Source organism: Curtobacterium sp. WHRI 8282 (assembly GCF_040223925.2).
GTDB classification, from domain to species: Bacteria; Actinomycetota; Actinomycetes; order Actinomycetales; family Microbacteriaceae; genus Curtobacterium; species Curtobacterium flaccumfaciens.
Map to the genome: position 1 here is coordinate 913,475 of NZ_JBEHCD020000002.1, position 57,671 is coordinate 971,145.

Genomic DNA, 57,671 nt, shown 5'->3' on the forward strand with positions numbered 1-57,671 from the left:
AGCTGGGGCCGACCGGCGTCGAGCGGCTTGACTCGTTCCGGGCGCTGCTGACCGGGATGGGCGCGTCCGACCCCGGTTCCGAGTAGGGCGCGGCGGTGCGGCTGGTCGGCGACTGGCCGGCGCTGGTCGGGGTTGGTCGGCGGCTGGTCGGCGGCTGGTCACGACACCCCGCCGTGTGTGCGTCGAGCGGTCACGAACTGTCGACTGGCGACGCGGCACCCGACAGATCGTGACCACTCGAGCGCCGGCGCGCGGTGAGTCGTGACCACTCCGGCGGGCGCCCTCTCGCACCGGCGCGCGGTCTCCGCACCCCTCGCACCGTGCATACCTCGCACCGTGCCCCCCTCGCACCGTGCGAGGGGCGCACGAATGGTGCGAGGTTGTGCACTCCGTGCGGGCTCGCGCGCCTCGCACCGAGTGCACAACCTCGCACCGGACGACGCCTCGACACCGGGCCGGCGTCGACAAGCGCGCACCGGGGTTGTACAGTTGCGGTCGTGTCTGAAGTTGCAAAGTACAACTTTGCGCCGACCCCCGCTGTCGACGCCCCGTCCCCGAGCACGACGACGACGTCGCACGCGCACCACTCCCCCACCCACAAGTCCCCACGAGCCCCGAAGCCGCAGCGGTCTGACAGCGTCCTGCGCCCCGCCGGCCTCGGTCGTGTGCTGCTGACGTTCGCCTCGCACATCCTCGTGCCGCTGTTCCTGGCCGCCGGCATGGGTCTGGCCTACCTCGGTGCCTTCCACGCCCCGGCACCCCAGGAACTGCCCGTCGGCATCGTCGGCCAGGGTGCGGCCACCCAGGTGTTCGCCCAGACCGTGACCGACCAGTCCGACGGGGCCCTCGTGGCCCACGTCGTCGCCTCGACGAAGGCGGCCGAGCAGCAGGTGCGCGACCGCGACCTCGCCGCCGTGTACGCACCGACGGCGACGGGTGCCACGCTCTACGTCTCGACCGCCGCGTCGGAGACGACCGCGAGCGCCGCGCAGAAGGTGTTCCTGCCGATCGCCTACGACCAGCACGTGCCGTTCCGGGTCGTCGACGTCGTACCCACGGGCGACCAGGACACCACCGGCCAGGGGCTGTTCTTCCTGCTCGTGGCCCTGAGCGTCGGCGGGTACGCGTCCGCGATCGCCGTGGCCTCGGTCGCGACGAAGCTCCGTGCGGTGTGGACCGCGGTCATCGGGCTCGCCACCGCAGGGGTCGTCGCCGGCATCGGCGTGATCGTCGCCGGACCGATCTACGGCGTCATCACCACCCACCACTGGCAGGTGTTCCTGTTCGCCTGGCTCTACGACGCGATCATCGTCGCGCTCGGCGTCGGGCTGCACCCCGTGCTCGGCCGGTGGACCACCCCGATCCTCACGATGCTGTTCGTGATGCTGAACTTCACGTCGTCCGGCGGGATCTTCCAGCCGGCGTTCCAGCCCGGCTTCTTCGCCGCCCTGCACACCTTCTGGAGCGGTGCCGCGTGGCTGCAGGCCGCACAGGACCTGCAGTACTTCCCGGACGCCTCGCTCGGGCGTTCGTCGCTCGTGCTCGCCCTCTGGCTGGCCGCCGCGCTCCTGCTCTGCGTCGTCGTGCACGGGCTCGTCGCCCGCCGGACCCGCGTCGCCCGCGAGCGCGAGGTCACCCGGCTCGAGGAAGAAGAGGTCGTCGCCGCGTAGCGACGGTAGGTTGGGCGACGTGGACCTCAGCGCCGACCTGGACTTCGCCCGCTCCCTCGCCGACACCGCCGACGCGATCAGCCTCGAGCGCTTCCGTGCCGCCGACCTGCACGTGACGAAGAAGGCCGACAGCACGCACGTCACCGACGCCGACCAGGCCGTCGAACGGGCCCTGCGCGAGCGACTCTCCACCGAGCGACCGGACGACGCGTTCCTCGGCGAGGAGACGACGGCGGACACCGGGGCCGAGGCCGTCAGCGAAGGGCACCGCCAGTGGGTGGTCGACCCGATCGACGGCACGGCCAACTACCTGCGCGGCGTCCCGGTGTGGGCGACCCTCATCGCGCTCGCGGTCGACGGCCGCCCGGTGCTCGGCGTCGTCAGTGCGCCCGCCCTCGGCAAGCGCTGGTGGGCGGCCGAGGGCTCCGGCGCGTTCTCGCTGGACGGACCACTCCGGGTCTCCGGGGTGTCCGAGCTCGCCGACGCGAGCCTGAGCTACAACAGCATGCAGCAGTGGGACGACGACGACCGCCTCGAGCCGCTCGTCGACCTGTCGCGCCGGGTCTGGCGCACCCGGGCCTACGGCGACATGTGGTCGTACATGATGGTGGCCGAGGGCGTCCTCGACGTCGCCGGCGAACCGGACCTGAAGCCGTGGGACATCGCGGCCCTCGTCCCCATCGTCGAAGAGGCCGGCGGTCGCTTCACCTCGCTCGACGGCGACCCCGGGCCGTGGCACGGCAGCGCCCTCGCCTCGAACGGCCTGGTGCACGATGCCGTGGTCGAGGTCATCCGCCGCGACTCCTAGGTCCGGTCGGCGCGCCGACCACCCCGCTCGGCGGACCCCGACGCCTCGGTCCGCTCGGCGGACCCCGCAGCCGAGCCAGGGTGTTCGGACTCCCCGTCGGCCCGCCGCGCCGCCCGCCGACGCGCCACCAGGTCCGCACCGGCCAGTACGAGCGCCAGCGCCATCAGCGACACCGTGAACGTCGTGCCGCTGCGGAACGCGTCGTGGTACGCGTCGAGACGCCCGCCCGACCCGCCGGATCCCGACCCCGCCGCCTCACTCCGCACGATCCCGTAGAAGATGCTCGTCGCGACCGCGGTGCCGATCGCCGTGCCGACACGCTGCCCGAGCTGCTGCATCGACCCCGCCACCCCGGACTGTTCGACGGGGATCTCGGCCAGGGTCAGGGTCTGGTTCGGCGACACCACGAACCCGCCACCGAGTCCGCCCACCAGGAACGCGCCGGCCATCGCCCACGGCGTGACTTCCGGCGGGGTGGCGACGGCGGCGACCATGAGCAGCAGGAAGCCGACGACGACCATCCCGAGCCCGGCGACCACCAGCGCCCGCCCGACCCGGTCCACGATCCGTCCGCCGATGTAGGAGCCCACGGCACTCGCCGCGGCGAAGGGGATGCTCACCATGCCGGCGAACAACGGCGACAGCCCGAGGCCCTCCTGCAGGTACAGCGTGACCATGAGGAACGACGCCGGCAGGGCCGCGAAGTAGACGGCCACGATCGACAACCCGTTGCGGTACGACGACAGCCGGAACAGCTCGAAGTGCACCACGGGCGACTTGCCCTGCCGCTTGAACCGCTGCTCCCAGAGCACGAACAGCACGAGGAACACCGCGAAGCCGACGAGCCAGAACCAGCGGCTCGCGGAACCACCGCCGCCACTGGTCAGCACGAACGGCAGCATCAGGGTGATGATGGCGGCACCGAGCAGCAGGATGCCGACGACGTCCAGTTCGCGGTCCTGCGCCTTCCCCTGGGCACCCTTCGGCAGCAGGCGGACGGCGAAGAGCAGTGCGGCGATCCCGAGGGGCACGTTCATCCAGAACAGCAGCCGCCAGCCGGATTCCTCGCCGCCGATCGCGATGAGGCCACCGCCGATGGTGGGCCCGAGCGCGGTGGAGATGCCGATCATCGCCCCGAACAGCCCGAACGCGCGGCCCCGCTCCGGTCCGCGGAACAGCTGCTGCACCAGTCCGATGACCTGGGGCATCTGGATCCCGGCGGCGAAGCCCTGCAGGATCCGGGTGACGATCAACACCTCGATGTTCGGGGCGACGGCGCACAGCAGGCTCGATCCGGTGAACGCGCTGAGGCCCACGATGAACATGACACGCCGGCTCTTCAGGTCGCCGAGTCGACCCGCTGGCACGAGGGCGAGGCCGAACGCCAGCGCGTACCCCGCCACGATGAGCTGGAGCGACGAGCTGGTGGCCCCGAGGGACTGCTCGATCGAGGGCAGCCCGACGTTCACCTTGGACAGGTCGAGGATCGTCAGGGCCGCGACCGCCACGCAGACGGCGAAGGCCCGCCACCGGGTGCGGTCATCGAGGCGGGCGTCGGTCGGTTCGGCGTTGGACATCCCGTCCGTGCTACACCTGCGACGACGAACGGGGTCCGGACAGACCTGTACCCCGGTTCCGTCCGGCTGACCCGGATCGGGGTGCAGGGGGCGGGTGCCACACCCCCCTCGTGGCCCCCCGTACTGGGGGCACCGTTCTGGACATCTGCTCACCGGAGTCCGCTCGGCGGGCCGGTACCTGAGTTATCGTGCTCCAGACGGCAGGTCACGTGATGCTCTCGGATTCCCTAGATCCGGACGGCGGAACAGACCGGTCGTGTTCGTCCGAAGACCCTAACCCGAGGGGTGATACAGACGATGACATCATCGTTCCCGAGCGGAACCGAGTGCACCCACACTCGTCGACCGCATCCAATCCACGACAGTTCCGGCGCGCGCTCAGTCGCCGCCGCTCGTCCGTACTCCGCCACGGTCACCCGCCGTGCAGCAGTCCGGTCCGCCTCCGTGCGCCCCGTCGCAGCGACCCCCGTGTTCGCCGACGCCCTCCTCGCAGCATCCGCCTCCGGACCCGGAGGCCGGTGAGTCATGGCACTCACCGGTCGACGTCTCGAGGTCGACCGGATCGCGACCCTCGCAGTGCTCCCACGGGAGTCCGCGATGGTCGTGGTCGGCGACCCTGGTTCCGGACGCAGCAGCGTCCTCGACGCGGTCTCGAACCGCGTTTCCCTCCCCGTCGTCCGGGTCGGTGTCAACGGGAGTGAATCCCGCTGGCCACTGGCCGGGGTGACCTCCCTGTTCACCGCGCTCGACGACCCCCGAGCGACCGCACACATCGCCCACCTGCTGCAGGCCGGCGGGACCGCGGCCGCCGTGACGGCCGGGCTGGCGGCGGCGCACGACTTCCTCGACGCCGTGCACGCCCTGACCCTCCCGCCGACGCTCGTCCTCATCGACGACCTCGACCGGATGGACACGGAGAGCCAGGAGCTCATCGCGTTCCTCGCCGGACGACTCGCGGGCACCGCCCTGCGCGTCGTGGCGACGGTCCGCTCGGTGCCGTCGGACGGTCCGCTCGCGGCCCTGCCGATCCTGCGCATCGAACCGCTGCCGTCGGACGAGGCCCTGGTCCTTGCCCGGGCCATGGCACCGGCCGAGGCGAACGACGGTGTCCTCGCCGTCCTCGCCGAGGAGACCGGTGGCAACCCCGGCGCGCTCCGCGAACAGCTCGCGGTGCTCACCCGGGAGCAGCTCACCGGCGCGGAGCCGATCGTGCTCCCGCTCCGACCCACTCCGACGACCGAGGCCATCGCGGCGCTCGCACTCGGGCCCGCCGCGGGACGCGATCTGGACGTCCTCGCGAAGCTCGCCCTGGTGCCCGTCGCGAAGACCACGGCGTGGGACCGCGACGAGCTGGACGACCTGGTCGGGGCCGGTCTCGCGACCGTCCGCGGGCAGAGCGTCACCGTCCGGCACCCGCTGGTCCGTTCCGCGCTCTACTGGCGGATGCCCGCCCGTGACCGTCGTGCGGCACACGCCGAGCTGGCCACGGCGAGCGCGGAGACCGACCCGCGGTCGGCTGCGTGGCACCGGAGCTTCGTCGACGACGTCCCCGACGTGGTCGCGCTGCTCCAGGCTGCACGGTCGTACGTCGTGGACGGCAACGTGCACGCCGCGATCGCGCTGACCGAGCGTGCCCTGCACATCGGCGGTGGGACCGAGGACGAGCACGTCGCGCTCCTCGGGGTCGCGGAGGCCATGCTCGGCAAGCGCCTGCTCGGCTTCGCTGCGCGGTACCTCGCGGCGCTCCGTCCGTTCCGGACGACGCCGAACGAGGTCCGCCGGCTCCGGCTGCAGTACTCGGCCGAGTACCTCAGCGGTGACGCCGTGCACGCGGACGAGCTGCTCGTCCCCGTCGACGCGACGGACCCGGCCGAGGTGGACGCCGTCGCCGGGCTGATGGCCATGGTGGCGTGCTTCCGTGCCGAGGCGTGGGAGCTCGACCAGGCGAAGGACCTGCTGCACCGGATCGAACCGCTCGAGGGTTCGGCGTCCGCGCACACCCTCGAGATCGCGACGACCGCGCGGGAGCTCATCGCCGCCGTGGACGGCGTGCTGCCGCCCGACACCGAGCTGCACGACGGGCTCGCGACCTCGGAGCTCGTGGCGATGTCGGACCCGGCTCTGCTGCTCCTCGCCCACGCGCTGAGCATCGGCGAGCGCTACCGGAGCGCGCGACGGGTGTTCGCACTCGTGCTCGCCCGGGGGCAGGAGACCGCGGCGGTGTGGACCGAGGCGGCCCGCTATCTGACGTCCGAGAACGAGGTGCGCTCCGGCAACTTCCGGCAGGCGCTCCGCGCGATCGACGTGTGGGAGTCCGGTTCGTCCGTCGCCGAGCGGTTGCGTGAGCCCTCCCGGGCGATCGCCGTCGCGTGGCGGCACTTCGCCGAGGGCCGTTCCGCCGAGGCGCTCGACGTCGTGGACCGGTGCCTCGAGCACCGATCGACGAGTCGGCTCTGGGGTGCGACGGCGAAGCTGCACGCGCTCCGCGGCAAGGTCCTGCTGCTCGACGGCCGCCTCGACGAGGCAGCCACCGCGCTCGAGGCCGCCGACGCCATCGGTCGGTCGCTCCGGAACCCCGCGGTGCTCCGGCACCTCGGCGACCTGGTCGAGGCGTACGTGCGTCTCGGACGGACCGACGACGCGCGGACGATCACGGCCCGCCTGGCGGCGGACCACCATGCCCGTCCCGGGCGCTGGGGTGCCCTCGTGCTGGCGCGGAGCCTCGCGCTCGTCGCCGACGACACCACCCGCGAGACGGCTCGTCGCCGTGCGCTGGAGCTGTTCCAGCCGCACGACTCGCAGTACGAGCGGGCTCGCACGTTCGCGGCGCTGGCCGCGGTCGGCAACCCGGCCGAGCGTCCGCGCCTCGGTGCGGCGGCCGCAGCGGCGTACGAGGCGGCCGGCCTGCGTCGACCGCTGGTGACGCCGGCGCCGGCCGCGGCGATGCCGCAGTTCGGCTCGGGCTCGTCATCGATCCGGTCCGCACCGGTGCTCTCGCCGGCGTTCCCGGGGACGCCGCGCAGTGCCCCCGACGCGTCGGCGGTGCTCACGTCGCTGACCGCCGAGGAGCGTGCGGTGGTGCAGAAGGTCACCGAGGGGTACCGCAACCGCGAGATCGCCTCGTCGCTGTTCATGTCGCAGCGCACGGTGGAGCTGCGGCTCACGCAGATCTACCGCAAGGTCGGCGCGCGGTCGCGATCGCACCTGGTCGCGCTCCTCACGTAGGAGACCGCACATCCAACCGGGCTCGCAGGCTCGCCCGGCGCTGGGTCCGCGCGCCGCTGGCGCGTCGCTCAGAGCGAAGACCGCGCGGGAGGCCCGGTACCAGCTGGTACCGGGCCTCCCGTCCGTCGTCGCTCGCGTGGTGCGCCGGCGGTTGCGGGAGTCCGCACGCGACCGCAGCGCGGTGTGCCCCCGCACGCGGGGAACCGCAAGAGCGTCCGACGGGTGTTGCCGTGTGGTCGGCGGCGGGTGAGGCTTCTCCTGCACCGACCGCCGTGCCCCTCCCCCGGGGGCCAGCCCGCGGTACCCCGTCCGGTACCCGAACCCCTCGGCCCAACGACACCGACGTCCGTCCTCGCCTGATCCGAGGACGGGCGTCGGTTCCCGGGCCGGGAGGCCCCGGACGCGCGGCAGACCCGACGGCGGTCGGTGCCGCACCAGTCCCACCTCCCCGTTCCACCCACCCTCGTTCCCCCGAAGGGACAGCCGATGTGCGGCATCATCGCGGCCCGCGTGTCTGACGACGCGACCCCCTACCTGCTCGACGGACTCGAACGACTCGAGTACCGCGGGTACGACTCCGCCGGCATCGCCGTCCGGACGGCCGTCGGCCGCACCGAGACGATCCGCTCGGTCTCCCGCGTCGGCGACCTGCGCACCCTCGTCGCTGCACGCTCCGGTGACGCGCTCACCGGCGTCGGCATCGGCCACACCCGCTGGGCCACGCACGGTGCCGTGCGCGAGGCGAACGCGCACCCGCACGCCGACTGCACCGGCCGGATCTCGATCGTGCACAACGGCATCGTCGAGAACGCGGACCGGCTGCGCCAGACGCTCGAGGCGCAGGGCCACCGCTTCCGGTCCGACGTCGACTCCGAGGTCATCGCGCACCTGGTCGAGCGTGCGTTGGCGGTCGACCCGGACCTGATGCTCGCGGTGCAGATCGCGACGGCGCAGCTCGAGGGCTCGTGGGCGATCGTGGTCCTGGACGCCCGGGACGGCCGCATGGTCGTGGCGGCGGATCGTTCGCCGCTCGTCGTCGCCCGCTCCGGCCGCGGCGACTTCGTGGCGAGCGACATCGGCGCGATCGCCGAGTGGTGCGAGACCTTCGTGGCGCTGCGCGACGGCGACGTCGTCGAGCTCGGTGAGGCCTGGACCTGGTCGTCCGACGGCATCACGGTTCCCGTGCCGTTCCCCACGCCGTCCCCGTTCGCCGCCGCCGCGCTCGACCTCGGCGACCACACCGACCACATGGCGAAGGAGATCGACGAGCAGGCCGACGTCGTCGCGACGATCCTGGACCGGGTGACCCGCCGCACCGCCGACGGCAGCATGTGGGTGGGCCTCGGCCTGGCCGGCTTCCACCGGCTGGCGATCGTCGCCTGCGGCACCTCGCTGAACGCGGGCCAGGTGATCGCGACCGCCCTGCGCGGGATCGGTGGTGTGCCGACCGACATCGTCGTCGCGAGCGAGGCCGACCAGGCAGTGCTCGGTCCGGGCACCCTGGTCGTCGCGATCAGCCAGTCCGGTGAGACCGCTGACGTGCTCCGTGCCCTGGACCGGTTCGAGGACCGCCACCCGGTGCTCGCGCTGACGAACAACATGCACTCCTCGCTCGCCCGACGGGCCGACGCCGTGCTCGACTGCCACGCCGGCCCGGAGATCGGCGTCGCCGCCACGAAGACGTTCACGGCGCAGGTCGTCGTCGGCGTCGCGGCGATGATCTCCGCGATGGTGGCCTCCGGCCGCATCGAACCGTCGCGCGCGCAGGTGCTCGTCGACGAGCTGCTCGACCTGCCGGCACGGATCGAGCACGCCGCGCGGGTGTCCGCCGAGCGGATGCCGCTGCTGGTGTCGAGCGTCAAGGAGGCGACGGGCTTCCTGTTCCTCGGCCGCGGTGCCGGACTGCCGTACGCCGCCGAGGGCGCCCTGAAGCTCAAGGAGCTCAGCTACCGCTGGGCCGAGGCGTACCCCGCCGGCGAACTCAAGCACGGGCCGCTCGCGCTGGTGGACGACGGCACCCCGGTGGTCGTCATCGACCACGGTGAGCCGAAGATCCAGTCGGCGATCGCCGAGGTCCGGGCCCGCGGTGGCTTCGTCATCACGATCGGCGGCGAATCGGCGGACATCCCCGCGCTCGGACGCCGTGGCACCGGGGACCTGGCCTGGGGTGCGATGACCGCGCCGTGGGGTCCGCTCGAGGCCGTCGTGCCGCTGCAGATGCTCGCACGGGAACTGGCCCTGCAGCTCGGGTGCGACGTCGACAAACCCCGGAACCTCGCGAAGTCGGTGACGGTCGAATAGCCGGGCGCCGACGCGTGAACCGCCTGACGGTGTTCCTCGCCGTCCTCACCGCCCTGGCGATCACCGGCACCGTGGTCCTGGTCACGGTGGTGCTGACGACGCCCGTGCTCCCCTGACGCCGGTCCCGCAGGGTCTTCCTGGGCGGGGCTGCGATGCTGGTCACTTGACCACCGCAGCCCCGCCCCTCGTCTTCGTCGCGCTCCTCGTCGGCGCCGTCCTGCCGTTCGTGCCGTTCGTCGGCCGCGTGGCCCGCATCGCCGCGACCATCGCGCACGAGGTCGGGCACGCGATCGTCGTCGTGCCGTTCGGCGGGCGGATCCAGCGGATCGAGCTGCACCCGGACGGGTCCGGCGAGGCCTGGGTCCAGCTCGGCCGGGTGCCCGGCGGCATCCGGTGGCTCGTCCGGATCCTGAACCTGTACGCCGGGTACAGCGCACCCCTCTGGGCGGGGGTGCTCCTGGTGACCGGGGTGCTGCACGGCTCCCGCTGGCTGCCCGTGGTGGTGCTCGCGGTCATCGGGCTCGTGGCGCTGGCGTTCGTCCGGAACTGGTTCGGCCTGCTCGTCGTGCTCGGCTTCGACGCGCTCGCCCTGTGGGTGGCCGTCCGCCCGTCCGAGACGACCGTCCTGGTGGTCGCCGCCGTCGGGGCGTTCTTCGTCGTCGACGGCCTGCGCTCGGTGGTGCAGGTCGGTCGCTGGCTCGTCACCGGCGCCCGGGTACAGACCGACTTCCGCATCGCCGCGGCCGAGATGCGGGTTCCGGCGTCCCTGTGGTTCGTGCTGTTCGTCGCCGTGAACGCCGTCGCGGTGTGGCTGGCGCGCGAGCCGCTGCTCCAGGTCTGGGACACCGTCGCCGCCGGGGTCCGCGCGCTCGTCTGAGGCTGCGCTCGCGTAACCGGGGGCCGCAATCGCCTGTCCGCGCCGAGGGGCTGCGAGGCTACCGCCAGACGACCCCCGGAGGTGTCCCATGGCGACCGACGACCACGGCTTCGCGACCGAGCAGGTACACGGCGGCTTCGTGCCCGACGCCGGGCACGGCGCCCGGGTCCCCGCGATCCACATGTCCTCCGGGTTCCTGTTCGACGACTTCGACCAGGCCCGTGACCGCTTCGCCGACACCGACGACGGCTACACCTACACGCGTCTCGGCAACCCGACGAACGCCGACGTCGAGCGCCGCGTGGCGTTGCTCGAACGCGGTGTCCAGGCGATCCTGGTCGGCAGCGGTCAGGCGGCGGCGACCGTGGCGTTCCTCGGCCTGCTGCAGGCCGGCGACCACGTCGTCAGCGCCCGCAGCATCTACGAGGGCACGCGCGGCCTGCTGCTGCAGAACCTCGGCCGGCTCGGCATCGAGGTCGACTTCGTCACCGACGCCCGCGACCTCGATGCCTGGGCCGCCGCGGTCCGACCGAACACGAAGGCGTTCTTCGCCGAGACGATTCCGAACCCGAAGAACGACGTCCTCGACATCACCGGCGTCGCCGAGACCGCACACCGCGCCGGCGTCCCGCTGATCGTCGACAACACCCTCGCCACGCCGTACCTGGTGCGCCCGGTCGAGCACGGCGCGGACATCGTCGTGCACTCGGCGTCGAAGTTCCTGTCCGGCCACGGAGCCGGACTCGGCGGCGTGGTCGTGGACGGCGGTCGGTTCGACTGGACCGCCGCCCCCGAGCGCTGGACGCACCTGACCAGCCCCGAGCGGTCCCTCGGCGGCGAGAGCTACGCCGAGCGGTACGGCAACCGGGCGTTCGCCGTGTTCGCCCGCGACGTCGTCGCCGCACGCATCGGTCCGGCGCCGTCCCCGTTCAACGCGTTCCTGCTCCGCCAGGGCATCGAGACGCTGTCGCTGCGGGTGGAACGCCACTGCGCGAACGCGCTGGCCGTCGCGTCCTGGCTGGACCAGCAGCCGGAGGTGACGAGCGTCGACCACGCGGGCCTGGCCTCCAGTGGGTTCCACGACCTCGCCCAGCGCTACCTGCCCCGCGGGGCCGGGTCCGTCTTCGCCTTCACGCTCGCCGGTGGCGAAGCCGCCGCGCGGGCGTTCATCGATGCCGTGCAGCTGTTCAGCCGGATGACCCACCTGGGCGACGTCCGCTCGCTGATCCTGCACCCGGCCACCACCACGCACGCCGGCCGCACGCCGGAAGAGCGCGCCGAGCAGGGCATCAGCGACGGCCTGATCCGCCTGTCGGTCGGCATCGAGGACGTCGCGGACCTGCTCCGCGACCTGGAACGCGGGTTCGCCGCGGTGCGGTCCGCAGACGCCGCCGGCGGCCTGGAGGCACGTGGAGCGTCGGACGCGCGGCGCACGGCCGCCGGTGGGCCGGCACTCGACCGGCAGGAGCGCTGAATGGCCGAGCTGCAGCACTTCGGGTACTTCTTCTCGCGCGGCTTCGGCCCGCAGGCCTGGGGACGGTCCGACTGGGACTGGGGCCACGACTGGACGAAACCGGACCTGTACCAGCAGTCCGTCCGGACGCTCGAGCAGGCCGGCATGGACCTGGTCATCGCCGAGGACGCCGTCTCGCTCGGCTCCCCCGCGACCCTCGACCTGCGCATCCGGCAGGCGTACGGCGGCCCGAAGCACGACCCGCTGCTGCTCGCCCCGTACCTGTTCGCCGCCACCTCGCACATCGGCATCGCGCCGACCGTCAACGCCGGCATCACCCCGCCGTACCTGGCGGCACGGCAGTTCGCGACCCTGGCGCACCTGTCCTCGGACCGGCTGGGCATCAACGTCGTCACCGACGTCGGCAGCGCACGCCACGCCGGCCTGCCGCCGCTGCCGCACGACCAGGCGTACGACCGCGCCGAGGAGTGGATCACCCTGCTCCGCCGGCTCTGGCACTCGTGGGGCGACGCGTACGTCGGCGCGCCGGACTCGTGGCACTTCGCGGATGGCGACGCGCTCGACGCGTTCCACCACGAGGGCGCCCACTTCACCGCCGACGGTCCGCTCAACGCCCTGCCGCTGGCGTCGGACCCCGTGGTCGTGTCCCCAGGTGGCTCGGGCCGAGGGCTCGCGTTCGCCGGGGCCCACTCGGACGTGCAGCTCGCGCTCGCGCCGCTGTCCGCCGCCGCGGTGACGGACTACCGCGCCCGGGTGATCGCGGCAGCCGAGGCGGCAGGGCGGTCCACCGCGGACCTGCGGATCCTGTTCGTGCTCAAGCCCGTCATCGTGTCCTCGCCGGAGGAGGCCGACCGCATCGTCGCGGCGTCCGAGCACCCCACCGACGACGCCCTGCGTGCGGCGGCGATCGCGTGGTCGAGTGACTCGGAGACCGACCTGCTCGCGCTCGACCTGGACGCCCCGGTGCCCGAGGGGACCTTCGGTGAGCACGTCTCGGCCGGCACGATCCGCGGGCTGCTCGGGGACACCCCGGACGCACCGCTGCGGGAGCTGCTCGCCCGCAAGGCACGGCAGGGGCGGATCGCGTCACGCTCGGGGTTCGTGGGGACCGCCGACGAGTTCGCGGACTTCATCGAGGAGCTCGGCAGCGACGCCGACAACGACGGGATCATCTTCTCGGGTGACCTGCACCCGGCGCAGATCCACCGGATGTTCGGCGACCTGGTGCCCGTGCTCCGGCGCCGTGGACTCCTACGACGGGAGTACGGCGCCGGAGGGATCCGAGCGAACCTGTTCGACTTCTAGCGGAAGCGGCTGCGTCTGCGTCGCTGTCCGGCGGCACGGGCGCCCCGTCGACCGTTCGGTCCGGATCCGCGGTCCGGACGGTCGATGTGTGGCACCGCCCGTCGGCGTGAGGCTGGACCCACCACACCGAACGGAAGGTCCTCCCCCATGCGTCTCCCCCGCACCCTCGTCGCCACTGCCGCCGCAGCCCTCGCCGTCACCGGCATCACGGCCGGCGCAGCCGTCACCTCGTCGAACAGCGCCTCCGCCGACGTCCGCACCACCACGGACGCCCGCACCGTCGCCGTCACCGGCGATGCCGTCGTCGAGTCCAAGCGGCTGAGCTCCGCCGACGCCATGCGGGCGGCCTCGGCCGCCCTCGCCGCCGCAGAGGCGGACGGCTCCGGCTTCGTCAGCGTCTCGGTCGTCGACCGCAACGGCCAGCTGCAGGCCTTCGTCCGCGGCGAGAACGCCGCTTCCCACACGATCAGTGCCTCGCGGCAGAAGGCGTACACCGCCGCGGCCTTCGGGTCGCCGACGTCCGAACTCGCGAAGCGCGCCACGGGCGACAACGCCGGGCTGAAGGACCTGCCCGGCACGCTGTTCCTCGCCGGGGCCGTGCCGGTCAAGGCGGGCGAGGCCTCCATCGGCGGCATCGGTGTCGGCGGCACCCCGTCGGGTGCCACGGACCAGGAGTACGCGCAGGCCGGGCTCGACGCGATCACGAAGTGACCCGGCGACGTCGGGGCGTGCTCCGACGACGCTGAGTCCGTCACGGCGACGGCGGGACGACCATCGGTCGCCCCGCCGTCGTCACGTCGTCGGGCCGTCCGGCGACCGCGCGGGGTGCGCCAGGCCGTCGAGGGCGATGATGCCCCGTCGGGTCGCCTCGGCCACCGCCCCGGCTCGGCCGTCGACACCGAGCTTCGCGAACACCCGCACCAGGTGCGTCTTCACCGTCGACTCGCTCATGAAGAGCCGCCCCGCGATCAGCCGGTTCGTCGAGCCGTCGGCGAGCAGTTCGAGCACGTCGAGCTCACGAGGGGTCAGGGTCTCGTCCGGTCGGCGACCACGGTCGAGCATGCGTTCCGCCACGGCCCGCGTGTACACGGCGGTCCCGGTGGCCGCGGCCCGGACCGCGGCGGCGAGTTCCTCGGCGGTCGCGTCCTTGAGCAGGTAACCCGTCGCCCCGGCATCGAGTGCCCGCATTATCGACACGTCGGTCGCCGTGGCCGTGAACACGAGCACGCGAGTGGTCCTCACCAGTCCGGGGATCAGGTCGACGCCGTTCCGCGTCCCCAGGCCCAGGTCGAGCACGACGACGTCCGGAGCTGCATCGGCGACCAGGGCGCTCACGGCTTCCGGGTCGCCGGTCGAGGCGACGACCTCGATGTCGGGGAAGGTCCCGAGGATCGCGGCGACACCGGACCGGAGCACCGGGTGGTCGTCGACGAGCAGGACGCGGGTCATGGTTCCTCCAACGGGACGGTCGCCCGCAGCACCGTACCGTCCGGGCCGGAGCGGATGTCGAGCGTGCCCCCGACGGCCTCGAGTCGCCGGCGCATGATCGTCAGGCCGTGTCCCCCGGTCGGCCCTGGCGTGACCGACAGGCTCGGGTCGAAGCCGCGGCCGTCGTCGCGGACGACGACTGCGACCGAGTCGTCCTGGTTCCGGAACTCGAGCGAGATCGACGCAGCGCCGGCGTGCCGTTCGGCGTTGCCGAGCGCCCCCTGCGCGCTCCGCAACAGGGCCATTGCACGTATCGGTGTCAGCGTCTGCGGCTCCCCGACTACCGACCAGCGGGCGCCCACGCGCTCGGCGGCCGTGGAGAGGGCGGCCGTCAACGAGTCGGTCAGCCCGTCCGCCGCGCCGTTCGCTGACTCGCCGGCGTCCGGTCGGTCTGCTCCGAGGCCGTCGACCAGCGCACGGGTGTCCACCACCGCGCTGCGCAGTGCACGGCGTGCCTGCTGCGCGAGGGCGTCATCCCCGGACCGTTCCGCGGCTTCGGTCAGGAACAGTGCGCCCGCCACCGACTGCACCACCGTGTCGTGCAGCTCAGCGGCGACGTGCTGGCGTGCTTCGAGTGCGCCGGCCCGCCGCTCGGAGGCAACGAGTCGCGCGCTGGTGGCGACGAGCTGCCGGACGGTTCGCGACCGCTCGTGCAGTGCCACCCGCGACACCACGATCGCGGCGAGGAACACCGAGCCGGACAGCAGACACCCCACGAGCAGCCCGGGGTCGTCGTTCCCGGTCAGACGGGGCACCGAGACCGCTGCGACGACGATCGCCGCAGCGCTTGCGAGCGTGGCCGGCACGACCCGCGCGGTCGTCTGCAGCAGGACCACCAGCGGGACGACGCTCCACGCGGCGCTCGGGGCGACCACGACGAGCACGACCGCGAGCAGCGCCAGCCCGAGGGGCACCGCGACAGGGACCGGCCGGCCCAGGAGCACGACGGCGCTGGCCGAACCCGCCGCGATCAGGGCGACTCCGAGCGCGACCGCGACGACGTGGTTCGGCTCACCGGCGTGGAACTGGTGGTACCGCAGCGTTCCGACGGCAGTGACGAGCGCCACGGCAGCCGCTGCGAGGGCGCTCGCCCTACGGCTGAGGAACTGGCCGAGCCCGTGCCAGGACGACGAGGGTGGGACCGGGGGCACCGCACCAGGGTACGGACCCCCGGTCGGAGATCTGCTGTGCCGCTCCTGCTACTTCTTGGTCTTCTTCGACTTCTTCTTCTCGACGTCCTTCTTGGACTTCTTCTTGTCGACGTCTTTCTTCGACTTCTTCTTCTTGTCGTCGTCGTTCTTCGACTTCTTCTTCTTGTCTTCGTCCTTCTTCGACTTCTTCTTCTTGTCGTCGTCCTTTTTCGGCTTCGCCTTGCTCGCACCCGTCGGCAGCGGCAGGACGGCCGACACGGCCGCCGGCTCCGCCTGCGAGGCGTCGGCGTCGGCATCGCCGGACGCACCGGTCTCCGGCGACTCCACCCCGTCGATCGGCTCGACGACCACGGCCGACCCGGTGTCCAGCTCGACGTCGACCGCGTGCTCCTCGAGCACCGGTGCCAGGGCGTCGGCGACCCGCTCGACCGTCAGCACCGCGTCCGCCTCGGCGAGTCGGAGCAGGGCCTGCGCGGTCCGGACCCGGGTGGTCGCCTTGCGCGCGAGGACGTCCGACCGTGCCCCCTCGAGGAACGTGCGCAGGGCGCGTTCCACGGCGGAGCGTCCGCGCGGTGCGGCGCGGTCGAGTCGATCGAGTTCCCCGGCGACTCCGGAGACGTCGTCGGCGACGTGCTCGTGGCGGACCGACTCGATGAGCGCGGCGATGGCGGCGGCGGCACGTTCGACCCCGGCGGAGCGCTGGTCGAGCACGACGAGCATCTCGACCACCGAGCCGTAGGTGACGGTCTCGAGGCGAACCGGCTCCGCGCCTCGGCCGCGAACCACCAGACGGGTGTCGGGGTTCGGCAGCCATGCGGCGAGGGCGGCGACCGTGGCGACGGAGCCCACGATCCGCTCGTACTCGCTGAGCACCACTCGTTCCTGCTCCCAGAGACGGACACGGATCGCGATCTCCTGCACCACGTGCTGACCTCTCGTTCGGGTTCGACGCGAGCGTGTTCTGCGCGCCTGTTCCGGAGCCTAGTCCTCGGACGTGGCGGAACAGCGAACGCCCCGGCACTGTCCAGGGGACGGTGCCGGGGCGTTCAGGTGGCGCAGCGTGACAGCGGTTCGTCGTTCGGCGAATGGTGGAGATGGGGGGAATCGAACCCCCGTCCATCGCTGCAATTCGACGTCTTCTACGGGCGTATCCGGATAGTTCGTTCTGCTCGGCCCCGTCCTTTGCTACCGGCTTCTAGGACGACGGGCCCAGTCTCAGTGCAAGTCCCGCACGGCCCTGAGGCGCAACCGTGCAGCAAGTCCTCTGGATGACGTCGGGATCAGGTTAGAAGACGGTCACCTGGCCGACGGACTTCATGTGCTGGGCTGCTTACGCAGCGAGAGCGAAGTCAGTGCGCTTGGAATTGGCACTTGTTGTTTTCCACGGATCGTTTACGAGATAACCGTGGGTCCTCGGCCCGCTTCCCGTCGGCACACAGGCAATGTCGAAACCGATCATCCCCATGCGGGCCGGACGTGCGAGCCGCTGTCACGCTGTTGAGTTGCCAATGCCCCTGTCGGAGCAGTCCCTCAGTCTAGCCGAGGAGATGCGTCGGCGCTACTCGCCGACGCGGTTCCGGGTGCGCATGGCCCGCTCGGCCTCACGCTTGTCGGTCTTCTCGCGCAGCGCCTGGCGCTTGTCGAACTCGCGCTTGCCCTTCGCGACGGCGATCTCGATCTTGGCCCGACCGTCGTGGAAGTAGATCTGCAGGGGCACGAGGGTGTACCCGCCCTGGGCCGTCTTGTGCGAGATCTTCACGATCTGCTGCTTGTGCAGGAGCAGCTTGCGCTTCCGCCGGGGCGAGTGGTTGTTCCACGTGCCCTCGGTGTACTCCGGGATGTGCACGGCGTCGATCCACGCTTCGCCACCGTCGATGTAGGCGTACCCGTCGACCAGGGACGCCCGACCCATCCGCAGGGACTTCACCTCGGTGCCAGACAGGACCATGCCCGCTTCGTACGTGTCCTCGATGAGGTAGTCGTGCCGGGCGCGACGGTTCGTTGCGACGATCTTCTCCCCGCGTTCCTTCGCCATGACGGCTCCTCTCGATGGTGACCGGTGCAGTGCGCTGCGTGGGTGGTTCGGCGCAGCCCTACAGACTACTCAACACGAAGCGGGCGGCGCACCTTCCCGGCGCGCCGCCCGCTCGCGGATGCTGTGCTGCGTCAGACCTTCAAGTACCGGCGGATGGCGATCGACGCCGACGCCGCGGCGAGGAGCACGCCGATCACGATCACCGCGGGGACCACGATGGCCGCGTCCCCCATGCCGATGAACGCCGTTCCGGTGAAGCGCTCCGCAAGGAAGTTCCGGACGAAGAACCAGACCACGGCGGTGATCGCGCCTCCGGCCAGGACGGCTCCGATGGCGGCGGCGATCACCCCCTCGAGCACGAACGGTGTCTGGATGAACCGGTTCGACGCACCGACGAGCCGCATGATGCCGAGCTCTCGCCGTCGACTGAACGCCGACAGGCGGATCGTCGTCGCGATGAGCAGCACCGCCGCCACGAGCATGAGCGCCGCGATGCCGATCGCCGTGTACGACGAGGCGTTGAGCAGGTTGAAGATCGGCTGCAGGTACCCGCGTTGGTCGACGACGCTCTGCACGCCGGCGACCTTCGACAGGCTCTCGACCAGGACGTCGGCCTGCGAGGGGTTCTTCAGGTTCACCCAGAAGGTCTCGTTCAGGTACTCCGGCTTGACGAACTCCGTCGCGGCCGAGTCCTTGAACTGCTCCTTGAACCGGGTGAAGGCCTGGTCCTGGTTCTCGTAGTAAGTCTTCTCGATGTACGGCTTGAGCGTCGACGAGTCGAGCTGCGCCTGGACCTGTTCGCGCTGGTCCGCGGTGGCCTTGGCGCCGGTGCAGTTGCCCGTGGTGTCGGTGTCGGTGCACAGGTAGACGGCGACCTGCGCCCGGTCGTACCAGTACCCCTTCATCTGGTTGATCTGCATCTGGAGCAGGATCGCCGTACCGACGAAGGTCAGGGAGATGAAGGTCACGAGGACGACGGAGACGACCATCGACGCATTGCGCCGCAGGCCCGAGCCGACCTCGGACATGACGAGCCCGAGCCTCATCGGATGAGCCCCGGGATCGTCTGGATGCCGGTGGTGTTGGACACGGTGCCTCGCTGGATCGGGACGGCCTGGGTCTGGTAGCCGCCGGACTGCTCGTCGCGCAGGACGGTGCCGTTCGAGAGCTCGATGACCCGCCGCTGCATCTGGTTCACGATGCTGGCGTCGTGCGTCGCCATCAGCACGGTGGTGCCTCCCTGGTTGATGCGTTCGAGGAGCGCCATGATGCCGGCGGACGTGGTGGGGTCCAGGTTTCCGGTGGGCTCGTCGGCCAGCAGGATCGCCGGCTTGTTCACGACGGCGCGGGCGATGGCCACGCGCTGCTGCTCACCACCGGAGAGTTCGTGCGGCATGCGGGTGGCCTTGCCGGCGAGCCCGACGAGCTTCAGCACGTCGGTCACGGCCTCACTGATGAAGCCCTTGCTCTTGCCGATGACCTGCAGCGAGAACGCCACGTTGTCGAACACGTTCTTGTTCGGCAGCAGACGGAAGTCCTGGAAGACCACGCCGAGGTTGCGGCGGAAGTACGGGACCTTCCGCGATGCCAGGGACCCGAGGCGCTGCCCGAGCACGTGGATCTGCCCGCTGGTGGGCTTCTCCTCCTTGAGCACGAGGCGCAGGAAGCTGGACTTGCCGGAACCGGACGCGCCCACGAGGAACACGAACTCACCCTTGAGGATCTCGAGGGTGAGGTTGTCGAGCGCCGGACTCGGGTTGCCCGAGTAGACCTTGGTGACCTGGTCGAATTTGATCATGACCGGATCAGGGTAGGTCGCCGCGCTTGGAAAGCAAGCGAGGCGCGCGGCTCACGAACCCCTACTCGGCAGCGGATTGCTTGCGCCAGCGGATGCCCGCGTTGATGAAGCCGTCCAGATCGCCGTCGAACACGGCTGAGGGGTTGTTCACCTCGTGCTCCGTCCGGAGGTCCTTGACCATCTGGTACGGCGCCAGGACGTAGGAGCGGATCTGGTCGCCCCAGCTCGCCGTGATGTTGCCGGCGAGTTCCTTCTTCTTCGCGTTCTCCTCTTCCTTCTTCAGGAGGAGCAGGCGCGACTGCAGCACGCGCATGGCGGCAGCACGGTTCTGGATCTGCGACTTCTCGTTCTGCATCGAGACGACGGTGCCGGTCGGGATGTGCGTCAGGCGCACCGCGGAGTCGGTCGTGTTGACGGACTGCCCGCCGGGGCCCGACGAGCGGAAGACGTCGACGCGGATGTCGTTCTCGGGGATGTCGATGACGGCGGTCTCCGGCATGAGCGGGATGACCTCGACCGCGGCGAAGGACGTCTGGCGCTTGCCCGCGGCACCGAACGGCGACATCCGCACCAGGCGGTGGGTCCCGGCCTCGACCGACAGCGTGCCGAACGCGTGCGGGGCGTCGATCTCGAACGTCGCGGACTTGATGCCCGCTTCTTCGGCGTACGAGGTGTCCATCACGGTGGTCTTGAAGTTGTGCTGCTCGGCGTACCGGAGGTACATGCGGAGGAGCATCTCGGCGAAGTCCGCCGCGTCGACACCGCCCGCACCGGCGCGGATCGTGATGACCGCCGGACGGTCGTCGTACTCGCCGTCGAGGAGCGTCTGCACCTCGAAGTCGCCGATCATCTTCTGGATCGCCTTGAGCTCGGCGAGGGCTTCGTCGGCGGACTCCTGGTCGTCGCCCTCGTTCGCCATCTCGACCAGCACCTCGAGGTCGTCGATGCGTTGCTCGGTGTCGGTGATCTTCTTCAGCTCCGACTGGCGGTGCGAGAGCGCGCTCGTCACCTGCTGCGCGTGGTCGACGTCGTCCCAGAGGTCCTGGGCCCCGGCCTGCTCGCTGAGGTCGGCGATCTCACGCTGCAGGCGGTCGACGTCGACCACCGAGCGGATGTTGCCGAAGGTCTCGCGAAGGGCGGAGAGCTGCTCGGTGAAGTCCAGTTCGACCATGGTCATCGATCCTACCGGCGCGAGTCCGACTCGGCCGACCGGGGTCAGTAGTCGATGTGCTCCGTCCGTGCCGACGACAGGGCACGAGTGGCTGCCTCGGCGATGGCCTGGGCCCTGAGCCCGTCCTCCAGTGAGACCGGCGGCTCGGATCCGGACTCGAGCGACGCGACGAAGGCGGCGAGCGTCGCGGCGTAGGTGGGCTGCACGCGCTCGAACCAGCCGTCGTGGAGTCCGTCCGCGACGATCTGCCCGTCGGTGTAGCGCGCGACGTTCCCGCGGCGGTTCCGCCGCGACTCGACGAGCCCGGACGACCCCATGACCTCGATGCGCTCGTCGTAGCCGTACCCGGTGCGCCGCACGCTGTCGATCTGCACGAGCGCGCCGGAGGGCATCGTGAGGGTCGTGACCGACGTGTCCACGTCGCCGAACTCGCGGATGGCCGGATCGACGAGCGCCGAACCCGCCACCGCGACCGTCACCGGGTCCTCGCCGGTGATCCACCGCACGAGGTCGAAGAAGTGCACGGTCTGGTCGCGGAGCTGGCCGCCTGAGACCCGCAGGTAGTCGAGCGGCGGCAGGGAAGGGCCACGGGAACTGAGCTGGAGGAGTTCGACAGCACCGATCTCCCCCGCGGCGACGATCCGTTGCAGCTCGGCGTGGTCACGGTCCCACCGCCGGTTGAAGTCGAGCATCGCCGGCACGCCGCTGGCACGCACGTGCTCCACCACCGCGATCGCGTCGGCGTACCCGGCAGCGATGGGTTTCTCGCAGAGCACGGCGATCCCGGCGTCGGCTGCGGCGCGCAGGTGCTGCGCATGGGTGTCGGTGGAGGAAGCGACGAAGACCGCGTCGACCTGCGCCGCGTCGAACGCCTCGTCCTGGGTGAGCGCTCGCGTGCCGTGCCGTGCCGCCAGCGATGCAGCGCGGTCACGGTCGACGTCGTGGATCCCCACGAAGTCGACGTCGGGGTGCGCTGCGAGGGACGCGGCGTGCACGCCGCCGATGAACCCGGCACCGACGAGTGCGAAGCGTTGCGTCATGATCAGCCCACCAGGATCGCGGTCAGGTCGTGCATGGTGCGTGCGACGACGGCGGGATCCTGTTCGTTCGCCCGGTCGGAGAACATCTCGGTGACCCACCATCCGTCGTACCCGGTCGCCTTGATCGCGTCGACCCACTGCTGCAGCGGGATCGCACCGCCCCCGATGACGACGTTCCGGTGGACGGCCTGGTCGGGAACCGTCCGGTCGCGGTCCAGGTCGAACCCGTCCGACAGGTGGACGGCCTTGATGACAGACGCGGGCAGCGCTCGGACCTCGGCCAGCGTGTCCCCGGTCGTCCAGAAGTGCCAGGTGTCGAGTGCGATCCCCACGTTGTCGCGCCCGGCCTCCTCGATGATGTCCAGCGCGTGCCGGCATCGGTTGAGGTGCGCCCAGGCGAGGGGCTCCAGGTAGACCTCGAGCCCGTGATCCGCGGCGATGTCCGCCGCCAGACGGACGTTCGCACCGGTGATGCGGACCGCTGCGTCCTCGTCGAGTCCGAGCGTCGCCCGGTACCGGGTGTCGTCATCGGCCAGTCGGCCAGCGCGGTGGTCACGGACGACCGCGGAATCGACCGGCCCGGTGCACAGCTGCACGATGGGCGCACCGACGGCGGTGGCCACACCGCACATGCGCTCGACCTCCGCAACGAAGTCGTCGCGACCGGCACCTTGACGCTCGATGTCGAGCACGGCACCGAGCCCTGTCACTTCGAGACCCTCGAGCAGCGGCGGCAGTGTCTGGACGTCGTACCCGGCGTCGAGGTACCGGTAGAGCTTCGGGCTCTGCAGCTCGATGCCGCCGTAGCCGGCCTCCTTCGCGAGGCGGACGTCCTGGACGACGTTGCCGTGGAACGTCGTCGTGACGTTCATGGAGATCTTCGGGGGCATCTGCGCTCGCTTCGTTGGACAGCACTGGAACAGTCTGGACCGGTCCAGAATAGGACTAGCCTGATCTCATGTCGAGACCGAACCACGCTCCGACCATCCGGGACGTCGCCGAGCGCGCCGGGGTCTCGAAGTCGCTGGTCTCGCTCGCGCTCCGCGGCGACCCAGGAGTCAGCGACGCCCGTCGGGCGGCCGTCGAACGAGCAGTCGACGAACTCGGCTACCGACCGAACCGCGCAGCCAGGAGCCTCGGCGAGCAGCGGACGGGCACGGTTGGAGTGCTCCTGAACGACCTGCGGAACCCTTGGTTCGTCGACCTGCTCGCCGGCCTCACCGCGACACTCGACACCGTCGGACTGGCACCCATCCTGGTCGACTCGGCGACCACACGGCGCGTGGGCGGTTCGCCCGTCGACATGCTCCTGCGACAACAGGTGGACGGCATCGTCGTGGTCGGCACCACAGAGGACGACGCCGCCCTCCGTCGGGCGGTCCAGGAGGTGCCGGTGGTCCTCGCTGGGACGTACGAGCCTGACGACCTGCACGCCGACGTGGTCGTGAACGACGACCATGCCGGCGCATCGATCGCGACCGAGCACCTCCTCGCGCTCGGACACACCCGGATCGGTCACCTCGTCGGCCCGGGGCGCGTCGGAGAGCTCCGCGAGCAGGGTTTCCGCGCGACCATGACCCGCCACGGTGCCGACGCCGTCGTGGTGCCGGCCGGCATGAGCGAGGAGAGTGGGTACGCGGCGGCCCGACGAGTCCTGGGCACGGCCGACCGTCCGACCGCGCTCGTGGCCTACAACGACCTCGTCGCCATCGGCGCGTTGTCCGCCGCCGACGACCTCGGCCTCGTCGTCCCGGACGACGTGTCACTCGTCGGGTACGACGACACCTACCTCGGCAGCATCCGGCACATCTCGCTCACCACGGTCGACAACGGGACGTTCGCGATCGGGGCCCAGGCGGCACGGTGGCTCGGTGAACGCGTGCAGGGGCGAGACCCGGAGCCGCGCGTGCACCGAGTGCCGGTGTCACTCGTGGTGCGGCGCACCACGAGCGGTCCGAGACCGACGGACGGCGACCGCTGACGACGGCGTCGCCGACGGTCCGGGGTCCCAGCGCGCCCGCCTGCCCGGCGCGCACCCGGAAGGCCGACCTGGAGGCCCGGCGCAGGTCCGTCCCGCTGGTCACGGGGACGTCGACAGCGGCACCAGGACCGGATCGACCGGGCATCCACTGAGCACGGGTTCGCGTGAGACGGCGACACGTGTTCCTCGGGGATCACCGCCCGCCCCTCGCTACCCGGGCCTCCGGTGCAACCTGGCGATCGCGTACCGCCGCAGCCGCACGCCGCCGCGGCGCTCGGTCGACAGCAGGACGGCGTCGTAGTGCTCCAACACCCCGATGGAGCCGTCGTTGTCATCGCGGCAGACGGCGATCACCGGGTCGATCCCGACGCGCGAGGCGTGCGCGAGCACCTGGCCCAGCGCCCAGGTCGCCACGCCTCGGCCCCTCGCCGACGGACGGATCCCGTACCCGACGTGGCCGAACCGCTGCACTCCGGCGGCGTCTCCCGGTGCCCGGAGTGCGATCCCGCCCAGGACGCGTCCGTCCTCGACGATCCACCAGAGCGCACCGGGTCTGGCGTGCAGTCGGCCGACCCAGGCGCGGAACCCGTCCTCGTCACCGACGTCGTCGTGGGTGGTGATCCCGAACCCGTCCTCGTGCGCGCCCGGCCCCCACTCGGCATGCGCTTCAGCCCACGCCTCGTACAACGCCGCCTGCGGTCTCACCAACTCGAGCATGTCCAAGTATCACAACGATGCGGCTCGGTGGCGATCCCCTCGTGGACATCGCGTCGGGCGCTCGGGCTGCGTCGCGAGGCACTGCCGAGTGATCGTCGCGCCCCGGCTGGAACGGGTCTGCTCGCGGCGAGCGCGCGGTCCTGCTCGTCTTCGGCGCAGAGCCCGACCCTGTCCGCGGCTAGTTCCGCCTACGACGGTCGGATGTCACAACGGCCAGCAGGGCAACGGCGCCCAGACCGATGACGGGGAACGCGCCGACCGTCAGCATCATCGCCGCCGGGTCGTCGGGGGCGAAAGCGAACCAAGCGACACCGACCAGTGCGATCCCGGCGACCGCGAACGCGGCCCCGATCGCGAGCACGGCGGCTCGGGCTGACCTGCTCATCATGACCGACTCCTTCCGCTTGCGTGGTCACTGTCCGTTGCACCAGACGACGGGGCCCGGTGCGATGTTGTGGATTGCCACCCCTCGTCCCTTCGCCGCACACGACGTCAGGATGCCCCCTGCGATCGTGTGGAGTTGGAATATTACCGTCCAGGACGTCAGAGGCGTCAACCGTCGGGATCGCGGGCGGCCTACCGCCCGAGCAGCGGCTCCCTCGATGCCATCCCCGCGGCACCGGCCCGTGCGACGGCGTCCGGCAACGCCGTCAGGAACGCGTCGACGTCGGCATCGGTCGTCGTGTGGCCGAGCGTGATCCGGAGCGCACCGCGGGCGTCCTGCTCCGACAGCCCCATCGCGAGCAGCACGTGCGACGCCTCGGGCACGCCGGCCTGGCACGCCGACCCGGTCGACACCGCGACCCCGGCGGCGTCGAGCAGGAACAGGAGCGAGTCGCCCTCGCACCCGGGGAACGTGAAGTGCGCGTTGCCCGGCAGCCGGTCGACGGGGTCCCCCATCAGCACCGCCGACGGCACGGCCGCACGCACCCCGGCGATCAGCCGGTCCCGCAGGGCGACGAGCGACGGGTGCGGCATCGGCTCGGCGACGACCGCACTGGCCGCCACGCCGAAGGCCGCAGCCGCCGGGGCGTCCTGCGTGCCGCTGCGAACCTGCCGCTGCTGCCCACCACCGTGGATGAGGGGCTCGACGGTGGCCTTCCGTCCGAGCACGAGCGCACCGATGCCGACGGGCCCGCCGACCTTGTGCGCGGAGACGCTGAGGGCGTCGAGGCCGGACCCGGCGAACGACACCGGCACCTGCCCGTAGGCGGCGACCGCGTCGCTGTGCACGGGCACGCCGGCGGCGTGCGCGAGCTCGACGATCCGCGACACGGGCTGGATGGTGCCCACCTCGTTGTTCGCCCACAGGAACGTGACCAGGGCGACGTCCGAGGCGTCGGCGAGCCGCGCCTCCAGTCCGGCGAGGTCGACGCGACCCTGCGCGTCCAACGGGACCACGTCGATGACGGCGCCCTCGTGGGTCTCCAGCCAGGTCAGGGTGTCGACGGTGGCGTGGTGCTCGCCACCCGGGACGACGATGCGGGGCCGCTGGCGGTCGCGCTGGCGAGCCCAGAACAGGCCCTTCACGGCGAGGTTGATGCTCTCGGTGCCGCCGGAGGTGAACACGACCTCCACCGGGTCGGCGTCGAGCGAGCGGGCGACGGCGGCGCGGCCGTCCTCGAGCAGCATCTTGGCGCGCTGACCGGCGCTGTGGATGGACGACGGGTTGCCGACGGTGCCCAGGGCATCCGTGAAGGCGGCGAGCGCCTCCGGCAGGATCGGCGTCGTCGCGGCGTGGTCGAGGTAGACCGACAAATGCACCCCCTGGATCGAGCAGTGTCCAGGATACGCGCCGGTCCTCGTACCCTTGTCGCGTGCACGAGACAGCGATCGACCTCACGCCGGGGTTCTCCCTGGGCGGGACCGTCCCCCGGTTCACCCTGCGGTCCGCGACGGCGACGGACGTCGTCCTGGTCGTGGCGAGCGCGGGAGGCGCCGACGGGGCCGACGGGGAAGACCGCTCCGGCGGCCGACCGACCCGGCACCCGCTCGAGCGTGTGCCGGACACGGACGTGTGGACCGGCGAGGTCCCCGGGATCGTGCCCGGCGACCGCTACCACCTGCTCGTCGACGGGCCGGTCGGGCCGCGGCACGAGTTCGACCCGACGCGTCCGCTGCTCGACCCGTACGCGCGGGGCATCCTGCCGACCGGCGACGACGAAGCGGTCGGCCCCCGCTGGACCAGCGTGGTCGTCGACGACGCGTTCGACTGGGGCGGCGTCGTGAAGCCGCAGGTCCCGCTCGACCGCGCCGTCGTCTACGAGGCGAACGTCCGCACCCTCACGGCCGCGAACCCGCACCTGCCGGAGCACCTGCGCGGCACGTACGCCGGGGTCGCCCACGAGAGCACCATCGCGCACCTGCACCGCATCGGCGTCACCACGCTCGAGCTGCTGCCCGTGCAGGCGTTCGACACCGAGCGGTGGCTCCGCGACGCCGGCCGGCAGAACGCCTGGGGCTACAACACGCTCGGGTTCTTCGCGCCGCACGCCGCGCACGCCTCGGCGCCGGCGCAGCATGAGGGCGCCGACGCCGTCCTGCGGGAGTTCAAGGGCATGGTCCGGCTGCTGCACGAGGCCGGCATCCAGGTCGTCCTGGACGTCGTGTACAACCACAGCGCCGAAGAGGGCCTGGGTGGTCCGACGACGAGCCTGCGTGGCATCGACGGTGCGAGCCGCTACCGCTGGGCGCAGAGCGACCCGCCCCGCCGGGACACCTACTACGACACCACCGGGTGCGGGAACACGCTCGACACCTCGGTCGAGGCGACGGCGGACCTCATCGTCGACAGCCTGGTGTACTGGGCGCGCGAGGTGCAGGTCGACGGGTTCCGCTTCGACCTGATGGCCGCCCTGGCCCGCGACGGCGAGCACCGGTTCGACCCGTCGCACCCGCTGCTCGAGCGCATCCGGAACCACCCGGACCTGCAGGACACCCTGGTGATCGCCGAGCCGTGGGACGTCGGCCCGGACGGCTGGAAGACCGGGGAGTTCGGCGCGGCCGGCCAGCGCACGAGCGAGTGGAACGACGGGTTCCGCAACACGGTCCGCCAGTTCTGGCTCACCGACATCGCCGAGGAGCGCCGCACCGGTCTGCCGCAGACCGGGATCGGCCGGCTGGCTGAGGCGTTGTCGGGATCGAGGAGTGTCTTCGGCGCCGACCGCGGCCCGCTGGCGAGCGTCAACTTCGTCACCGCGCACGACGGCTTCACCCTGCTCGACCTGGTGTCCTACGACGGCAAGCACAACGAGGCCAACGGCGAGGACAACCGCGACGGCTCGAACGACAACCGCTCGTTCAACCACGGCATCGAGGGTGAAACCGCCGACCGCGGAGTCCGCGCCGCGCGGGGTCGGTCGATGCGCAACCTGGTGGCGACCCTGATGCTGTCCGCCGGGGTGCCGATGCTCACCGCCGGCGACGAGCGGAGCCGCACGCAGCACGGCAACAACAACGCCTACGTGGTGTCCGACGACCTGACCCCGGTGGACTGGTCCGACGACGAGGACGCCGAGACGATGACCGAGGCCGTCGCCGCGCTGGCCCGGTTCCGGCAGGCGCACCCGTCGCTCCGCCCCACCCGCTTCGGCGTCGAGGGGCAGGAGACCCCCGGGGCCTCGCGGATGTCCTGGTACGGGCCGGACGGGCACCCGATGACGATCGAGGGCTGGGACCAGCCGGTGCACCGCGCCCTGCAGTACTTCGTCGAGTCGACGCCCGAACACGAGCCCTTCGACCGCGTCCTGGTGGTCGTGCACGGCAGCGGCCGCACCCGCGACCTGACCCTGCCGGTGCGCGAGGACGTCCTCGGGTACCGCCTGGCCTGGTCGAGCGAGAAGCACCGCGACCACGAGCGCCTCCGACCTGCCGGGCAGGTCTTCACCGCCTACGGCCCCGGCATCCACCTGTTCGAGGTGGCGTAGCGCCGAGCAGTCGGGTGCGGCCCGGCGTCGCGACCGACCGACGGACGGGAGGCCCGTGGCGGCCCCGCCACGGGCCTTGCGTCCGGTCCTCAACAGGCTCCACGGCGCGCCCGGCCCTCCACAGCGGGCCGATTCCGGGGAACGCGGAGCCGCCCGCCGGGTAGCGTCGCTTCCGTGGCCACCGCAGACCGACCCCGCCGCCCGAAGATCGGGCGCATCCCGATCACCGAGCTCGCCCCGAGGACGCCGAGCGGCTTCCCCGGCAAGGCATTCGACGGCGAGGTGATCACGTTCGGTGCAACCGTCTTCCGAGAAGGACACGGCATCATCGGCGCCGACCTCGTCCTCGAACGCCCAGACGGTGGAACCCGCACCGTCCCCATGACCCTCGGTGCCCCCGGCACCGACCGCTACGAAGCCACCGTGCAGGTCGACCACGTCGGCGTCTGGACCTGGCACGTCGAGTCGTACTCCGACGACTGGGCGAGCTGGCTGCACGGCGCACGCCTGAAGATCGCGGCCGGCGTCGACACCGAGGCGACCCTGCTCGACGGTGCCGTGCTGCTCGACCGGCTGGCCGAGGAGACCGACTCCCCCGCCGCCACCCGTGCCGCCGCACGCGTCCGTGACACCGACCTCGACCCGGCCGAACGCCTGGCCGCCGTCGACGACCCTCGCATCGTCGCCGAGGTCGAGGAAGCCCCGCTCACCTCGCTCCGCACGCACTCCGCCACCCAGCTGCTCGACGTCGAACGCACCCGCGCCGGCGTCGGCGCCTGGTACGAGTTCTTCCCCCGCTCGGAAGGCGCGAAGAAGAACCCCGACGGCTCCTGGAAGAGCGGCGACTTCCGCACCGCGGCCCGCCGCCTGCCCGCCGTCGCCCGGATGGGCTTCGACGTCATCTACCTGCCGCCGATCCACCCCATCGGCACCACCGCCCGCAAGGGGCCGAACAACACGCTCACCCCCGGGCCGAACGACCCCGGCAGCCCCTGGGCGATCGGCTCCCCCGAGGGCGGGCACGACGCGATCCACCCCGACCTCGGCACCGAGGACGACTTCCGCGACTTCGTCGAGACGGCGAAGAACACCGGCATGGAAGTCGCGCTCGACTTCGCGCTGCAGTGCTCCCCCGACCACCCTTGGGTCACCCAGCACCCGGAGTGGTTCACGCAGCGCGCCGACGGGTCCATCGCGACCGCCGAGAACCCACCGAAGCGCTACCAGGACATCTACCCGATCCAGTTCGACACCGACCCCGAGGGCCTGGTCACCGAGGTCGAGCGTGTCCTGCGCCACTGGATCGCCTTCGGCATCCGCATCTTCCGCGTCGACAACCCGCACACCAAGCCGCTCTGGTTCTGGGAACGCGTCATCCGTGAGATCCGCGACGAGCACCCCGACACCGTGTTCCTCGCCGAGGCGTTCACCCGCCCGGCGATGATGCGCGCGCTCGCCGAAGCCGGGTTCCAGCAGTCGTACTCGTACTTCACCTGGCGCAACACCAAGGACGAGATCGAGGACTACTTCACGGAGCTCTCGCACGAGACGAGCGACTACCTGCGCCCGAACCTCTTCGTGAACACCCCCGACATCCTCACCGAGTACCTGCAGTTCGGCGGCCGTGCGGGCTACAAGGTGCGTGCGGCGCTCGCCGCCACCGGTGCACCGACGTGGGGCATGTACGCCGGGTACGAGCTCTTCGAGGACGTCGCCCGACCGGGCTCCGAAGAGAACATCGACAACGAGAAGTACGAGTACAAGCCGCGTGACTTCGCCCTGGCCGAGGCCGAGGGGGCGTCGCTCGCGCCGTACGTCACGATGCTCAACCGCTTCCGTGCGGCGCACCCTGCGCTCCGGCAGCTGCGGAACCTGCACGTGCACGCCGCCGAGGACCCGGCGATCGTCGTCTACTCGAAGCACCTGCCGGGCGAGTACATCCGGTCAGGACGCCCCGACACCGTGATCGTGGTCGCCAACGTCGACCCGCACTCCGCCCGTGAGACCACCGTGCACCTGGACCTCGCCGCACTCGGTCTGCCGACCGAGGGCCTGTTCGACGTCCGTGACGTCGTGACGGGTCAGCGCTGGACCTGGGGCGCGTCGAACTACGTCCGCCTGGATGCGTTCCAGGAGCCCGTGCACCTGCTCGTCGTGGAAGGACCCCACCGATGACCCCCGAACCGACCGACCCCACGAAGCGCGGACCGGCCGTCGCGCCGGTGCCGCCTCCGCCGCCGGCCGTGCCGCGGTACGAACCGAAGGTCTCCGCGCCCGACGAGGACCTGCCCGGCGCCCCGCCGGTGCAGCGCGAGGCTCCCGACCGCGGGGTGGCGGAGTCCGCGACGCTCGCCGGGCACCCCGCCGACCCGACGCACCCGCGGCAACCGTCCGTCGTGGCCGCCTCGGCGTCCGACGCTCCGACGGCCCCGACGGCCCCGACCGGGGGCGCCGCCCCCGTGGTCCGGCCGGCCTCCGTCGAGGCTCCGGCCGCCCCCACCGCTGCTGCTTCGGCGCCGACTGTTGCCTCGGCTCCGGCCGCCTCCGGTACGGCCACCGATCCGCGTCCGGCTCCGATCGAGGACTGGCTGCGTCTGCAGGTGGCCGAGGGCCGCTGGTCCCAGCCGCACGACGTCCTCGGCCCGCACCCGGTCGACGGCGGCACCAGCGTCCGCGTCGTCCGGCACCTGGCCCGCGCGGTGCGCCTCGTGCGCCCCGACGGCGACGACATCGAGCTCACGCACGAGGGCGACGGCCTCTGGGCCGGCGCCACTGCCGAAACCCTCGGTCGCTACCGCGTCGAGTCGGAGTACGACTACGACGAGTCGACGGACGAGGACGACGCCACGTGGACCACCGACGACGCGTACCGGTTCGCCCCGACGCTCGGCGAGCTCGACCTGCACCTGTTCGGCGAGGGCCGTGACGAGCAGCTCTGGCACCACCTCGGCGCACACGCCCGCACCGTCGACGGGGTCGACGGCGTCGCGTTCGCCGTCTGGGCACCCCGGGCGACCGCCGTCCGCGTGATCGGCGACTTCGAGGGCTGGGAAGGCCGCACCACCGCGATGCGCCGTCTGAGCGACCTCGGCGTCTGGGAACTGTTCTGGCCCGGCGCCGTCGTCGGCCAGCGCTACAAGTTCCAGATCCTCACCGACTCCGGGTGGGTGGAGCGGGCGGACCCGTTCGCCCGCGAGGCCGAGATCGCCCCGGCGACGGCCTCGGTCGTCACCGAGTCCACGTACACGTGGTCCGAGGGCGACGCCGCGTGGATGGAGCGCCGCGCGCAGACCACCACGCACGACGCCCCGATGAGCGTGTACGAGGTGCACCTCGGCTCGTGGCGCCCCGGCCTGTCGTACCGCGAGGTCGCCGACCAGCTCATCGGGCACATGGAGTACACCGGCTTCACCCACGTGGAGTTCCTGCCGCTCGCCGAGCACCCCTTCGGCGGCTCGTGGGGCTACCAGGTCACCGGGTACTACGCACCGACCGCGCGCTTCGGTTCGCCCGACGACCTGCGCTACCTGATCGACCGGCTGCACTCCGCGGGCATCGGCGTGATCATGGACTGGGTCCCCGGGCACTTCCCGAAGGACGAGTGGGCCCTCGGGCGCTTCGACGGCTACGCGCTCTTCGAACACCCGGACCCCCGCCGCGGCGAGCAGCTCGACTGGGGCACCTACGTGTTCGACTTCGGACAGCCGCAGGTGCGCAACTTCCTGGTCGCGAACGCGCTGTACTGGTTCGAGGAGTTCCACATCGACGGCCTGCGGGTCGACGCGGTGGCCTCGATGCTGTATCTCGACTACTCCCGCACCGACTGGCTGCCGAACATCCACGGCGGCCGCGAGAACCTCGACGCGATCTCGTTCCTGCAGGAGACGAACGCGACGGCGTACAAGCGCTACCCCGGCATCGTGATGATCGCGGAGGAGAGCACCTCGTGGCCGGGCGTGACCCAGCCGACGAACGCCGGTGGGCTCGGCTTCGGGCAGAAGTGGAACATGGGCTGGATGCACGACTCGCTCGAGTACGTGCAGCGCGACCCCGCGTACCGCAGCTACCACCACGACGAGATCACGTTCTCGTTCGTCTACGCGTTCAGCGAGCAGTTCACGCTGCCGATCAGCCACGACGAGGTCGTGCACGGCAAGGGCTCCCTGTACGGCAAGATGCCCGGTGACGAGTGGCAGAAGCTCGCCAACGTGCGTGCCTACCTGGCGTTCATGTGGGCGCACCCCGGCAAGCAGCTGCTCTTCATGGGCCAGGAGTTCGCGCAGCCCGCCGAGTGGTCCGAGGCGAAGGGCCTCGACTGGTGGCTCCTCGACCAGCCCGGTCACCGCGGCGTGCAGGACCTCGTTGCGGAGCTCAACCGCGTGTACAAGGACTCCCCGGCGCTCTGGACGCACGACTCGACGGCCGACGGCTTCGAGTGGCTCGAGGGCGGCGACGCACCGCACTCGACCCTCGGGTTCCTGCGGAAGGACGGCGACGACCGGGTCGCGGTGTTCGTGAACTTCTCCGGCGTGCCGGTGGAGCGCCGCTTCGGGCTGCCGACCGCGGGCGAGTGGCATGAAGTGCTCAACACCGACGCGGCCGAGTACGGCGGCTCCGGGGTCGGCAACCTCGGCGTCGTCAACGCCGAGGACACCCCGTGGGCGGGCCGCCCGGCCTCAGCGCACCTCGTGGTCCCGCCGCTCGGTGCCGTCTGGCTGAAGCTGGCCCAGTAGCCCGGCCGGCGTCCGCGACGCGATCGATCGACAGACGGGAGGCCCGGTGCCAGCTGGCACCGGGCCTCGCGTCTGTCCGTTTCCCTGTCCACCGCGATGCGCGAGGCGCCGTCGTGTCCGCGGGACGCCGTCGTCTGCTCGAGACGCCGTCGTGTCCTCGAGACGCCGTCGTGTCCTTGAGACACCCCGGAGACACCGAGACGCCGCCGTACCCGGCGGCGTCTCGGTGTGACGACGGCGTCTTCTTCGCCGCGCCGACCCTGCGGGCCTAGTACAGGGCGCTCGCCAGGCGGCGACGCGCCGCGACGACGCGCGGGTCCTCGCTGCCGATGAGCTCGAAGTACTCGACGAGCCGGACACGCAGCGCCTCGCGGTCCTCGCCGAACACCGTCGGCACGAGGTCGAGCAGACGCCCGAAGGCATCGTCGACGTGCCCGCCGGAGATGTCGAGGTCGGCGACCGCCAGCTGTGCCTGGACGTCCTGCGGACCGGCGGCTGCTGCCGCACGGATCTCGTCGGCCGTCCGACCGTTGAGCCGGTCGAGCAGCGACACCTGCGCGAGTCCGGCGACGGCCATCTGGTCGTGCGGGTCCTGCAGGATCGCGGTCTTGTACTCCTCGACGGCGGTGGCGTAGTCGCCACGCTCGATCGCGTCGTACGCGGCCTGGTGGTGCGGCGGGAGCGGCTCCGGCTCCGGCTCGCCCTGCTCGGCGTCGGTGGGGGCTGCCGCTCCGTCGACGGTGACGCGACCGGTCACGCCGTTCTGCTCGGCCGCCTGGAGCACCTGCTCGTAGACGTCGCGGACCTGCGCCTCGGGCAGTGCCCCGACGAAGAGCCCGAGCGGGCGCCCGCCGATCACGGCGGCCACTGTCGGGATCGACTGCGCCTGGAACGCCTGCACGAGCTGCGGGTTCGTGTCGGCGTCCACCTTGGCGAGCACCACGCGGCCGTCGTACTCCGCGGTGAGCTGCTCGAGGATCGGCGAGAGCTGCTTGCACGGCCCGCACCACTCGGCCCAGATGTCCACGATGACCGGGACGACGGTCGACAGCTGCAGGACGTCCTGGAACGTCGCGTCGGTGACGTCGATGACGAGCGACGGGACGGTCAGGTCAGCGCCGTTCACGGTGCCGGCTTCGGTGCCGGGCACGGGACCGCCAGGGGAACCCGCCGGGGCCGGAGCACCGGACGGCTGGGGCGGCCGCTGTGCGCGGTCGACGAGGGACGACAGGTCCACGGCTCCGCGGAGCCCGGACGGGGTCGGGGGGATGTTGCTCATTGCACCTCACTCGCTGCGGTCAGGCCCTGTGTGAACCCGAGCAGGACCACTTTGCCATCCGAGGCGACCGGCGGCACGTAGAAGAGCAGCTGGACGCTGTAGGTCGCGCTGATGCCCTTCTTGCTCGTGTCCACGCCGGACAGTGCCTTGACGGCACCCTCGGTGTTCACCTCGGCGCCGGAGGCGGTCGGGGTCACCTTCTCGACCTCGTCCAGGTCGGCGGAGACCAGGGCACCGGCGTCGTCGGTCGCGATGGCGACGGCGGAGTCGGCCGGGACCTCGGACGAGTACTCGATCTTCGCCGTGTCCGGCAGGGCCTTGGCCTTCTTGTCCTTGTACGCCTTGCCGATGGTGGTGCGGAGCGCATCGCCCTCGGTCGCGAACAGGTCGGCGTACTCGCTGGCGGTGTCCTTCGACAGGATGTCGCCGTACGCGGTCGCGACCTGGTCGGGCTGGATCGTCAGGAGCTTCGACTCCGGCGCGAGCAGTGCGGCACCGATCGTCGTCGGCGCGAGGCTCGGGATCTTCGCGTCGGCCTCGAGCGAGACGTCGTACGCCACCTTGTACGGATCACGGGCGCTGTCCTGCACCAGGGTCAGGGCCTGCGGCGCCGACTTGGCGTCGCAGTCCTCGGCGACGATCGTGAAGACCGTGCGCGGCCAGCTGTCGGTCTGCTGCGGCAGCGCGACGCACACCTGCGCGGCCGAGATCGCCGGGGGCGCCTTGACGTCCGCGTCCTTCGCGCGGATCGCGTAGTTCGCCTCGCGCAGTTCGAGCGCGGCACCCGTGAAACGGGTCCCGGCGAGCCTGCTGTCACGGGTTTCGTCGGCCTGCTTCGCCACTGCGGCGGTGCGCTGCACGACGCGGGTGATCTGCTGCTTGGTCGCAGCCGTCGGCTCGGTCGTGTCCGCCGCCCCGGTGGCAGTGGCCGTCGGCGTCGCGGTGGCGAGCGACGGGTCGCCACCCTGCGGCCAGTAGTCCGAGGAACAGCCGGCCAGGGTCAGGGCACCGACGAGCAGCACCGGGACACCGACGAAGGCGCGCGAGCCACGGCGACCAGGACGCGGCACCTGCGCGCCGGCTGCGGCAGCCCGGCGCGAGGCGCGCACCCGCGGCGGCCGGCTGCCCCCACTGCGACGACGGGGGCCGCGGCCGCGGCGCTGGTGCAGGAACGCGAGGACGAGCAGCACGAGGCCTCCGACGACGAACACGCCACCGGCCACCAGCAGCGGACCGACCGCCGGGGTCGCGGTGTCCTGCGGCCAGGTGACGGACACGTCGCTCGGGGCCGCGGCCTTGCCGTCGCTGACGACGAGCACCGAGACGTCCTGCGGCAGACGCACGGTGAACTGCCCGGCACCGTCGTACTCCTGGTACCAGAGGTCACTGCCCTTGGGCGAGGGAACGCTGGTCTCGCTGCCAGTGGTCGACCCGACCAGGGATCCCTTCTCGGCGTCGAAGCGGAGCGTGGTGTGCTCGGCCTCACCGATCCAGGCGTCGACGTCGGCGGTCTTGCCGTAGGCGGCGAAGACCTTGCCGGAGCCGGACACGTTGATGCGCTGGTAGCCGGGGTTGGCGTTGAGGGTCGTCCCCGGGATCACCGTCACCGGGGCGGAACTGGTCGTCGAGCTCTCGGCCACGAGCGAGGACGGCGGCGCGAACACGGTCCGCTGTCCCACCGCCAGCGCCACGAGCAGCAGACCGATGACGAAACTGACGATCGCCAGGACGAATCGCACGAACTCTCTCCCTACCGCGCCGGGGTGGGGATGTCGGCGCGCGAATCAGCGACTCAGGATAGCGAGCAACGCTGGACAGTGCATCAATCCGCGCTGTCGCCGGACTCAGACGCCCCGCTCCGGCCCCCACTACAATCGACCGCGGGCCGAACCTGGCCCGCTGCCGACCCCAGGAGCGACACGTGGCGAACGACGAGGCCGAGTTCGGAACCGAGCTGCGCGGGTACCGCCGCGACGAGGTGGAGCGTTCGCTGAACGACCTGCGACGCGAGCTCATCAAGTCGAACAACGACCGCGCCGACGCCGCGAAGGAGATCCGTCTCCTGCAGGCCCGGGTCTCCGAGCTGCAGGGCGAGCTCGACGAAGCCGGCACCCCCACGTACAGCGGACTCGGCACTCGCCTCGAGTCCACCCTGCGCGTGGCCGAAGAGCAGTCGACCCGGCTCATCAGCCAGGCGGACATCGACGCCCAGCGGCTCCGTGCCTCGAGCCGCGCCGAAGCCGAGCGCACCGTCCGCGAAGCACAGGAAGAAGCGCGCGACACCCTCGAGGACGCCCGCACCCGCGCCACCAACGAGCTCACCCGAGCCCGCGCCGAGGCAGCCGACACCGTCGAGCGCGCCCGCGCCGAGGCCGGTCTGCTCACGCAGGACGCCCGCAACGAAGCTGCCGCGATCCGCGGTGCCGCCGTGACCGAGGCCGCCGAGGTCCGCTCCATCGCCATCCGCGAGACGAACGCCCTGCGCGCCCAGGTCGAGCACGAGGTCGCCGAGCTGCGCGAGATCGCCCAGCGGGAGTCCGCCGAGGCCCGCACCGCCGCCGCCGAGCTCGACCGCGAGACCGAGCACCGCCGTTCGGTCTTCGAGGCCGACCACACCCGTCGCACCGAGGACCTCGACCGCGAGGAGACGACCCGACGCGAGGCCCTCGAGCGCGAGGTCACCGAGGGTCGTGCCGCCTGGCACCGTGAGCGTGACGAGGAGCAGCAGGCACACGCGCTGGCCCTCGAGACCGGTCGCGCCGAACTCGAGTCCGAGGTCACGCGTCGCCGCGCCGAGCTCGACACCGAGGTCGCGGACCGCCGCCGCGAGCTCGACGAGGAACTCGCCGCCGCCCGCGCCCAGTGGGACCGCGAACTCGCCGCCGCCCGCACCGCACTGGAGCAGGAGACCGAGGCGGCCCGTGCGCAGCTCCGCGTCGACGAGGAGCAGACCCGCGTCGAGAACGCGCGCCTGGTGCAGGAGACCGCCGACCGGATCGCCCGTGAGCTCGAGGAGCACGACGCCCGGATCGCGCAGGAGCGCGCGGAGGCCGATGCGGCAGCCGAGCGTGCTGTCCGTGAGCACGAGAACGCCATCGCCGCCCGACGCGAGCGTGAGCACGCCGAGGTCGACACCGAGATCGCCGACCGCCGCACCGCCGAGCTCGGGGTGCTCGAGGCCGAGCGCACCGCCCTGCGGCAGGAGATCGACACCGCCCGCGCCGCCCTGGTGAAGGAGCGCGACGAGGTCCGCGCCGAGATCGCCCGGGAGCGCGACGAAGCCCGCACGACGCTCGAGTCGGAGCTCGCCTCCCGACGTGATGACGCCGAGCAGGACTACCTGCGGAAGCACCACGAGACGGTGACCGAGACGCAGAAGTACCTGGACGAGGCGAACCTGCAGCTCGCCGAGGCCACGCGTCGTGCGACCGAGGCCCGTGAACGCGCCGAGCGCCTGCAGCAGGAGGCCGACGACCTCGAGCGCACCAGCACGGCCGAGGCCCAGGAGCACGCGCGCACCATCGTCGCCGACGCGCAGGACCGGGTGCACCGGATGGTCGCGGACGCCGAGGAGCGCACCGCCGGCGTCATCGCCGAGGCCGAGGACCGCCTGGCGGCGATCCGGACCGAACGCGAAGCCGTCGCGGGGTACCTCGAGAACCTCCGCGGGGTCCTCACGAACGCCACCGGCCTGCTCGGCACGGCACCCGCCGCAGCGTCCGATGCGGACGCTGACGACGACGTGGACGCGACCGAACGCTGACGGTCCACTGCCCGGAGGCGCGACCCGCGCCTCCAAGCCGTGCCACCTGGTGCAGATGGCGGGCCGCAGGGCGTCTTCCGGGCGTCGTCAGACCGGCCAGTGGGTCGGCAGCGGCGCGCTGCCCGGGACGACGAGGTCGGCGATCGCGTCGAGGACGATCCGCACGTACCGCTCCCCCACCCACAGGTGCTTCGCGCCCGCGACCGGCACGACCCGGACGTTCGGGGCGAGTGCGAACCGTGCCGCCGCGGCCTCGGGCTGCAGGAAGTCGTCGTGCTCCGGGACGAGCGCCACGACCGGGACCCTGACGGCAGCCCAGCGGGCGAGTTCCTCGTCCGAGGTACGGTGCAGCGGCGGGGACAGCAGGACGACCCCGGCGACCGTGCCGGCCTCGACGTGTTCGAGCGCGTGCTTAAGGATCACCTCGGTGCCGAAGGACCACCCCACCAGCCACGGCGTCGGCAGGCCGCGGTCGATGACCTCGGCGACGGCGGCTCGCAGGTCGAAACCCTCGGACACACCCTCGCCGAAGACGCCCTCGGACGTGCCCCGCGGCGACGTGACGGACCGGAAGTTGAACCGCAGCACCGCGATGTCGGCGAGGGCGGGCAACCGCGCGGCGGCCTTCTTGAGCACGTGTGAGTCCATGAACCCGTGCGCGGTGGGCAGCGGGTGGAGGGTGACGATGGTTCCGCGGGCCGCGGTGTCGGCAGGCTCGGCGAGTTCACCGACGAGTGTCAGGTGGTCGTCCGTGACGAGCTCGACCTCGGTGCGACGGGCCGGCAGCTCGGTGGCGGATCGGATCTCGGTGTCGTGCGTCACGTCGTGCTCGGTCATGCGATGCTCCAGCAGTGGTTGTGCCAGTGCCGGCGTGACGCCAGGTCGGCGGCGTCACCGAGCACGCCGTCCGCGCGCCAGACGACCACGTGGGCGGTACCGGGCAGGACGGTCCCGCCGCACCCCGGGCAGATGTACTCCTTCTGCGCCGACGCGGCCGAGATCGGCTGCACCTGGTACTCGCGACCGTGACGGACCTCGGTGCGCTTCCACGAGCTCATCAGCCGGTCGAGGGTGGTCTCCTCGTCAGGCTCGACGTCGCGACCACGGGGACGCCGCGGTCGGTTGCTGCGCGGCACCCGAGCAGCCGATCAGTACCAGTTGTTGGCCTGGCTGTGCCCCCAGGCACCACAGGGGGTGCCGTAGACGCCGGCGATGTAGTTGAGACCCCAGGTGATCTGCGTCGCCGGGTTGGTCTGCCAGTCGGCGCCGGCCGTGGCCATCTTGCTGCCGGGGAGGGCCTGCGGGATGCCGTACGCACCGCTGGGGTTGTAGGCGTTCACCCGCCAGCCGGACTCCTTGTTCCACAGCGAGACCAGGCAGTTGTACTGGTCGGTCCCCCAGCCACGAGCCGTGACCTGCTGCAGGGCGATCGCCTGCGCGCTGCCCGGGTCGGGCGTCGCGGCGGTGGCGGCCAGCGTGTTGGCGGCCGAGACCGGCTGGGTCTCGGTGGCCGCGGTGTCGTCGGTGGTCTCGGCGTCGGCCTCGTCCTCTTCGACGACGGGCTTGACGACCTTCGGGGCCGGGACGGTGACGTCGTAGCCATCACGGTCGGCGGCGGTCACGGCGTAGGTGCCGTGCGCGGTGTACTGCTGCGGTGCCGGCGGGGTCTTCACGAGCACCGGTGTGTCGACCGCGGCCTGTGCCACGTCGGCCTGCAGCGGGTTGAACAGCGAGCCGCCCACGAACAAGAACACACCGACGAAGGACATCATCGGGGCCGTCGCGCGCTTGCGGGCCACGGCGTTCACCGACGAAGCGGCGGGCTTGACGAGCTTCGGCGTCGCACGGCGCTGCACCGTCGCGGTGCGCTGCTTCGCGGGACGCTCGTCGGCGTCGACGAGGGCGTCGTGCGCGAAGGACGCCACGCGCTCGTCGGACACGCGGTTCGCCGCCACCGACTTCGGCGTGGCGACCGGACCCGTCGTCGCGGGCGCTGCCTGCGGGGTCACCCCGAACGCCGACGTCTCCGTCGTACGGGTTCGCTGCATTGCCGCGCGGCGCTCACCGGAAGCCTGGAGGCTGAGGTGCTCGCGGGTATCGCGGTCGGAGCTTGAGTCTGCCGTGTGCCTGCCCATGAGTAGGACCAGGGTAACGGAACGATCACGGAAAGCGAAGCACCTGGGGACAGCGCGTCGTCACCGGACAGCGAGCATCACTTCGACGACGGCGTCGAGCAGCGCGTCGACCTGCGCCTCGCGGTACCCGCCGTGCTTCGGGCGGAAGACGATCGAACGGACCTCGGTGAGGCTGAGCGGCTTTCCCTCGCGGAAGTACCCGGCGAGCCGGGCGGCGAACGCGTCGACGTCCTTCGGGTGGTAGCCGGTGCCGAGCACGTTGACCCGGCTGAACCGCTGGCCGTCGGGCCGCTCGAGCCGCGCCACGACGTCGGATGCCTTCGTCCGCGCTTCGGCGTACCAGGCCTTCTTGCCGACCTCGCTCATCTCCCGCTCACGCTCACGGGCCGCGAAGGCGTCCTCGAGCCGTTCGAGCGCAGCGTCGACGTGCGACGTGGAGTACCCGCCCTTGCGCATCGAGAACGCCGTGGCGCGGATCTTCGCGGCCTCGATGCCGGGGGCGCTGTCGTCGGCGGAGTACGCGCGCCGGGCGTCCTCGAGGAAACGCTCGACTTCGTCGACGTCGTAACCGAGGGCGGAACGGGCTGCGGTCGGGAAGGTGGTGGCCACGGCGTCATTCTGCCAGTCCGGACCCGTGGCACAACCTGGACGCGCTGAGTGCGGCGTTCAGCCGACCCGAGCGCGGTCAGTGGTTGACGATGAGGTACAGCACGTAGGCGACCGCGGCGGACGGCAGGATGCTGTCGATGCGGTCGAGCAGGCCGCCGTGTCCGGGCAGGAACGACGAGATGTCCTTGATGCCGAGGTCGCGCTTGATCATCGACTCGGTCAGGTCGCCGAGCGTGGCCGAACCGGAGATGAGCACACCGAGCAGGACGCCCGTCCACCAGGGCAGCCCGAGCATGAACAGGGCCACCAGGATGCCGACGACGATGCTCGCCGCCACGGACCCGGCGAAGCCCTCCCACGTCTTCTTGGGGCTGATGCGCGGTGCCATCGGGTGCTTGCCGAGGTTCAGCCCGGTGGCGTACGCGCCGGTGTCGACCGCGACGACGACGAGGATGAACCCGATCACCCAGAGGTTGCCGTCCGGCTGGGCGGAGAGCAGCACGACACAGGCGCCGAGCAGGGAGATGTAGGCCTGGACGAACAACCCGTTGGTGAGGTCACGGGCGACGTTGCCGGCCGGGGGCTTCTGCCGCGCGACGGCGACCTCGACCAAGCGCCAGACGCTGATCAGGACGATGCCGCCGAGCAGGGTGAACAGCGCCGCCACCTGCCCGACCAGGAACGCCGCCGGCACGATCGCGATCGCGACGGCGACGCTCGGGATCCGCGGGACGTCGCGCCCGGCGAACCGCATCGCGCTCGTGAGCTCGTAGACGCCGACGCCCAGCAGGAACGCCGCGACCACCATGAACGACGGCGGCCAGAGGAGCAGCGTGCCGAGCATCACGACGGCGAACGCGAGCGCGATGCCGATCGCTGCCGGCAGGTTGCGCCCGGTCCGCGCGGTCAGCGCCTCGTTGCGCGCGCCGAAGTCGGCCTTGCGCTGGCGGAGCTGCGCCTCGAAGTCGGTGCGCGCCGCTCGTGCACGCGCATCGAAGTCCTGACGGAGCCCCTTCTTCACGGGCCCGCTCGACGCGGGCCCGTGCTCTGCTGTGGGGCGGTCATCGCCCTGGTCGGAGCGACGCATCAGACCTCGAGGAGTTCGGCTTCCTTCTTCTTCAGCGACTCGTCGATCTGGTCGACGTGCTTCTTCGTCAGGGCCTCGAGGTCCTTGTCGCCGCGCGAGATCTCGTCGTCGGAGATCTCACCCTTGAGTGCGTCGAGGTCGTCCTTGGCCTTGCGGCGGATGTTCCGGACGACGACCTTGTGGTCTTCGCCCTTCGTCCGCACGAGCTTGACGAACTCCTTGCGGCGGTCCTTGGTGAGCTCCGGGATCGTCACGCGGACGATGTCGCCGTCGTTCGTCGGGCTGGCGCCGAGGTTCGGGAAGGTCGCGATCGCGCGCTCGATCTCCTTGAGCGCCGTCTTGTCGTACGGCGTCACGATGAGCGTGCGGGCCTCGGGCGTCTGCAGCGACGCGAGCTGCGCGAGCGGCGTCGGCGTGCCGTAGTACTCGACCGGGATCTTCTGGAAGAGCGCCGCGTTGATGCGGCCGGTGCGGACGGTCGAGAAGTCGTCCTTGGCGACCTCGACAGCCTTCGCCATCTTCTCGGTGGCTTCGGTCAGGACATCACTGATCACGGTGTTACTCCTTCGGTACTGGCGTCGAGTCTAGTCAGCGCGGGGGTCAGTTGCTGACGACGGTGCCGATGCGCTCGCCACGGATCGCGGCCTGGACGTTGCCCTCGCCCTCCATGCCGAAGACGTGCATCGGCATGCCGTTGTCCATGCAGAGCGAGAACGCGGTGGCGTCGACGACCTTGAGGCCCTTCAGCAGCGCGTCCTGGTAGGTCACGTGGTGCAGCTTCTCGGCCGAGGCGTCCTTCTTCGGGTCGGCGGTGTACACGCCGTCGACGCCGTTCTTGGCGACGAGGACCTCGTCCGCCTTGATCTCGAGCGCACGCTGCGCCGCGACCGTGTCGGTCGAGAAGTACGGCAGTCCGGCACCGGCGCCGAAGATGACGACCCGGCCCTTCTCGAGGTGCCGCTCGGCGCGCCGCGGGATGTACGGCTCGGCGACCTGGGTCATCGCGATGGCGGACTGCACGCGCGTGGCAGCTCCCGCCTGCTCGAGGAAGTCCTGCAGCGCGAGAGCGTTCATCACCGTGCCGAGCATGCCCATGTAGTCGGCGCGGCCGCGGTCCATGCCGCGCTGCGAGAGCTCGGCACCGCGGAAGAAGTTGCCCCCGCCGACGACGATCGCGATCTCGACCTCACGCGCGGCGACGGCGATCTCCTTGGCGATGGTGCCGATCACGTCGGGGTTCACCCCGAGGGAGCCGGCGCCGAACGCCTCTCCCGACAGCTTCAGCAGAACGCGGCGTCGTCCGGTCTTCTCGTCGGTCATCTGGTCCGCACCCTTCGTCGTGGTCTCGTGGAAATGTACTCGCGGATGTGTCGCGCGCGTGCCGTGCCCATGCGCGCGAAAAACGGGGCCAGGAACCTGGTTGGTTCCTGACCCCGTCACGGGTTCGTTACGCGCCGACCTTGACGCGGGCGAAGCCCTGGATCGTGATGCCGGCGTTCTCGGCGGCCTTCGCGACGGAGATCTTGTTGTCCTTCGCGTAGTCCTGGTCGAGGAGCGACACCTGCTTGATGTAGGCGTTCACCCGGCCCTCGACGATCTTCGGGAGCGCAGCCTCGGGCTTGCCCTCTTCGCGCGTGATCGCCTCGACGGTCGCACGCTCCTTCTCGATGGCCTCGGCCGGGACCTCGTCGCGCGTCAGGTACGTCGGGTTCGCGAACGCGACGTGCTGCGCGATCGAACGCGCCTCGGCGGCGTTGTCACCCTCGTACGCGATGACGACGGCGATCTGCGGCGGCAGGTCCTGGCTGGTCTTGTGCAGGTAGATCTCGAAGGCCGAGCCCTCGACACGGCGGACCGTGCGGACCTCGAGCTTCTCGCCCAGCGCGGCGGCCGACTCGTTGACGACCTCGAGGACGGTCTTGCCGTCCAGCGGTGCGGCGTTGGCGGCAGCGACGTCGGCGGCACCGGCAGCGGCGACCGCGCCCAGCACCTTGTCGGCGAGGGTGGTGAACTTCTCGTTCTTCGCGACGAAGTCGGTCTCGCTCGCGAGCTCGACGACCGTGGCGGCGCCGTTCTCGGAGGTCGCGACGACGACACCTTCGGAGGTGGCACGGTCGTCGCGCTTGGCGACGGCCTTGGCACCCTTGATGCGGAGCAGCTCGACGGCCTTGTCGTAATCGCCGTCGGCCTCGACGAGCGCGTTCTTCGCGTCCATCATGCCGGCGCCGAGGTCCTCGCGGAGCTTCTTCACGTCAGCAGCGGTGAAGTTTGCCATTGACTGGAGTCCTTTCTGGACTGTACGTGTGTGGAGAGTGGAGTGCAGTCGGGGCGCCGGACCCGGTGGGGTCCGGCGCCCCGGCGACTCACTCGGCGGGGGTGGTCTCCGCGGCTGCCTCGGCCTCGGCCGTCGGCTCCGCGTTCTTCGCCTCGTCGGCGATCGGCTCGCCGATCTCCTTCGCGGCGACCTGCGCATCAGCGTCGTTCTCCTCGACGGGGGCGGCGGGCGCCTCGGTCGTGGCGGCGGTCTCGCCACCGAGGAGCTCCTGCTCCCACTCGGCGAGGGGCTCGCTGGCCTCGTCCTCGTCGCCACCGTTGTGGCGGGTCTTCAGGCCCTCGGCCGCTGCGTCGGCGACGATGCGGGTCAGGAGACCGACGGAGCGGATCGCGTCGTCGTTGCCCGGGATCGGGTACGTGATCTCGTCGGGGTCGCAGTTGGTGTCGAGGATGCCGATGATCGGGATACCGAGCTTCTGCGCCTCGTCGACGGCGAGGTGCTCCTTCTTGGTGTCGACGATCCAGAGCGCGCTCGGGGTCCGCGTGAGGTTGCGGATACCACCGAGGGTCTTGTGGAGCTTGTCCAGCTCGCGCTTCTTGATGAGGAGCTCCTTCTTGGTGAAGCCCTTCGTCGTGTCGTCGAAGTCGATCTCCTCGAGCTCCTTCATGCGCGCGAGGCGCTTGGAGACCGTCTGGAAGTTCGTGAGCAGACCGCCGAGCCAACGCTGGTTGACGTACGGCTGGCCGACGCGGGTCGCCTGCTCGGCGATGGAGCCCTGGGCCTGCTTCTTGGTGCCCACGAAGAGGATCGTGCCACCGTGCGCGACCGTCTCCTTGACGAAGTCGTACGCGCGGTCGATGAAGGCCAGCGACTGCTGCAGGTCGATGATGTGGATGCCCGAGCGCTCGGCGAGGATGAAGCGCTTCACCTTCGGGTTCCACCGACGGGTCTGGTGTCCGAAGTGGACGCCGCTGTCGAGCAGCTGGCGGATGGTGACGACGGCCATGTGCCGTCCTCCTTCTGTGTTCTCGGCGCGCAGCCGTGCTCTCGCACGTCGCTGCGGACCTGTTGCGGTTGTGTCGATCACGACCGTCGGTCGTGGTCCCTGGTGTCCTGGCACGCGACCGCCCGCTCGTGAGAGCGGGACCGGTGGTCGGGTACCGAGCCCGTGAGGGCCTGGTGGACACGCGAAGTCAGCGCGCATCAGCACGCTGCTGGATAGATGCTAACAGAAGGGAGGCCCGGATCACGCGCGCCTCGCGGCTGACGTGATCCGGGCCTCCTGTCCGGCGATCCGTGCGGAACGGACGCGGTGCGCGACCGGCCGATCAGGCCTTGGCGTCCACCGTGTCGCCGTCGGCGGAGATGCCCATCTCCTCGAGCGAGCGGCCCTTGGTCTCCGGGATCTTGGCGATGACGAAGAACAGCGACAGCAACGCGAACAGCGCGTAGATGCCGTAGGTGACCGTCAGGTTGAAGCCGGACAGCACCGGGAACGAGATCGTGACGATGAAGTTCGCGATCCAGTTGGCGGCCGAGCCGATGCCCAGCGCGGTGGCACGGATGCGGTTCGGGAACATCTCGCCGAGCAGCACCCACATGAGCGGACCCCACGTGGCACCGAAGGACACCACGAAGAGGTTCGCGAAGATCAGCGCGATGACGCCCCACGAGCCGGGGAGGCTCGGGCTGCCGTCGACGATCGTCGCCTGCGAGAACGCGATGGCGACCATGGTGAGCGAGACGAACATGCCCGCCGAACCGGCGACGAGCAGCGGCTTGCGGCCGACCTTGTCGACCAGGAAGATCGCGATGAAGGTCACGGCGACGTTGACCACCGAGGTGATCGTGGAGATGAGGAACGAGTCCTCCTCCTTGAAGCCGACGGCCTGCCAGAGCGTCGTCGAGTAGTAGAAGATCACGTTGATGCCGACGAACTGCTGCAGCACGGCCAGGATGATGCCCACCCAGACGATCGGCTGGAGCCCGAAGCGGTTACCCCGGATGGAGCCCTTCTTCTCGTTGGCTTCCTTCTCTATGCCGTCCTGGATCTCCTCCAGGCTCGTGTTCACGGTGTCGCGCGGGACGATCTTGCCCATCACCACGCGCGCGTCGTCAGCCCGACCCTTGGTGAGCAGGTAGCGCGGGGACTCCGGCAGCGTGATCGCCAGGACGCCGTAGACGACCGAGGGAATCACCCCGACCAGGAACATCCAGCGCCATGCCGCGAGACCCCAGACCTCGGCCGAGGCGCTGCCCGCGGTGACGGCGAAGAGCTGGTCGGACAGGAGCGCGGCGAAAATACCGAGCGTGATCGCCAGCTGCTGGAACGAGGCCAGCCGCCCGCGGATCGCCTTCGGGGAGACCTCGGAGATGTACGCCGGTGCGATGACCGAGGCGGTACCGATGCCGAGACCGCCGACGAGACGCCAGATCACGAGGTCCCAAGTCGCGAACGCGAACGCCGAACCGATCGACGAGACGAAGAACAGCACGGCGGCCCAGAACATGATCCGGGTGCGGCCGTAGCGGTCAGCGAGGCGGCCGGCGAAGTAGGCGCCGAACGCACAGCCGATCAGGGCCGAGGCGACGGCGAAGCCGCTGGCCGCGTCGGAGAGGTTGAACTCGCCCTTGATCGCGTCGACGGCGCCGTTGATGACGGACGAGTCGAAGCCGAACAGGAAGCCACCGACCGCCGCCGCGATGGCGAACAGGGTGACCTTCCCCTTGAACGCACGGTCTTCGCCGTGCCCGGTGGTCGTGGTGGACACGATGCTCCTGGGTTCTGCCGCCGTGCCGGTGTGCAGCACGGTGCCCCGGCGGTCGGCTGGTTCGCCGTCCGAGCGGCGTTGCGTGTTCCGGAGCGGCCCCGACTGTACTCCTCGCTCGGGATCTGGTCATAACCGGGGCGTGATCGGGACGGGCGGGCCCTGCGCGCCGACGCGGAACGACCCTGTCGCCGTCGTACGACGTCGGTTCTGTCGCTTCCGTCGGCCGCACGTTCCTCCCCAGGCCTGGAGGCGCGACTCCCCCTCCACAGATCGCCCCCGTCCGCCCCGTGGCCGGGTTCCACTGCCCAGGCTGGGGACATGCGATCGAGCGCACGTCCCGTCCTGCTGTCCGTGGTGTGCGTTGCGCTGCTGAGCGGGACGGTGCTGAGCGGGACCGTGGTGTTCGGTGCCGCGCCGTACACGGGAGGCGGGGCGACGGTGGGCTCCGCGCCGTCGGCGAGCGCCGGGGCGTCGGTGGACACTGTGACCGAGCCGGGCCGGGCCGACGCTCGCTGGGTCTGGCCCACCGGATCGCGGGTGGTCGAGCGCGCATGGGAGGCACCGTCCTCGGACTACGCCGCCGGCCACCGGGGCCTCGACGTCCCGGCCGCCCTCGGCAGCCCTGCCTCGGCGGTGGACGACGGCACCGTGGCGTTCGCCGGCGCGGTCGGCGGCCGCACCGTCGTGACGATCGACCACGGCGACGGGCTGGTCAGCACGCTCGACTCGGTGACCCCCCTGGTCGCCGCCGGGGACGAGGTCGTGCAGGGCGCGCCGGTGGGGCGCGTCTCGGTCGGGCACTGTCCGGAGTCCGCGCCGTGCCTGCACCTCGGTGCTCGTGTCGACGGTCGCTACGTCGACCCGATGGCGTACCTGCCACCGGCCGAGTGGCCTGTGCTGCTGCCCGAGTCGGCTTGGCCCGGGTGAGCGGAGCCGACCGGGACCGACCGGGAACCGACCGGGAACCGATCGGAACCGGACGGGACGCACGTCGGCGCAGGGTCAGGCGCGCGGGTGCGCCGTCCGGTAGACCTCGCGCAGCCGGGCCGACGACACGTGCGTGTAGATCTGCGTCGTCCCGAGGCTGGCGTGACCGAGGAGTTCCTGCACCGCGCGCAGGTCCGCTCCGCCGTCGAGCAGGTGCGTCGCCGCGGTGTGCCGGAAGGTGTGCGGGCCGCTCGGGCCCTCACCCGGCAGGTCACCGAGCAACCGCGCCACCACGCGGTAGGCACTGCGGACGCCGAGTCGGGCACCACGGTCGCCGAGGAACAGCGCCGCGCCTGCCGGCCCCTCCGCCCGTGCGGCGAGGGTGGGCCGTCCGCGCTCGAGCCACGCCTCGAGTGCGTCCCGCGCCGGAACCCCGAACGGCACCACGCGTTCCTTGCCGCCCTTGCCGAGCACCCGCACGGTCAAGCGTCCGCGATCGACGTCGGTCACGTCGATCCCGACGAGTTCGCTGACCCGGATGGCTGCCGCGTACAGGAGCTCGACGAGGGCCAGGTCCCGCAGCGCCGTCGGGTCGTCCGCCGCCGCCCGGGAACCGAGTCCGTCGAGCAGAGCGCGCACCTGGTCGGCCGACACCACGCGAGGCAGGTGCGCCCCGCCCTTCGGCGCGCGGAGCCGGACCCCGGCGTCGGTCGTCGTCACCCCGGTCTCGCTCGCCCAACGCGTGAACGCCCGCACGGACGAAGACCGCCTGGCGATGGTCGACCGGGCGAGCCCCCGGTGGTCGGCATCCCACAGCCAGTCACGCAGCAGCTCGAGCTCGACGTCGGCGACGCGGTCGATGCCGCGATCGTCCGCGAACGCCACGAGCTGCTCGAGGTCGTTGGCGTACGCGCGGAGGGTCTGCTCGCTGAGGCCACGCGCGTGCCGGGCGTGCCCGAGGAAGGCGTCCACCGCCACCACGAGTCGACCGTCCGTCCGCGCAACCACGACGCCAGCGTACGGCGACCGGACGTCATGCCCGACCCCACCCGCCGCCGCTGGCGACGACGAGTCCCTGCAGCTGTGCAAGCGCGAGCGCGTCGGCGACGTCGGACGTCGACATCCCGGCCCGGCGGGCGATCTCGGCCTCGGGCAGGGCGCTACGGCCGAGCGCGTCGAGCACCCGGAGCACCTCGGGGTCCTGCCTGCCGGACAGGAGCGGTTCGTCCGGCACCGCTCCCCCGCTGGTCCCGTTCGCGGGCCTCGCCGCCGCTGCCGGATCCCCGGGGTGGACGACGATCTGCGCCCGCCCCTGTGCGATGAGCCGATGGCACCCGACCGAGGCCGAGGACGCGAACGCTCCCGGCACCGCGAACACGGGCCGGCCGAGCTGCGCGGCGTGGTGGGCCGTGTTGAGCGCCCCGGACCGGGCGCCCGCTTCGACCACGACCGTGACGTCGGCCAGCGCGGCGATCAGCCGGTTCCGGGCGAGGAAGCGCCACCGCGTCGGTCGCGTCCCCGGAGCCGACTCGGCGAGCAACGCCCCCTGCCGCGCCACGTTGTGGAGCAGCTGCGCATTCCCCACCGGGTAGAGCTGATCGATGCCACCGGCCAGGACGGCGACCGTGGGCGTCCCGGCGGCGACGGCGACACGGTGCGCCACCGCGTCGATCCCGTAGGCACCCCCGCTCACGATGCGGCACCCGGCGTCCGCCGCCGTCGAGGTGATCTCCGCCGCGGCCTCGGCACCGGCCACCGTGTTCGCCCGGGACCCCACGACCCCGAGCGCCGGCATCCCGTCGCCGAGGTGCGCCCCCGAGCTGCGCGTCCAGAGGACCACCGGGGCGTGTGGCCCGAGGTCGTCCATCGCGGGCGGCCACCCGTCGCTCCCGGGGAGCAGCAGTCCGGCACCGACCGCGCCGGCCGCCGCGAGCACGTCGCCCACCTCGACAGCGGCCAATCGGGGCCGCCACCGTTCCACCGCGGTCTGCAGCACCCCGAGCAGCACCGCTGGGTCCTCCGCACCCGGCACCTCGGCGTCGACGCAGCATCCCAGCAGCGAATCGAAGTCCTTGTCCGCGGCGAGCAGCACCGCACCGAGCGCACGCTCCGGTCCGAGGCCGGTGAGGAGCTCGCCGGCGACGGAGTCCCCCGGTTCGACGATGGCCGACCAGGCGACCCGTGCCGCGGCCTGCACCGGATCCACCGCGGCACCGCTGGGCCCGAGCAGGCGCGCCACGGTGTCGAGGAGCTCCGTGCCCGCCGGCATCACAGCGCGCTCCGAAGGGCCAAGGCGCCGCGAACGTGCGCACCCGTGGGCCGCTCCACCGCGTCGAGGTCGGCGAGCGTCCACGCGAGTCGCATCACGCGGTCCCAGCCGCGCATGGTCAGGGTGCCGAGGTCGAGTGCGCGGTCGAGGTCTGCCGTCGACCCCGGTTCGATGCGCCCCTCGGCCCGGAGCCACGCCCCGGTGACCTCGGCGTTGCGCGACCATCCCGTCCCGTGCAGGCGCTCCGCCATCCGGGCGCGTGCTACCGCGACCGCCGCACGCGCGACCGCCGTCGTCGGGGTGCTGCCGTCCGCGTCCCGCATCCGACCCGTCGTCACCCGCGGAACCAGCACCCGGATGTCCATCCGGTCGAGCAGCGGCCCGGACATGCGGCCGAGGTACCGGCGGACGGTGCTCGGCGAGCACTCGCACGGCTGCCCGTGCGCACCACCGGCGTTGCCGCACGGACAGGGGTTCGCCGCCAGGACGACCTGGCAGCGTGCGGGGAACTCGGCCGCTCCCGCCGCACGGTGGATCGTGATCCGCCCGGACTCGAGCGGTTGCCGGAGCGCGTCGAGCACGGCCCGCGGGAACTCCGGTGCCTCGTCGAGGAACAGGATGCCGCCGGTGGCGCGCGACACGGCTCCGGGGCGCAGGACCCCGGATCCACCGCCGATGAGCGACACCGCCGACGCGGAGTGGTGCGGGGCTTCCCACGGTGGCTTCGTGCTCCACGAGGCGGGACCCAGCCCGGCGACGGACCGGACCGCGGCGACCTCGAGCGCGGTCTCGTCGTCGAGGTCGGGCAGCAACCCGGGCAGCCGCTCGGCGAGCATGGTCTTGCCCGCGCCCGGTGGCCCGAGCAGCAGTGCGTGGTGTCCCCCGGCCGCCGCGGCGATGAGTGCTCGGACGCCGACCGGGTTCCCCACGACGTCCGACAGCTCGGCCACGGGACGCGGCACCGACGTGACCGGGACCGGCAGCACCGGATCGACCTCGACCGCCGGCAGGAGTGCCCCGGCGTCGATCGCCGCCGCCCGCAACGAGTCCACGCCGCTGATCCGCACCCCGCCGACCACGCGGGCCTCGGTCAGGTTGCCGACGGGCAGCACCACGCGGTCCGCACCGGCGTCGCGCGCGGCGACCAGCATCGGGATCACCCCGGGGACCGGACGCACCCGCCCGTCGAGCCCGAGCTCGCCGATGTAGACGATGCGCTCCGAGACGTCCGGCGCGAGACCGGCTCCGGCGAGCACGGCCATCGCGATGGCGAGGTCGAACCCCGATCCGCGCTTCGGGATCGCCGCCGGGGTCAGGTTCACGGTGATCCGACGTGCGGGCAGCGGGCACCCCGCGTTCGCCGCCGCGGATCGCACGCGTTCCCGTGCCTCTCCCAGTGAGGTGTCCGGCAGACCGATGATGCTGAACGCCGGGAGCTGACTGGTCAGGTGCGCTTCGACCTCGATACGGCGACCGGTGACCCCGAGCAGCGCGACCGCGGCAGCGCGACCGATGCCCGTCACAGCACACCCGCCAGGTGCTCGACGACCGTGCGGGGACCGTCGACGTGGACCGCGACGACGTCCACCCGGACCGCGCGCGCCGAGACCTCGGGATGCGCGTCGAACCACTCGGGCACGAGTCGTCGCATCCGGGTGAGCTTCGCAGCGGTGATCGCCTCGAACGGGTGGCCGGTCGCGGCCCCGGAACGGGTCTTCACCTCGATGAACGCGAGTGTGCAGGAATCCCACGCGACGATGTCGATCTCGCCGCGGGCACACCGCCAGTTCCGCTCGAGCACGCGGAATCCCCGCGCCTCGAGCCAGACCACCGCTCGTTCTTCACCGAATCGTCCGAGTCGACCGTTCCGGAGCGACCGCCCCGGTGGACGTTGCACGTCTTGTTCCATGTCGTTGCCTCCACGACAACGATCTCCGGAACGAACGCCCCGATCGGCGGAGTCAGAGAGTCTGTGGAATCAGCACGGGCGAATTGCCCTCTGTGGAGGAAAGAAGAAGGACCCGGGCGATCGAGATCACCCGGGTCCTGCTGCGACGAGCGTCAGTGCGCTGCTGCGTAGGCTTCCTGCACCTGCGTCGAGATGCGGCCGCGGGACGAGACCTCGTACCCGTTCTCCTTGGCCCACTCGCGGATCTTGCCGAGCTCTTCCGAGTTGCCACGCTTCGGGGCGGACTTCGGGGCGGAACCGCCGCCGGTGCGACGACCGGAGACCTTGCGCGCTGCGGCGATGTAATCAGAGATCGCCTCGCGGAACTTGTCGACGTTGTCGTTCGACAGGTCGATCTCGTACGACGAGCCGTCGAACGCGAATTCGACCGTCCGGCCTTCACCGGTGGTGATGGGGGAATCGTCGAGGTCGTCGACGAGCTGGACGGTGACCTTCTGTGCCATGGGGTGCTCCTGTTCGTGGGGCGGTTAAATCCCCATCAGAATAGCGCGAACAATTCACCGCCGGTCCAGATCAGCGGCGATTCACCCAGAAAGAAGCAGAAGAAAGTAAATTGACGATCACTCGTCGAGTGCGAGTTCCTTCGGCAGTTCGAGTTCCCGCGTCGTGAGTTCCTCGACATTCACGTCCTTGAACGTGAGTACCCGGACACCCTTGACGAACCGGTCGGAACGGTAGACGTCCCAGACCCAGACGTCGTTCATCGTCAGTTCGAAGTAGAAGTCGTGCTCCGTGTCACGGCGCACGAGTTCGACCTCGTTCGCCAGGTAGAAACGGCGCTCCGTCTCGACCACGTAACGGAACTGCGACACCACGTCTCGGTACTCGCGGTACAGGGCCAGCTCGACCTCGCGGTCGTAGTCGTCGAATTCGTCCTCATCCATTGCGCCCACAGTCTACGGCGACCCAGGGCCGAGCGGGCGACGGGCTCAACCCGCGACGGCGTCGAGTTGGTCGAAGCCGTCCAGCGCGACGCTCGAAGCCTGGTGCAACCAGGACTTCCGGTGCAGCGCGTGCGCCCCGATCGTCCGGATCGCGTCGTAGTGCGCCGTCGACCCGTAGCCCTTGTTCGACACCCACCCGTAGTGCGGAGCCTCGTCGTGCGCCGAGATCATGAGCGCGTCACGGGCGACCTTCGCCACCACCGACGCCGCGGCCACCGAGGCACAGTCGCGGTCGGCCTTGACCCGGACGACGACCTCGAGCGGATCGGCTGCCGGACGGAGCGACGCGGGCAGGGCACGGCTCAACCAGTCGAACGAACCGTCGAGCACCACCACCGCGCCGTCGAGCGACACCCCGTCGGCGACCAGGGAGCCGAGCGCCTGCGCACCCGCTGCGCCGAGGGCCGGGACGATGCCCTGCTGGTCGACGAAGTCCGCCGATGCCATGCCGACCGCCGTGCGTGCCCAACGCTGCACGACGGGCACCAGGTCGGTGCGGCGCGCTTCGGAGAGCAGTTTGGAATCAGCGAGCCCCTGGGGCACACGACCGATGTCGAGCGTCACCGCGGCCACACCGACGCCGACCGGACCAGCGATGGCGCCACGGCCGACCTCGTCCATGCCGATGACCGTCACGCGGCCCTCGGCGAGCAGACGTTTCTCGAGCCGGAGCGACGGACGGACGGCGGTCACTCGTCGCGCTCCTCCACGCCGGCGAACACCTCGGGATGGTCGTCGAGCCACGTCCAGCGGCTCGCCGGCCAGGAGATGACGAACGCGCGGCCCGTCACGTCGGACATCGGGACGAAGCCCTTCGACGGGGTGTCGCCGTTGTACCGGGAGTCCTTCGAGTCGTTCCGGTTGTCGCCCATCACCCAGATGGTGCCCTTCGGCACGGTGACCGAGAAGTCGGTCGCCGAGGCCGGGGCGCCGGCGGGGAGCTTCAGGTACGGCTCCTTGATCGGCACACCGTTCACCGACATCTGCCCGAGGTCGTTGCAGCAGGACACCTTGTCACCGGGCAGACCGATGACGCGCTTGATCAGGTGGTCGTCGCTGTCACCGGTGCCGAGACCGACCTGGGTCAGGGCCCAGTCGATGGCCTTGGCGGGCTGGGTGTCCGGCGTGACGCTCGGCACCTCGGATCCGGTGAGCCAGCCGCCCGGGTCCTTGAACACGACGACGTCTCCCCGCTTCAGCGCCACGGCGCCGGGGACGAGCTCGTTGACGATCACCCGGTCGTTGATCTGCAGCGTGTTCTCCATCGACGCCGACGGGATGTAGAACGACCGGATCAGGAACGTCTTGACCAGGAACGACACGAGCAGCGCCGCGATGAAGATGATGACGAGGTCGCGGAGGAATGTGAGGACACCGTTCCGTTGCTTCTCGGCACGTGGCCTGCGCCCGGAATCCTCTGTCGTGTCCGTCATTTCCGCTCTCGTTCGAACCACTGACTCCCCGCAATGGGAAGAGCCCCCCGTCGATGCACAACCGTACATGGACGAGGGGCTCACAGCGTCGTCCGGCTCGCGGACGTTCACTGTGAAGGCGATCAGGCGTCGCGCTTCTCCTTGATCTTGCGGCGAGCCGCCTTGCCGCGGAGCTCGCGCAGGTAGTAGAGCTTCGCACGACGGACGTCACCCTTGGTGACGATCTCGATGTGGTCGATGATCGGCGAGTGCACGGGGAACCAGCGCTCGACGCCGACCTGGAAGCTCACCTTGCGGACCTTGAAGGTCTCGCCGATGCCGTGGCCCTGACGGCCGATGACGACTCCCTGGAAGACCTGGATACGCGAGCGCGTGCCTTCGATGATGTTGACGTGCACCTTGATGGTGTCGCCGGGGCGGAAGTCCGGGACGTCGGTACGCAGCGATGCTGCGTCGACGTTGTCGAGGAGCTGGCTCATGGTGGGTTTCACTCTCTGCGGACGCGCACGGGTCGCCGCGGATCGAAGGTTCGGAAAGTGGTGGTGCGTGCCCGGTGTCGGCGACTCCCCCGTGGCAGAGTCCAGCCAGGGCACAGCGGTCAATACTGCCACAGAGAGCGCGGGAGACAAAACGACGAGGATGGACCCATGATCGAACTCCGCACCCCCGCCGAGCTGGACGGACTGCGCGTCGCCGGCCGGTTCGTGGCCGACGTCCTCGACGAGCTGCTCGAGACCGTCGACGTCGGCGTCAACCTGCTCGACCTCGACCGCGTCGCGGCCAGGATGATCGCCGAACGCGGCGCGGAGAGCTGCTACGTCGACTACCACCCGTCGTTCGGCATGTCTCCGTTCGGCAAGAACCTCTGCACCTCGGTGAACGACGCCGCCCTGCACGGCCTGCCGCACGACCACACCCTGCAGGACGGCGACCTGGTGAGCCTGGACTTCGCCGCGAGCGTGGGCGGCTGGGTCGCTGACTCCGCCGTCAGCGTCCAGGTCGGCACGCCGCGCGACGAGGACCAGGCCCTGATCGCCACGGTCGAGCGAGCGCTGGCCGCCGGCATCGCCCAGGCGGCTCCCGGCAACAAGCTCGGCGACGTCTCGCACGCCATCGGTCACGTCGCACACGAGGCCGGTCACGACGTGAACCTGCAGTTCGGCGGGCACGGCGTCGGTCGCACCATGCACGGGGACCCGCACGTGCCGAACGACGGCCGTCCGGGTCGCGGCCTGAAGCTCCGGCCGGGGCTGGTCGTCGCGATCGAGCCGTGGCTCATGCAGACGACCGACGAGCTCTACCAGGACGACGACGGCTGGACCCTGCGCAGCGTCGACGGCTCACGTGCCGCGCACGTCGAGCACACGGTCGCGGTCACCGAGGCCGGGCCCGAGGTCCTGACCCTGCGTCGCGCCCAGCGCGCCGACCCGACCGTCTGACGGACGGGAGGCACGGTGCGGGCCCGCCCCGCGCCTCCAGGCAGACCCGGCGGGGCCGGGTTTCGTGCCCAGCGACAGTGCACGCGGAACGAACCGCGAGGAGTGTCGCTCAGCCCGAAAATCGCCCAGCAGGCAGGCGCGCGAGCCGGTCAGGCAGGCGGCAGCAGGTCCGGACGGACGCGCCGCGTCCGCTCCAGCTGCTGCTCGTGCCGCCAGGCACCGACGCGGGCGTGGTGCCCGCTGAGCAGGACGTCGGGGACGTCGAGGCCGCGCCACGACGCGGGCTTGGTGTACGAGGGGTACTCGAGCAGGCCGTCCTCGTGGGACTCCTCGACCAGCGACTCGGGGTTGCCGACGACGCCGGGGACGAGTCGACCGACGGCCTCGATCATCGCCATCGCAGCGACCTCGCCGCCGTTCAGCACGTAGTCGCCGAGCGAGAGCTCGACGACGGTGGCGCGCGACGACGCCCACTCGAAGACGCGGGCGTCGATGCCCTCGTAGCGCCCGCAGGCGAACACGAGGTGCTCCGACGTCGACGCGAGCGACCGCGCGATCGACTGGGTGAAGGGCGTGCCGGCCGGCGTCGGGACCACCAGGGTCGACGAGCCGTCGGGCCGGAAGAGCGCCTCGAGTGCCTGCGCCCACGGCTCCGGCTTCATCACCATGCCGGCGCCACCGCCGTACGGGGTGTCGTCGACGGTGCGGTGCCGGTCGGTGGTCCACGACCGCAGGTCGTGCACGTGCAGGTCGAGCAGTCCGCCGGAGCGGGCCTTGCCGAGCAGGGACACGTCGAGCACGGAGAAGAACTCCGGGAAGATCGTGACGATGTCGATCCGCACGGGGACTAGTCCGTGACCGTCTCGGGGCGCGAGGTGTCCTCGGGGTCCTCGAACAGCCCCTGCGGCGGCGTGACCGTGACGGTGCCGGCCGCGATGTCGACCGCCGGCACGATGGCCGAGACGAACGGCACGAGGACCTCGCCGCGGGACGGCGTGTCGATCGCGAGCAGATCCTGGGCGGGCATGTGGTCCACACGGGCGACCGTGCCGACCTCGACGCCGTCACGCAGGACCTTGAGCCCGACGAGCTGGTGGTCGTACCAGGCGTCGTCCTCGCCGGTCTCGGCGTCGGCGTCCTGCTCGACCCAGAGGATGATGCGCGCCAGGGACTCGGCCGCGGTGCGGTCGTCGATCCCGGCGAAGAACGCGACGGGGTGACCGTTGTACCAGCGGAGTTCGTCCAGCTCGAGGGTCTTGCCCGACCACGGTGAGTCGTCGGGGACCTGGAGCGTGAAGGTGGCGCCCGGGGTGAACCGACGATCCGGGTCGTCGGTGTAGAGCTCGAGCTTGATGCCGCCCTTGAGCCCGTGCGCCTTCGTGATTCGACCCACCCGGAGCTGGGTCGTCTCCCTAGGAATCGGTGTCCACCACGTCGACCCGCACGCGCTTGCCGTCGGCCAGGGCCGTGACGAGGGTGCGGAGCGCCTTGGCG

At 71.2% G+C, this 57,671-nt stretch carries 53 protein-coding genes and 1 other RNA gene (2 of these 54 running past the window's edge); 16 read left to right on the top strand and 38 right to left on the bottom strand.

Annotated elements, in window-relative coordinates:
- The 3 genes from rsgA to hisN all read left to right on the top strand — a co-directional run.
- Positions 1–86, top strand: partial view of a ribosome small subunit-dependent GTPase A gene (rsgA, locus tag ABRP24_RS10530; protein ID WP_232750222.1) — the final stretch only. The gene continues 961 nt to the left of window position 1, outside the view; the window shows 86 of its 1,047 coding nt (coding positions 962–1,047); its start codon lies off the left edge, out of view; the stop codon is at positions 84–86.
- Positions 87–497: 411 nt separating this feature from the next.
- Positions 498–1,670, top strand: coding sequence for a hypothetical protein (locus ABRP24_RS10535; protein ID WP_349848766.1), 1,173 nt, complete (start codon positions 498–500; stop codon positions 1,668–1,670).
- Between the two features lie 19 nt (positions 1,671–1,689).
- Positions 1,690–2,478: a histidinol-phosphatase gene (gene hisN / locus ABRP24_RS10540; RefSeq protein WP_349848768.1), complete on the top strand. Its 789-nt coding sequence runs from the start codon at positions 1,690–1,692 to the stop codon at positions 2,476–2,478.
- On the opposite strand, the gene ABRP24_RS10545 is transcribed toward hisN, so the two are convergent.
- Complete coding sequence (locus tag ABRP24_RS10545; protein ID WP_349848770.1) at positions 2,475–4,055, bottom strand: MFS transporter; 1,581 nt, start codon at positions 4,053–4,055, stop codon at positions 2,475–2,477. The genes hisN and ABRP24_RS10545 overlap by 4 nt on opposite strands.
- A gap of 525 nt (positions 4,056–4,580) precedes the next feature.
- Between ABRP24_RS10545 and ABRP24_RS10550 the strand changes: the two genes are divergently transcribed.
- The 6 genes from ABRP24_RS10550 to ABRP24_RS10575 all read left to right on the top strand — a co-directional run bounded on the left by ABRP24_RS10550 (position 4,581) and on the right by ABRP24_RS10575 (position 13,948).
- Positions 4,581–7,280 (top strand): LuxR C-terminal-related transcriptional regulator, encoded by a 2,700-nt coding sequence (locus tag ABRP24_RS10550; protein WP_349848772.1) that lies wholly within the window; start codon positions 4,581–4,583, stop codon positions 7,278–7,280.
- A 486-nt stretch (positions 7,281–7,766) separates the two neighbouring features.
- Positions 7,767–9,581, top strand: coding sequence for a glutamine--fructose-6-phosphate transaminase (isomerizing) (gene glmS / locus ABRP24_RS10555; protein ID WP_071406356.1), 1,815 nt, complete (start codon positions 7,767–7,769; stop codon positions 9,579–9,581).
- 163 nt (positions 9,582–9,744) lie between these two features.
- The gene (locus ABRP24_RS10560) at positions 9,745–10,458 is read left to right on the top strand and encodes a M50 family metallopeptidase (protein ID WP_301601082.1); all 714 of its coding nucleotides are present in this window, start codon (positions 9,745–9,747) and stop codon (positions 10,456–10,458) included.
- 88 nt (positions 10,459–10,546) lie between these two features.
- Positions 10,547–11,932 carry a PLP-dependent transferase gene (locus tag ABRP24_RS10565; protein WP_349848775.1) on the top strand — a complete coding sequence of 462 codons (1,386 nt, stop codon included), beginning with the start codon at positions 10,547–10,549 and terminating at the stop codon, positions 11,930–11,932.
- On the top strand, positions 11,933–13,237 hold the full coding sequence (locus tag ABRP24_RS10570; protein WP_349848777.1) for an LLM class flavin-dependent oxidoreductase: 1,305 nt from the start codon (positions 11,933–11,935) through the stop codon (positions 13,235–13,237).
- 147 nt (positions 13,238–13,384) lie between these two features.
- Entirely contained in the window at positions 13,385–13,948 is a 564-nt protein-coding gene (locus ABRP24_RS10575; RefSeq protein WP_302475822.1) for a heme-binding protein, read from the top strand.
- Positions 13,949–14,029: 81 nt separating this feature from the next.
- Here the strand turns inward: ABRP24_RS10575 and ABRP24_RS10580 are convergent, their stop codons facing one another.
- The 10 genes from ABRP24_RS10580 to ABRP24_RS10625 all read right to left on the bottom strand — a co-directional run bounded on the left by ABRP24_RS10580 (position 14,030) and on the right by ABRP24_RS10625 (position 22,810).
- The gene (locus tag ABRP24_RS10580; protein ID WP_138803651.1) at positions 14,030–14,686 is read right to left on the bottom strand and encodes a response regulator transcription factor; all 657 of its coding nucleotides are present in this window, start codon (positions 14,684–14,686) and stop codon (positions 14,030–14,032) included.
- Positions 14,683–15,876: an ATP-binding protein gene (locus ABRP24_RS10585; RefSeq protein WP_349848780.1), complete on the bottom strand. Its 1,194-nt coding sequence runs from the start codon at positions 15,874–15,876 to the stop codon at positions 14,683–14,685. The genes ABRP24_RS10580 and ABRP24_RS10585 overlap by 4 nt, the downstream gene beginning before the upstream one ends.
- Positions 15,877–15,924: 48 nt before the next feature.
- Positions 15,925–16,800 carry a hypothetical protein gene (locus ABRP24_RS10590; protein ID WP_349848782.1) on the bottom strand — a complete coding sequence of 292 codons (876 nt, stop codon included), beginning with the start codon at positions 16,798–16,800 and terminating at the stop codon, positions 15,925–15,927.
- Positions 16,801–16,962: 162 nt separating this feature from the next.
- Positions 16,963–17,339, bottom strand: a transfer-messenger RNA (tmRNA) gene (gene ssrA, locus ABRP24_RS10595).
- Between the two features lie 95 nt (positions 17,340–17,434).
- Positions 17,435–17,911 carry an SsrA-binding protein SmpB gene (gene smpB / locus ABRP24_RS10600; protein ID WP_027465851.1) on the bottom strand — a complete coding sequence of 159 codons (477 nt, stop codon included), beginning with the start codon at positions 17,909–17,911 and terminating at the stop codon, positions 17,435–17,437.
- Between the two features lie 131 nt (positions 17,912–18,042).
- Positions 18,043–18,957, bottom strand: a complete 915-nt coding sequence (gene ftsX / locus ABRP24_RS10605; RefSeq protein ID WP_027465852.1) for a permease-like cell division protein FtsX — start codon at positions 18,955–18,957, stop codon at positions 18,043–18,045.
- Positions 18,954–19,709 (bottom strand): cell division ATP-binding protein FtsE, encoded by a 756-nt coding sequence (ftsE, locus tag ABRP24_RS10610; RefSeq protein ID WP_017888215.1) that lies wholly within the window; start codon positions 19,707–19,709, stop codon positions 18,954–18,956. The genes ftsX and ftsE overlap by 4 nt, the downstream gene beginning before the upstream one ends.
- A 61-nt stretch (positions 19,710–19,770) precedes the next feature.
- Positions 19,771–20,880: a peptide chain release factor 2 gene (prfB, locus tag ABRP24_RS10615; protein ID WP_071244840.1), complete on the bottom strand. Its 1,110-nt coding sequence runs from the start codon at positions 20,878–20,880 to the stop codon at positions 19,771–19,773.
- Between the two features lie 44 nt (positions 20,881–20,924).
- Positions 20,925–21,920: a Gfo/Idh/MocA family oxidoreductase gene (locus tag ABRP24_RS10620; RefSeq protein ID WP_349848785.1), complete on the bottom strand. Its 996-nt coding sequence runs from the start codon at positions 21,918–21,920 to the stop codon at positions 20,925–20,927.
- Between the two features lie 2 nt (positions 21,921–21,922).
- Positions 21,923–22,810 (bottom strand): sugar phosphate isomerase/epimerase, encoded by an 888-nt coding sequence (locus ABRP24_RS10625; RefSeq protein ID WP_071244842.1) that lies wholly within the window; start codon positions 22,808–22,810, stop codon positions 21,923–21,925.
- 68 nt (positions 22,811–22,878) lie between these two features.
- On the opposite strand from ABRP24_RS10625, the gene ABRP24_RS10630 reads away from it, so the two are divergent.
- Positions 22,879–23,901: a LacI family DNA-binding transcriptional regulator gene (locus tag ABRP24_RS10630; RefSeq protein WP_071244843.1), complete on the top strand. Its 1,023-nt coding sequence runs from the start codon at positions 22,879–22,881 to the stop codon at positions 23,899–23,901.
- Positions 23,902–24,111: 210 nt separating this feature from the next.
- Here the strand turns inward: ABRP24_RS10630 and ABRP24_RS10635 are convergent, their stop codons facing one another.
- The 3 genes from ABRP24_RS10635 to ABRP24_RS10645 form a co-directional block, all read right to left on the bottom strand.
- On the bottom strand, positions 24,112–24,606 hold the full coding sequence (locus tag ABRP24_RS10635; RefSeq protein WP_349848788.1) for a GNAT family N-acetyltransferase: 495 nt from the start codon (positions 24,604–24,606) through the stop codon (positions 24,112–24,114).
- A gap of 190 nt (positions 24,607–24,796) precedes the next feature.
- The gene (locus ABRP24_RS10640) at positions 24,797–25,003 is read right to left on the bottom strand and encodes a hypothetical protein (RefSeq protein WP_371836751.1); all 207 of its coding nucleotides are present in this window, start codon (positions 25,001–25,003) and stop codon (positions 24,797–24,799) included.
- A gap of 191 nt (positions 25,004–25,194) precedes the next feature.
- Entirely contained in the window at positions 25,195–26,376 is a 1,182-nt protein-coding gene (locus tag ABRP24_RS10645; RefSeq protein WP_349848792.1) for a cysteine desulfurase family protein, read from the bottom strand.
- 59 nt (positions 26,377–26,435) lie between these two features.
- Here ABRP24_RS10645 and ABRP24_RS10650 point away from each other — a divergent pair, with 59 nt between their 5' ends.
- The 3 genes from ABRP24_RS10650 (at position 26,436) to glgB (ending at position 33,277) form a co-directional block, all read left to right on the top strand.
- The gene (locus ABRP24_RS10650; RefSeq protein WP_349848794.1) at positions 26,436–28,544 is read left to right on the top strand and encodes an alpha-amylase family glycosyl hydrolase; all 2,109 of its coding nucleotides are present in this window, start codon (positions 26,436–26,438) and stop codon (positions 28,542–28,544) included.
- Between the two features lie 174 nt (positions 28,545–28,718).
- Positions 28,719–30,719, top strand: a complete 2,001-nt coding sequence (locus tag ABRP24_RS10655; RefSeq protein ID WP_301581273.1) for an alpha-1,4-glucan--maltose-1-phosphate maltosyltransferase — start codon at positions 28,719–28,721, stop codon at positions 30,717–30,719.
- Positions 30,716–33,277 (top strand): 1,4-alpha-glucan branching protein GlgB, encoded by a 2,562-nt coding sequence (glgB, locus tag ABRP24_RS10660; protein ID WP_349848796.1) that lies wholly within the window; start codon positions 30,716–30,718, stop codon positions 33,275–33,277. The genes ABRP24_RS10655 and glgB overlap by 4 nt, the downstream gene beginning before the upstream one ends.
- 268 nt (positions 33,278–33,545) lie before the next feature.
- Here glgB and ABRP24_RS10665 read toward each other — a convergent pair whose 3' ends face one another.
- Together ABRP24_RS10665 and ABRP24_RS10670 are read right to left on the bottom strand one after the other, a co-directional pair.
- A complete protein-coding gene (locus tag ABRP24_RS10665; RefSeq protein ID WP_349848798.1) occupies positions 33,546–34,556 on the bottom strand; it encodes a tetratricopeptide repeat protein in 1,011 nt (336 codons plus the stop codon).
- Positions 34,553–36,295 carry a hypothetical protein gene (locus ABRP24_RS10670; RefSeq protein ID WP_027465866.1) on the bottom strand — a complete coding sequence of 581 codons (1,743 nt, stop codon included), beginning with the start codon at positions 36,293–36,295 and terminating at the stop codon, positions 34,553–34,555. Before ABRP24_RS10670 ends, ABRP24_RS10665 begins: the two co-directional genes overlap by 4 nt.
- Positions 36,296–36,477: 182 nt before the next feature.
- Here ABRP24_RS10670 and ABRP24_RS10675 point away from each other — a divergent pair, with 182 nt between their 5' ends.
- Complete coding sequence (locus tag ABRP24_RS10675; RefSeq protein ID WP_176708953.1) at positions 36,478–38,319, top strand: hypothetical protein; 1,842 nt, start codon at positions 36,478–36,480, stop codon at positions 38,317–38,319.
- A gap of 87 nt (positions 38,320–38,406) precedes the next feature.
- Here the strand turns inward: ABRP24_RS10675 and ABRP24_RS10680 are convergent, their stop codons facing one another.
- The 10 genes from ABRP24_RS10680 to ABRP24_RS10725 all read right to left on the bottom strand — a co-directional run bounded on the left by ABRP24_RS10680 (position 38,407) and on the right by ABRP24_RS10725 (position 47,196).
- A complete protein-coding gene (locus ABRP24_RS10680) occupies positions 38,407–39,156 on the bottom strand; it encodes an alpha/beta hydrolase (RefSeq protein WP_301581269.1) in 750 nt (249 codons plus the stop codon).
- Positions 39,153–39,455: a hypothetical protein gene (locus ABRP24_RS10685; protein WP_111103455.1), complete on the bottom strand. Its 303-nt coding sequence runs from the start codon at positions 39,453–39,455 to the stop codon at positions 39,153–39,155. The genes ABRP24_RS10680 and ABRP24_RS10685 overlap by 4 nt, the downstream gene beginning before the upstream one ends.
- 12 nt (positions 39,456–39,467) lie before the next feature.
- Complete coding sequence (locus tag ABRP24_RS10690; protein WP_301565513.1) at positions 39,468–40,367, bottom strand: lytic transglycosylase domain-containing protein; 900 nt, start codon at positions 40,365–40,367, stop codon at positions 39,468–39,470.
- 147 nt (positions 40,368–40,514) lie between these two features.
- On the bottom strand, positions 40,515–41,063 hold the full coding sequence (locus ABRP24_RS10695; RefSeq protein ID WP_027465869.1) for a DivIVA domain-containing protein: 549 nt from the start codon (positions 41,061–41,063) through the stop codon (positions 40,515–40,517).
- Positions 41,064–41,139: 76 nt separating this feature from the next.
- On the bottom strand, positions 41,140–42,084 hold the full coding sequence (locus ABRP24_RS10700) for a phosphatidate cytidylyltransferase (protein ID WP_111056447.1): 945 nt from the start codon (positions 42,082–42,084) through the stop codon (positions 41,140–41,142).
- 65 nt (positions 42,085–42,149) lie between these two features.
- On the bottom strand, positions 42,150–42,704 hold the full coding sequence (frr, locus tag ABRP24_RS10705; protein ID WP_027465871.1) for a ribosome recycling factor: 555 nt from the start codon (positions 42,702–42,704) through the stop codon (positions 42,150–42,152).
- Positions 42,705–42,750: 46 nt separating this feature from the next.
- Complete coding sequence (gene pyrH / locus ABRP24_RS10710; protein ID WP_027465872.1) at positions 42,751–43,470, bottom strand: UMP kinase; 720 nt, start codon at positions 43,468–43,470, stop codon at positions 42,751–42,753.
- A 127-nt stretch (positions 43,471–43,597) separates the two neighbouring features.
- On the bottom strand, positions 43,598–44,425 hold the full coding sequence (gene tsf / locus ABRP24_RS10715; RefSeq protein ID WP_027465873.1) for a translation elongation factor Ts: 828 nt from the start codon (positions 44,423–44,425) through the stop codon (positions 43,598–43,600).
- Between the two features lie 88 nt (positions 44,426–44,513).
- Positions 44,514–45,431 (bottom strand): 30S ribosomal protein S2, encoded by a 918-nt coding sequence (gene rpsB, locus ABRP24_RS10720; RefSeq protein WP_027465874.1) that lies wholly within the window; start codon positions 45,429–45,431, stop codon positions 44,514–44,516.
- A gap of 322 nt (positions 45,432–45,753) precedes the next feature.
- Positions 45,754–47,196, bottom strand: a complete 1,443-nt coding sequence (locus ABRP24_RS10725; RefSeq protein ID WP_051596806.1) for a sugar porter family MFS transporter — start codon at positions 47,194–47,196, stop codon at positions 45,754–45,756.
- A 318-nt stretch (positions 47,197–47,514) separates the two neighbouring features.
- Between ABRP24_RS10725 and ABRP24_RS10730 the strand changes: the two genes are divergently transcribed.
- Positions 47,515–48,123 carry a M23 family metallopeptidase gene (locus ABRP24_RS10730; RefSeq protein WP_349848804.1) on the top strand — a complete coding sequence of 203 codons (609 nt, stop codon included), beginning with the start codon at positions 47,515–47,517 and terminating at the stop codon, positions 48,121–48,123.
- 75 nt (positions 48,124–48,198) lie between these two features.
- Here ABRP24_RS10730 and ABRP24_RS10735 read toward each other — a convergent pair whose 3' ends face one another.
- From ABRP24_RS10735 to rplS, 9 genes are all read right to left on the bottom strand, one after another.
- Positions 48,199–49,131, bottom strand: coding sequence for a tyrosine recombinase XerC (locus ABRP24_RS10735; RefSeq protein WP_349848806.1), 933 nt, complete (start codon positions 49,129–49,131; stop codon positions 48,199–48,201).
- A gap of 25 nt (positions 49,132–49,156) precedes the next feature.
- Positions 49,157–50,392 carry a DNA-processing protein DprA gene (gene dprA / locus ABRP24_RS10740; RefSeq protein ID WP_349848808.1) on the bottom strand — a complete coding sequence of 412 codons (1,236 nt, stop codon included), beginning with the start codon at positions 50,390–50,392 and terminating at the stop codon, positions 49,157–49,159.
- Positions 50,392–51,915, bottom strand: coding sequence for a YifB family Mg chelatase-like AAA ATPase (locus ABRP24_RS10745; protein ID WP_349848810.1), 1,524 nt, complete (start codon positions 51,913–51,915; stop codon positions 50,392–50,394). The genes dprA and ABRP24_RS10745 overlap by 1 nt, the downstream gene beginning before the upstream one ends.
- On the bottom strand, positions 51,912–52,301 hold the full coding sequence (locus ABRP24_RS10750) for a YraN family protein (protein ID WP_051596761.1): 390 nt from the start codon (positions 52,299–52,301) through the stop codon (positions 51,912–51,914). The genes ABRP24_RS10745 and ABRP24_RS10750 overlap by 4 nt, the downstream gene beginning before the upstream one ends.
- A 152-nt stretch (positions 52,302–52,453) precedes the next feature.
- The gene (locus ABRP24_RS10755) at positions 52,454–52,804 is read right to left on the bottom strand and encodes an Lsr2 family protein (RefSeq protein ID WP_017888250.1); all 351 of its coding nucleotides are present in this window, start codon (positions 52,802–52,804) and stop codon (positions 52,454–52,456) included.
- Between the two features lie 117 nt (positions 52,805–52,921).
- Positions 52,922–53,245 carry a DUF2469 family protein gene (locus tag ABRP24_RS10760; RefSeq protein WP_017888251.1) on the bottom strand — a complete coding sequence of 108 codons (324 nt, stop codon included), beginning with the start codon at positions 53,243–53,245 and terminating at the stop codon, positions 52,922–52,924.
- Between the two features lie 45 nt (positions 53,246–53,290).
- Positions 53,291–53,998 (bottom strand): ribonuclease HII, encoded by a 708-nt coding sequence (locus tag ABRP24_RS10765; protein ID WP_111056311.1) that lies wholly within the window; start codon positions 53,996–53,998, stop codon positions 53,291–53,293.
- A complete protein-coding gene (lepB, locus tag ABRP24_RS10770) occupies positions 53,995–54,738 on the bottom strand; it encodes a signal peptidase I (protein WP_027465880.1) in 744 nt (247 codons plus the stop codon). Before lepB ends, ABRP24_RS10765 begins: the two co-directional genes overlap by 4 nt.
- A gap of 122 nt (positions 54,739–54,860) precedes the next feature.
- Positions 54,861–55,217, bottom strand: coding sequence for a 50S ribosomal protein L19 (gene rplS, locus ABRP24_RS10775; protein WP_017888254.1), 357 nt, complete (start codon positions 55,215–55,217; stop codon positions 54,861–54,863).
- 168 nt (positions 55,218–55,385) lie between these two features.
- Between rplS and map the strand changes: the two genes are divergently transcribed.
- Complete coding sequence (gene map, locus ABRP24_RS10780; protein ID WP_111192129.1) at positions 55,386–56,177, top strand: type I methionyl aminopeptidase; 792 nt, start codon at positions 55,386–55,388, stop codon at positions 56,175–56,177.
- A 149-nt stretch (positions 56,178–56,326) separates the two neighbouring features.
- Here map and trmD read toward each other — a convergent pair whose 3' ends face one another.
- The 3 genes in view from trmD to ABRP24_RS10795 are tightly spaced (at most 19 nt apart) and all read right to left on the bottom strand, a layout consistent with a single transcriptional unit that may run on beyond the window.
- On the bottom strand, positions 56,327–57,019 hold the full coding sequence (trmD, locus tag ABRP24_RS10785; RefSeq protein ID WP_027465882.1) for a tRNA (guanosine(37)-N1)-methyltransferase TrmD: 693 nt from the start codon (positions 57,017–57,019) through the stop codon (positions 56,327–56,329).
- A gap of 5 nt (positions 57,020–57,024) precedes the next feature.
- Positions 57,025–57,570 (bottom strand): ribosome maturation factor RimM, encoded by a 546-nt coding sequence (gene rimM / locus ABRP24_RS10790; RefSeq protein ID WP_171907871.1) that lies wholly within the window; start codon positions 57,568–57,570, stop codon positions 57,025–57,027.
- Positions 57,571–57,589: 19 nt separating this feature from the next.
- Positions 57,590–57,671, bottom strand: partial view of an RNA-binding protein gene (locus ABRP24_RS10795; protein WP_017888258.1) — the end only. 155 nt of this gene lie beyond the right edge of the window; 82 of the gene's 237 nt are visible here — the last part of the coding sequence; its start codon lies off the right edge, out of view; its stop codon occupies positions 57,590–57,592.

Bases quoted from the DNA above. Each gene is read 5' to 3' on its own strand.
- dprA (WP_349848808.1), bottom strand. From the start codon at position 50,392: ATGCCGGCGGGCACGGAGCTCCTCGACACCGTGGCGCGCCTGCTCGGG.
- ABRP24_RS10625 (WP_071244842.1), bottom strand. From the start codon at position 22,810: ATGCCCCCGAAGATCTCCATGAACGTCACGACGACGTTCCACGGCAAC.
- rplS (WP_017888254.1), bottom strand. From the start codon at position 55,217: ATGAGCCAGCTCCTCGACAACGTCGACGCAGCATCGCTGCGTACCGAC.
- ABRP24_RS10665 (WP_349848798.1), bottom strand. From the start codon at position 34,556: ATGAGCAACATCCCCCCGACCCCGTCCGGGCTCCGCGGAGCCGTGGAC.
- ABRP24_RS10580 (WP_138803651.1), bottom strand. From the start codon at position 14,686: ATGACCCGCGTCCTGCTCGTCGACGACCACCCGGTGCTCCGGTCCGGT.
- glgB (WP_349848796.1), top strand. From the start codon at position 30,716: ATGACCCCCGAACCGACCGACCCCACGAAGCGCGGACCGGCCGTCGCG.
- prfB (WP_071244840.1), bottom strand. From the start codon at position 20,880: ATGGTCGAACTGGACTTCACCGAGCAGCTCTCCGCCCTTCGCGAGACC.
- ABRP24_RS10630 (WP_071244843.1), top strand. From the start codon at position 22,879: ATGTCGAGACCGAACCACGCTCCGACCATCCGGGACGTCGCCGAGCGC.
- ABRP24_RS10755 (WP_017888250.1), bottom strand. From the start codon at position 52,804: ATGGCACAGAAGGTCACCGTCCAGCTCGTCGACGACCTCGACGATTCC.
- ABRP24_RS10565 (WP_349848775.1), top strand. From the start codon at position 10,547: ATGGCGACCGACGACCACGGCTTCGCGACCGAGCAGGTACACGGCGGC.
- rpsB (WP_027465874.1), bottom strand. From the start codon at position 45,431: ATGGCCGTCGTCACCATCCGCCAGCTGCTCGACAGCGGCGTCCACTTC.
- smpB (WP_027465851.1), bottom strand. From the start codon at position 17,911: ATGGCGAAGGAACGCGGGGAGAAGATCGTCGCAACGAACCGTCGCGCC.
- ftsE (WP_017888215.1), bottom strand. From the start codon at position 19,709: ATGATCAAATTCGACCAGGTCACCAAGGTCTACTCGGGCAACCCGAGT.
- ABRP24_RS10690 (WP_301565513.1), bottom strand. From the start codon at position 40,367: ATGCAGCGAACCCGTACGACGGAGACGTCGGCGTTCGGGGTGACCCCG.
- tsf (WP_027465873.1), bottom strand. From the start codon at position 44,425: ATGGCAAACTTCACCGCTGCTGACGTGAAGAAGCTCCGCGAGGACCTC.
- glmS (WP_071406356.1), top strand. From the start codon at position 7,767: ATGTGCGGCATCATCGCGGCCCGCGTGTCTGACGACGCGACCCCCTAC.
- lepB (WP_027465880.1), bottom strand. From the start codon at position 54,738: ATGACGGACACGACAGAGGATTCCGGGCGCAGGCCACGTGCCGAGAAG.
- ABRP24_RS10760 (WP_017888251.1), bottom strand. From the start codon at position 53,245: ATGGATGAGGACGAATTCGACGACTACGACCGCGAGGTCGAGCTGGCC.
- ABRP24_RS10640 (WP_371836751.1), bottom strand. From the start codon at position 25,003: ATGAGCAGGTCAGCCCGAGCCGCCGTGCTCGCGATCGGGGCCGCGTTC.
- ABRP24_RS10575 (WP_302475822.1), top strand. From the start codon at position 13,385: ATGCGTCTCCCCCGCACCCTCGTCGCCACTGCCGCCGCAGCCCTCGCC.
- ABRP24_RS10620 (WP_349848785.1), bottom strand. From the start codon at position 21,920: ATGACGCAACGCTTCGCACTCGTCGGTGCCGGGTTCATCGGCGGCGTG.
- ftsX (WP_027465852.1), bottom strand. From the start codon at position 18,957: ATGAGGCTCGGGCTCGTCATGTCCGAGGTCGGCTCGGGCCTGCGGCGC.
- ABRP24_RS10680 (WP_301581269.1), bottom strand. From the start codon at position 39,156: ATGACCGAGCACGACGTGACGCACGACACCGAGATCCGATCCGCCACC.
- ABRP24_RS10545 (WP_349848770.1), bottom strand. From the start codon at position 4,055: ATGTCCAACGCCGAACCGACCGACGCCCGCCTCGATGACCGCACCCGG.
- pyrH (WP_027465872.1), bottom strand. From the start codon at position 43,470: ATGACCGACGAGAAGACCGGACGACGCCGCGTTCTGCTGAAGCTGTCG.
- ABRP24_RS10750 (WP_051596761.1), bottom strand. From the start codon at position 52,301: ATGGAACAAGACGTGCAACGTCCACCGGGGCGGTCGCTCCGGAACGGT.
- ABRP24_RS10550 (WP_349848772.1), top strand. From the start codon at position 4,581: ATGGCACTCACCGGTCGACGTCTCGAGGTCGACCGGATCGCGACCCTC.
- ABRP24_RS10730 (WP_349848804.1), top strand. From the start codon at position 47,515: ATGCGATCGAGCGCACGTCCCGTCCTGCTGTCCGTGGTGTGCGTTGCG.
- ABRP24_RS10570 (WP_349848777.1), top strand. From the start codon at position 11,933: ATGGCCGAGCTGCAGCACTTCGGGTACTTCTTCTCGCGCGGCTTCGGC.
- map (WP_111192129.1), top strand. From the start codon at position 55,386: ATGATCGAACTCCGCACCCCCGCCGAGCTGGACGGACTGCGCGTCGCC.